Here is a 52,820-nt window from a genome sequence, read left to right as displayed (position 1 = left end):
TCGACCTGGCCAAAGAACAGCACGCCGGCCGTGCTGGAAACCGCGGCAGTCGCCAACGTGAAGAGTCGCAGGGCGCGCGTACGAAGGGAAAACCCGGCCAGCAGTAGGCCGAGATTGCCGGCGCCCATGATCAGTAACGCGCCCAACAAGTGCAGGTTTTCGTCCAGGTCAGCGGGTTTGAGCGCGACCAGCAAATAGCCACCGGCGTCGATCAGCAGCAGAATCCGAGCTGTCCACGAAAGAAGACCACGTTTCCAAAGTGAAACCGTCAACAGAACGCCCGAGAATGACGAGCGCGCCTTCGACGAAAACACCCGTGTTCATGACGGCATGCGCAGGAGAACAGACATACCGCGGCCTTGTATCGTCCCAGATCTGGCAATGCAGGTTGCCGAGGTCGCTGATATTGTTGCCGGCCCAGCTGTACGGGGTGGGCCAGTCGAGCTGGGTGACGATATGTGCGACGAAAAAACTGGCGGCGCCGACGATCCAGGCCACCGCTGCAATGCGAGATTTCATGGGGTTCCTTCGGTGAAACGCGTTGGGCATCTGCAGCCAACCGAAAAGCGAGGTCAGGCCGCACTACGCTGGACCACCATCGCGAGGTAGGGCTGGCTATACCCACAGGATTACGTTTTGCCCCGATGTCGGTTAAGGGCAGGATGGCTAGCGTGACCGGTATGCGAACTCAACCGACAACTGTCGCGCAGGCGCTGCTCTCGAAGCGTTTCCTGCTCACCAGCTGGCCTTGGCGCGCGCTGGCATATCTCGTGACGACCCCGATTCCTGGTCGCTTTCGCGTCCGTTCCGCTCGGGTTCCTGGCCATTCCCTGGCTGGTCGCCGTGCATGTGAGCGGTCAAGGCAATGTCCCTGCGATCGCGATCTGGTTCCTGATCGGCGCGATCATGCTCGCGGCCGGTGGACCGCTGGTCGCCGCGCCGCTGGGATGGGTGGAGCGCCGGCGGCTCGCCCTGGTGGATTCCCGTCCACTACCCAAAAAGGCCTGGCGGGCCGATCCGTGGCAGTGGCTGCGAAACCTCTACACCGATCCCGCGACCTGGCGCGAATGCGCGTACGCGGCCCTGTTCGTCACTGTTATCCCGCTCGCGTACGGCAGTGTCTGGCTGCTGATCGGGGTCGAGGCGATCCTGCTTTTCTGCCCATTCCTGGTGGGCGCCGGCGAAGGTCCGATCGCCTTCGGGTTGGGGCAGCTCACCAGCGCCGGCCAGGCGCTACCGTACGCGCTCCTTGGCTTGATCCTGCTGCCGCTCGTACCGTACGCGTGGAGTGTTTTGGCCGCACTGCACGCCATCGTGGCGCGGGCGCTGTTGCAGGGCGCGGACACCGATCAGCTCAGGGCGGAGTTGGTGGAGGTGTCCCGGTCGCGGGCCCGGTTGGTGGACGCTTTCGAGGCCGAGCGCCGGCGGATCGAGCGTGACCTGCACGATGGCGCGCAGCAGCGGCTGCTGGGTCTGACCACCATGCAGCTGGGCCTCGCCAAGCTCGACACGGCACCCGACTCACCCGCCGGCAAGGCCGTCGCCGATGCCCATGACCAGGCCAAAGAGCTGATGCAACAGCTCCGGGAGCTGATCCGCGGCATTCATCCGCCGGTGCTCACTGACCGCGGGCTGCCGGCCGCGGTGGCCGAGCTGGCGGATCGTACGGCGGTGCCGGTGAGCGTCGACGCGGCCCTGCCCGGCCGGTTGCCGGCGCACCTCGAAGGCGCCGCCTATTTCGTGATTTCCGAGGCCCTCACCAACGTCGTCAAACACAGCGGCGCACGAGAGCGGAAGTTTTCCTACGGTTGAACAACAACGTCGTCGAAATCGACATTGTCGACAATGGTCATGGCGGCGCAGACCCGCGCGGCGGCAGTGGCCTGACCGGGCTCGCCGACCGGGTCGCGGTCGCCGACGGCAAAATGTATCTGTCCAGTCCGGTCGGCGGTCCGACCCTCGTACGCGTGGAGATCCCGTGCCTTCCAGCGGCTCAGTAGTCCTTGCCGAGGACGGCGTGCTGCTGCGCGAAGGCCTCGCGGGCCTGCTCACCCGGTTCGGTTTCGAGGTGGTCGCCGCCGTCGGGGACGCCGAGGCGCTGGAAAGTGCGGTCGCCGCGTACCGGCCGGATCTGGTGGTGACCGACATCCGGATGCCGCCCGGTTTCACCGACGAGGGCCTGCGCGCGGCCGTACGCCTGCGCCAAGCCGACCCGACGCTCGCGGTGGTCGCGCTCAGCCAGTATGTCGAGCAGAGTTATGCCGCTGAGCTGCTCGATCGATTCGGGGTGGCCAGCGGGTTGGCTACCTGCTCAAGGACCGGATCGTGGACATCGAGGACTTCATTGGCTCGCTGCGCCAGGTCCTGGACGGCGGCACCGTCGTCGATCCGCAGGTCGTACGCCAGTTGCTGCGCCGCAACTCGGACCCGCTGGCCAGACTGTCCACCCGTGAGCTGGAAGTGCTCGGGTTGATCGCGCAAGGCCACTCCAACGCGGCGATCACCCGGCTGCTCGTCGTCTCCGAGGCCACCGTCGGCAAGCATGTCGGCAACATCTTCGCCAAGCTCGACCTGCCGCCCACCGAGGACTCCCACCGCCGCGTCCTCGCGGTCCTCGCGTACCTCCGGACAATTGACAGGTAGGATTTCTCCTACCTAAACTGGAGTCACCAAGATCAGAGGGGGACGAGGATGACGATGTCCGAGCAGGCGGAGCGGTTCCGGCGGGCCGCCGACGGGTTTCAGGCGCGGGTTGAGGCGGTGCCGGCGGATCGGTGGGAGGCGCCGACGCCGTGCCCCGACTGGACGGCAAGGGATGTGGTCGCGCATGTGATCAACGAGGCCCGCCGCGTGCTCGCGACCGTGCGTGGCCTGGAGCCGGAGCAGGTGTACGGCGTGCCGGTGGCCGACATGGGGAAGCTGCCGCAAGTGCGGCCTGATGCCGATCTGGCGGCCGCTTGGGCACGGATCAGCGCCGGTATGACGGTCGCGATCGACGATCCGGACTGCCTGAAGGTCGCGCTGCCGACACCGGTCGGTCCGTTGCCTTTCAAGGACAGCCTCGAAGCGCTGCCGGAGGACGTACTGATCCACACCTGGGATCTGGCCCGCGCCACCGGCGGCGACGAGAAACTGGACCCGGAAGTGGTCGCGCACGTGTACGAGCATTTCAAGCCAATGGACGAGTTTTTGCGCCAGCCCTGGGCTTTCGGCCCGAAGGTCACGCCGCCGCCGGACGCCGACCTGCAGACCGAATTCCTCTGTTTCGTCGGCCGGCATCCGTAGGCTTCAAGAAAGAACGCGTGCGGGAATTCCGTGTTTGGGTCGCATCGTCGCAAGCCCAACGGCCGCGTCGGACGTGCTGAGAAGCTCGACGCGGCGCTCTCGTACGAAGTGAGCCAGCATCGTTTTCACTTCCGTTGTCGCGAACATCGATCCAATGCAGCGATGGGTGCCGCCGCCGAAGGGCAGATATTCGTACGGTGCGGGCTTGCGTTGGTGAGACCAGCGACTGGGATCGAACCGGGTGGGCTCTGGCCAGAGCTCCGGCAGCCGATGGGTCACGTACGGGCTGATGATGATCGAGGTGCCGGCCGGGATGTGGTGGCCTTCGAAATCGAAGGCGCTGATGGATTTGCGCAGGTCGATCGGCCCAGGTGGATAAAGCCGGAGAGTCTCACTGACCACGTTGTCCAGATAGGACAGTTGCGGCAGGTCGTCGGCGGTCAGGTCGCGGCCGGCCGGCACGGCGGCGGCGGCGACTTCGGCTCGCGCGCTGCTCGAAAATCGCCGGGTCGACCAGCACGGCTCGGGTGGCCCAGGCCATCGCGGCGCTGGTGGTTTCGTAGCCAGCGGCGATAAGACTGATCACCTGGTCGGCGATTTCCAGGTCGGACAGCCCTGAACCGTCCTCATCGCGGCCGCGCACCAAAGCGGTGAGCACGTCCGCCGAGTCCTCGTCGGCGGACCGCCGGCGGTCCACCTCGGTCTGGACGAGGTCACGGACCTTCTCGCGGGCCGTGATCGCCCGCTTGTACGCGGGAAGGTTCTTCCGGATGGGCAGCAGCAGCGGGCTCTGGTCGAGCAGGTCCAGCGCGATCTGCAGCTGTGCACCGAAAACCGGCTCATCGGCGGCCAACCGCTCGCCGAAGAGCGCGGTGATCGTGCCATGCCGGATCGCCCGCCGGAATTCCTGGTAGAGGTCGATTTCGCTGCCGGGGTGCCAAGAATCCACCGTCTTACGGGCATGCGTGGCCATGATGGCGACATAGCCGTCGATCGCCGCCGAGTGAAGGCCGGTTGCACGAGCCGGCGGCGCCGGTGGTGATCGTCGCGCGTCACTGACGATCATCGCGGTCTCGCCGTCGACCGGCACGAGGACGTCGAAGGCCTCGCGCCAGCTGAAAAGCTCGGAATGGGCGAAGACGAACTGGTTGGCCTCCGGGCCCAGCAAGTAGGTGTAGCCGCCGAGCCGGCACACCGGCCCGAACCGCCGGTAGAGCCCCTCCAAGCCGCTGAACTGGTCGCGGGCCAGGTCCACCATCCCCGACCGAGCCGGTCGGCCATCCCCCCGAGCCCGGTTTTCGCTCGTACCAACGACTTCCTCCTCGCCTTGCGCTGCGAAGCCCAGACTACCCTCCAGTTTCGCCGGCGAACCGGGTCAGGGTCGCTTGGGGAATTTGCGCAGGCTGTTTTCCAACTCTTCAAGCAAAACCATTGCCGCGTACAGATGTGACTTCGCGTCGGTGCAGTCTTTCAGCAACGCTGAAGGGAAACGCGCGGCCGCTATGCGTTCTGGCTCTTCGAGCAGCCGCACCTTCGTACGCATCGCGCCGGCTCTGCGTCCGGCCATGAGGACGTTCATGCGGGTGTCCAGCCGCGATCTTTCCGATCGCCCCGATTCATCGCCGATCGGGCTGGTCTGGGCCAGGATGGCGTCGGCGGCCTCGCAAGGTGTGGCTGTGTGGTCGAGGCGGCGGAAGCGGCAGGTCATCGCGAGCCAGCCGATCGTCACACTCGCCAGCAACGCGGGCACGAGCACGATCGGCACGCCCAGGTAGATCGGCAGCGGGAGAGAGCTGCCCGCCAGCACGACGATCGGACCGCCGAGCACGCCAAGCACGATGTGCCGGAGAGGTCGCCAGCGCCGATTCCACTCGCCGGCTTCGATATGCGCGCGTTCGCGGAGCAGGTCGCTCGCCTTGAAGAGCAGCACACGTGCCGACCGGGCGTTGGGTAGGGAGGCGCCCCACGTGCTCTCCGCGCGGCGAAGCAGTTGAGTAGTGACGGAGATTTCGCCGGCCCACGTCCACAGGTCGCTCGCGGTTTGGATACGGATGCTGGGCAGGCGTCTTTCCTTGTACGGCATCGGATTCCCTATCGGGTCTGCGCGTCGGCGGGCTGCCGCGGCGATGGCGGCAGCACTGGCGACTGCTCCAGGATTCGAAGCAAAACGGCCTCGACGCGGGTCGTCGGGACTTCGGCCGCCGTGTACGCCTCGCCGCTCGCCGGCATCCACACGATCCGGCGCGCCGCGGCCTGCCGCTGCAGCCCCGTGCACCACCGGTCGAAAAGCTCGGCCCGAGCCCTTTCGCTGATCGGCCGGGTGATCGCGACGGCGAACATCGCCCGCATCCCACGTACGGACAGAGGCCCGTCGAGCCGGTGCTCGTACAGCTGCATCTCGCCCTCCTGTGTGCTCATAATAAGAAGCAAATATGCGCTTGCGGTATCGTAAGGCCGCGTAAGTTTGCGCTACCATCCGGACGATGGCACACAGCGGCCGCGCTCTGCAACCAGTTCGGGCGGATTTATCCGCCGCGCCAGCACGGGAGGGTTGGGTCATGAAAAACGGCGGCCAGTCGGATGAGGTAGCCTTTACGCCACCGGAACGTTTACGGGACCGTACGGTCACAACGGAGGGCAGCTTGCCGAGCAGCGGGGGACCGAAGTTCAGCCGCAAGCGGGTCGGCGAGGAGATCCGCCGGCTGCGCAATGAGGCGATGCTGTCGCAGGGTCAACTCGGCAAGCTCGTACGTGCCTCCGGCGCCCGCATCTCCCGCTTGGAAACCGGCGAAACCGCCCCCGACCTCGCCCTCGTCATGAACATCCTGGAAGCCCTGAAGGTCGACAAGGAACTCACCAGTACGCTGATTTTGGTCGCCCGCGAAGCCAACGAACAAATGTGGTGGAAGACCAGCGGAATGCCCGAGCGTCAGGCTGCTTTCGCTGAACTGGAAGGAACATCTCGCCGAATCTGCGAGTATTCAATGGTGTTCTTTCCCGGATTGCTGCAGTGTCCTGAATATGTCGAGATCCGATATGCGGACAGGGAGTCGGCGATCGCGGTCGATGGGCAAGCAGCGGCAGCCGGACGCGTTAAGCGGCAGGAGATCCTTCGTCGGGAAGGCGATCGGGTCAAATACACGGCCATTCTCGACGAAGGTCTACTCCGGCGGCAAACAGCTCCTTCGCGTGTTATGACCAAGCAGCTTCGATACCTCGTAGAGATGGCGTCGCTGCCGACAGTCGACCTGCGAGTGGTTCCGTTGAATGTCAGGTTCAGCCAGTACTCGCCTCCCTTGACCGCCTTCTTTCTCTTCGATGTGGGGGCTTCGGAGCGCGTGGCGGTCGTTGAAGCTGAGACCAATGAACTGACGGTTACCGACAAGAGCCAAGTCCAGCGGTACGAAGTTCTGTGGGACCGGATTTTCCAAGTGTCTTTGAGCCCGGAGAAATCCATCGAGCTCATTCAAGGAGTCGACACATGACAAATGTCAGTAACTGGCGCAAGAGCAGTCGCAGCGGCAACACCGCGAGTTGCGTGGAAGCCGGCAACGCGAGCGCGGTTGTAGCGGTACGGGACACCAAGCTCGGCGAGTCCTCACCCGTGCTGCGATTCGCCCCAGAGCAGTGGCGTACATTTGTCTCCAGCACCAAGGCCCACGGCTTCACGGCCTGACGGTCCGTCTTATCAGCACCCCGCCCGGCCTACTCCGGTGCGGGGTTGCTGGCTTTCATAACCCTCCGCTAACGCGCGCTTACTTGGTACGCTGAGGCCTCGCTGCCGCGTACACACACGGAGGTTCTTTCGTGCCCAAGGTCATCGTCCCCATCGGCTTCGACGGCGGGACCTGGTATGACACCGCCCCGGACGCCGACTCCGAAATCGCGGAGTACGAGGTCGTGACAGCAACTGACACGGTTACGCTCAGCAAGGACGAGTACACGATCTGGCAGCTCACCTACGCTGACCCGGAGGCATCGAGCCGCTGTGAGTTTGGCCGTTCGACCCTGGAAGAGCTGGCTACCCTCGAGACGGTGGCAACGCAGGCGCCCGACAAACCACCAGTCGACGTTCCGGCTGTTGTCGACAACCTGTCGAAGTGGGGCACGCTGGCGGAGTTCGATCCCGAGACCGAATCCGGGCTTGAGTTCCTTCGATCGCACCGGCTGTTCCCCACTGGCGATGCTCTCGGTAACAGTCTTGACGACCGTCTCTACTTTCGCATCGGCCGCGAAGGCCGGGTTCTGCTCAAGGTCTACTCCGACATCTACACGATCTGGTCGAGGAGTGTTTACGACTCGTCGATCTGGGACGGCGTCAGTCAGTTCCACGCGGGGTTGGATGATCCGCAGATGACCGCCGAGCAAATCGGCGTGCTTGTCGCGCGGTCGCTTCCAGCGATCGTGGCCAATCGCTGCGCGTACTTGCAGCAGTCATGACCAGCGGCCCGAGCGGCAGCCGCTATGGTGGCCGAAGACAGGGCAATGGCCACAAGAGCATGGTGGTTCGGGCCCTTGAGCGTGGCAATGTCACCGAGCCGAAATACCAGAAGCAATTCGTTGAAGAGGCCAAGAACGCGGGGTTGTCCACGGCGATCTTTACGCCGGTCAACGTCGTTGCTGGCACCTTGACATCAATAGGCGTTTGGATAGCGCTGAACCCTCAGACATTCGATGAGAAGCTCATTGACGCAGCGATCAGCGCCACTCCGGGGGTGGTTGTCGGCTCTGCGGTTGGCGTAGCGCAGACACTTTTCAGCAAATATCGAGAAGTGCGCAAGGCCAGCAAGCAGGCGGTCAAGGATCGCGCTGAGGGCAAGGATCCCGACACCGAGCCGCTGGACAAGTTCAAGCAGCACGATGACGCAATCGCCGCCCAAGCGCGCAAGCACCGAGGTTTGCTGGGCGTCACGTCCCGGGCGATCCGCGCTCTGAGCCAGCGGCTCACCGGTACGAATCAGCGCGTCGACGCGCTGCAGGCGCAGTCGCGGCGGAGCTGGCGGCCGTACGGCAGGAATCTCAGAGTCAGTTGGCTGCTCAGCGGCAGTATTTTGAGGGGCGGTTGGCGCAGCAGGATCATACGATTCAGGCACGGTTCGCGGCTGGGGAGCGGCGGGTGCGTAGTGAGTTTGATGCGCATACCAGTGGTGTGCGGAGTCGGCTTGATCGAGCGGATGAGCGGCTGGATCGGCATGATTCGGGGCTTGGATTGGCGCAGTCTGGGCACAACACGAATGCTGCGCGGATTGATCAGTTGGAGCAGCGGGCTCGTCAGCAGCCACCGCCCTTGCTGCCGCCGGCGGATGTGGCGCGTGGTCAGGATTTGCTTAATCACGCCCGGCGGAGCCGCGACGAGCAGCGCGCTGTTCCGCCCTCGGTGAATCCGCCGACGCCAGGTCAGCCGTACAACCAGCCGCCCGCGCCACCCAGCCCACACCGGCCCCGCAGTAGCTCGCACTTTGCTTCAGGAGGGTGATTTCTCAGTCCTCCAACGGAAGATCAAGCGTTGGCAGGTCTGTTTCCCGGGAGCCCACCTCGAAAGCGGCGCCGGTCGTGGTGGTCGACTGTCTTCCGTTCGTAAGGATTTCCATGGTGGCGCTGGCCGTGTGTCGCACATGGCGGGTGCTGCCGGACGGGTCGCGATATGTCAACGCGGCCGTGTGCTTCAATGCGACTTCGATGTCGAGGTGCCCTCCGGGCGTGGGGATGGCGAGCGTCGCGCCGCTGTCGGTCAGGGTTTCGACCCGGGCCCGTCGGCCGAGGCCGCCGAGCGCGAAGATGTGGGCGCCTATCCGCACCGAACCCGAGCAAACCCACGGGGTGAGCCGGCCGCCGACGCGTACCCGGGCCAACACGAGGTCAACCCAGGTCACCGGTCCGGTGAATTCCGCCGCATGCAGCCAAATCCATTGCTCGGCGTGTTCCGTTCCCCAATTATGGCCGACGGTCGCTCTCCATCGGTCGATCGCCCAGCGCCGGCCGTCCACGTCGACCGTGCCGCTGATCGTGCCGTCCGGAACAGGCACCTCCACTTTTGTACGTGGCAAAGGAAGACGATAAAGCACGGATGGCCGCAAGGGTCGCAGCGTCGGCTCGTCGGACGCGACGCGCAGCGACCAGGAGCTGCGGTGACCGCCCCAAGTTGCGGTGCCCTCAAAGGAATCCGGGTTGCCGGGAGTGTCGTCGGTGGCCAGAATCTGTTTGACCGCCGCGGGTTCCGGGTCGAAGGTCGTGCACCAGTAAGAGGCCGACGGTGCGCCGCTCGCCGGCTCGTGCCGCGTGTGCCGGATCCATAAAGCGCGCCTGCCGCCGGGTTCGCGCGCGCTGACGAACCACGATTCGTACCCACCTGCTGCCATCTCGCGATTGTGCGCCATCCGCATCGTGAATGGGGGGATGCGTAGGCTGTTTACCTGGAACAATGGGGCGGACGAAGTCGACCTCACGAGGGGATCTGGCCGATGGCGGTAGAGCTGGCGGAGCATCGGGCAGTTGCGGGCTGAGCTGACTACCGCGATGAATGCCGGCCAGCAGGCGGACCTGCGGTTCGAGGTCGGGCCAGTGGAGCTGGAGCTGAGCATTGTCGTGGAGAAATCGATAGCACCCGGCGCGAAAGTGCGGTTCTGGGTCGTGGAGGCCGGCGCCGACGCGAGGGCCGCGACGGCCACCACCCAGCGGATCAAGCTGACACTCGATCCGCGCAAGGCCACCGACCCGACCCAACGGGCCCTCATCTCCGGTGCCGAGGTGGCCGGCGAGCGGTGACACTACAAGTGCGAACTGGTCCGCGCGATGGGTTTGGTATGGCGAAAATCGAGAAATGGTGGTTTCGCGAGCTCGACTAACGACTTGATTCAGGGTGATTCGGGAGATCTTGCGAGTATCTTACCGATGGTTGCGTAGGGGTCGTTAGGGCACGGCGTTGTCGTACGGTGGCAGCGTGCCCGCATTGAAGGAGCGTACTGGACGGCCGCAAGTGCCCCCCCGTCACGGTTTTCCGCAGCGGCTGTGGAAGACGGTCGAGGAGCACCCGCCGCCCGGTCTTGACCAGCTGAATCGGTGGCGGAGTCCGCTGCGGGGACCCTGGTTGACCTCGATATTCGGCGTTACCTTGCTGGTCTGTTTGCCGCTGGTGACTGTCACCGGGCTGTTGGACTTCATCGCGTACGGGCCGCAGTTCGGTCAGGCATTCCCGGGCGATGTTGGCTGGCTGCACCTCCCGTTTTTCGACTGGCCGACGAGGCCGGCGTGGCTTTTCCGGCTGACGCAGGGGTTGCATGTCGGGCTCGGGATCGTGTTGGTTCCGGTCATCCTGGCCAAACTCTGGTCTGTCGTACCGAAACTCTTCGCCTGGCCGCCGGCCCGGTCGCTCGCGAACATCCTGGAACGCCTTTCGCTGCTGCTGTTGGTCGGCGGGATTCTTTTCGAGGTCGCGACTGGGGTGTTGAACATCCAGTACGACTATGTTTTCGGGTTCAGTTTTTACGAGGGCCACTATTACGGCGCCTGGGTGTTTATCGGCGGGTTCGTCGTCCATGTGTCCTTCAAATTCCGGACGATGGTGAAGGCGCTGCGATCGCGTTCGCTGTGGGCCGAGTTGAAGATTGCCAAAGCCGATACCAAACCCGAACCACTTGACGAAGAGGGGCTGGTAGCGGTGAATCCGCGGCCGGCGACCATCAGTCGACGGGGAGCGCTCGGGTTGGTGGCTGGTGGTGCGCTTTTCGTCGCGGCGATCACCGCGGGCCAGACCGTCGGTGGGATTTCCCGGTGGGGCGCGTTCCTGTTGCCACGCGGCCGATCGTACGGGAATGGTCCAACCAGCTTTCAGATTAACCGTACGGCGGTGGCGGCTGGCGTGAAAGTCGACAATACCTGGCGACTTTCCTTGACTGGCGGCGAAAGGGACGTACAACTGGACTTGGCCACCTTGCGTTCGATGAGCCAACACACCGCTGATCTTCCGCTCGCCTGCGTGGAAGGATGGGTCGACCGTCCAGTCGTGGTCGGGCGTACGGCTGCGGGATTTGGCGCGGCTGGCTGGGATGCCGGCGCCGGGGTCCGCGCATGTCCGGTCAGTGGAGAAGAACGGGTTGTTCGGGCAGGCGACCTTACAATCCAACCAAGTGCTTGATCCGGATGCTTTGTTGGCGTTGAGGGTAAATGGCGTGCCGTTGAGCCTTGACCACGGCTTTCCGGCTCGTATCATCGTGCCGGCGTTGCCGGGAGTCCATTGCACGAAATGGGTCGCGTCCATCGACTTCCGGAGGTCGTGAGATGCGCAGAGCACGCGAGCTTTATGGCGCTGACCTTTGGCAGTTGGCGTTGGTGTTGCTGTGTTTTTCGCTGGTTGGCTATGTGGTCGGTCAGGTGCTGGGAGACCCGGCGGCATGGGTGATTGGCGCGTGGTTTCTCGGCGCGGTGATCGGGCATGATCTGCTGCTTTTCCCGGTCTACGCGCTCGCCGACGTTATTCTCGCCCACACCGTGCGGCGTTGGCACCACCCGCATCGGTGGCTGCCCATTCCAGTGGTGAATTACGTCCGGCTGCCAGCGCTCGCGTCCGGTCTCACTTTGATTCTCTTCCTGCCGGGCATCATTCAGCAGGGCGCGCAGACGTATCTCAACGCCACTGGGCAAACGCAGCAGCCATATTTGCGGCGCTGGCTCATTTTCGTCTTAGTGGCTTTCGCGGTGAGTGGTTGCGTGTACGCGATCCGGGTGTGGTTCGCGACCCGACCGCTGCGGCACAGCCAAAAACTGGCCCGGTCGGTGGTCGAGCCGGGGGAGCGAGTGCTGACCTTCGCGGCCGTCCCGGGTGCGGCGCCGGAGGCGGTCGGCGGCAGTGGCGGGCTGTATTTTCCTGTGGCCGAAGAGAAATGGCGGCGGATCGGGTGGGAGGACCTGCGCAGCGCGAGATGGCAGGCTGATCGTGGCGAGTTGGTGGTGCAGGACTACGCGGAGCGTACGACGCTGAGCCTCGCCGCGCCGCGAAACCTGCCGGACCTGGTCACCGCCGAAATCACGGCCAGTCACCTCGCGACCGAACGGGTCGGCCAGCATGTGCAGCTGCGGGTGGCCCGCAACGCGCACACCGGCCGGGTGGCCTGGCAGGTGCGTCTGGATGCCCCCACCAGCGCGGAGACCGTCGATCAGGCGATCCACGAGCTGTCCCAGAACCTTGGCATACCGGCCGGACCTTGGCACGAAGTGGGGGTTTAGAACGCGGCCGCGCTGGATACCTTCCGTGCAGTGGACCTGTTCCCGATCGCACCGAAGGAGGACCGATGTGCACCGCCGACCACGGCCAGTCGTCGTGCCCGCAAGGACCGGACCCGGAGGGCAAGCCCGGCGAGCCCGCCGCGTCCCTCCAACAGACCGCACAGAAACTGGCGGACAAGCTCCTGCAGAGCCGTCCGGCCGCCCCTAGTCGCTGCTGATTCGCACGCAGGCGGCGCTTGAACGAAAGATGCCGCCCCCGAATCGGGTCCTCGGCGGCTCCGACAAAACCGCGTCGCAACTCGATCGAGGTCAGCGGCCCAGTCGCCGTGAGTCAAGTGTGGACGTTCCGCGCCGGCTAGCGAGGCGGGGAGTCGGCGACGACGCCGTTTTCGTACGCGAAGACGACGGCTTGGGTGCGGTCGCGGAGTTGGAGCTTCGCGAGGATGCGGCCGACATGGGTTTTGACGGTCTGCTCGGCGAGGAAGAGTTCCTTGGCGATCTCGATGTTGGACATGCCGCGGGCGATCAGGCGCAGCACGTCGATTTCGCGGGAGGTCAGCGCGGAGGTGGCCTCCGGGCGGGGTCGTTCGTGCCGGCGGCGGCCGGCGAAGTCGGCGATCAGCCGGCGGGTGATCGACGGCGCGAGCAGCGCGTCGCCGGCGGCCACCACTCGTACGGCGTTGACCAGCTCTTCGGTGGAGGCGTCTTTCAACAGGAAGCCGCTGGCGCCCAGACTCAGCGCTTCGTAGACGTATTCGTCCAGGTCAAACGTGGTGAGCATGAGTACTCGTGGGCCGTCCACGGCGTCCGGGGAGACAATCTCGCCGGTCGCGGCGAGGCCGTCCATAACCGGCATCCGTACGTCCATAACGACCACGTCGGGGTTGAGCTGTCGAGCGAGCTCGACCGCCTCCTTGCCGTTCGCGGCCTCGCCGATCACCTCGATGTCCTCGGCCGCGGAGATCACCGCCGACAGGCCGTCCCGCACCATGGCCTGGTCATCGGCCAGGATTACTCGGATCGTCACGCCTGCCACCTTCGGTTTCTCGTACCACTGGAAGAACTGCCCGGACCTCGAAGCCGCCCGTCTCGGTCGGGCCCACCTCCAGTTCGCCGTCGAGCATAGCCACCCGCTCGCGCATTCCGACGACACCGTGACCGCCGGAGGTCTGCTTGAGATCCTCGGTGCCCACGTGCTGGGGACCGCTCGGAGCCGGATCGTTGGTCACTCGTACGAGCAGAGTCGACGGTCCGTAGGCGACCCCACGAAAGTACGCGCGCCTGGAGCGTGCCGGCTGGCGTTGCTGAGCGACTCCTGGACGATCCGGAAGGCCGACACGTCGACGCCGAGCGGCACCTCCTCCTGCGGCCCCCGGGTGATCGTCAGCTCCACCGACATGCCGGCAGCCCGAGCCCCTTTGACCAGCTCATCCAGCCCATCCAGACCGGGTTGCGGCACTCGCTCGGCGTCCTCCGACTCGTCCCGCAGCAGCCCGATCACCCGGCGCATCTCGGTCAGCGCGGTGGTCGAGGCGCCGCGGATGGCGGCGAAGGTTTCCAGTGCGGGCGGCGGCAGGTCGGGGATCTTGTACGGCGCGGCCTGCGCCTGGATCGCGATCATCGACATGTGGTGCGCGACCACGTCGTGCAGCTCGCGGGCGATCCGAGACCGCTCGGTCAACACGGCTTGACGGGCTTCCAGCAGCTCCTGCCGGACCAGATCCTGCTCGCGCAACGCCTGCTGCTCGACCAGATCCCGCGAGAGCATCGATCCGGATCCGAATGCTGTCGCCGACCACCATGATCACCGTCATGCCGATCGCGATGAACGTGAGGGCGATCGGATCCAGCCCGGTGGTGAAATGCGCGACCACGCCAATCACCATCGTACAAACGAAAACTCCGAGCGAGAGCGGCCGCGGATAGCGGATCGACACAATCAGGATCGAGACCCCATAAACGACACATGCGCATGCCGCCCAGGGCCAGGTCCAGTGCGACAGCGGATTGCCGATAGCGGCGATCACGCCGGCGATCGCCAGCACCCGCCACGTGATCAGCGGCATCCGCCAGGCCAGCAGCAGCGGGAGAGCCTGCAAGTACGCCAGCGGGAGCGCGAAACCGACCGGCGGCTCGAAGCCGCCCAGGGTCTGGCCGATGATGCCGCCGACCATTCCGCCGACGAAGATCACCATGAGGGAGATGGAGAACCAGCGGCGCTTCCCGGTCCGCCAGAACGGCAGCCACGATATCGGGCGGCGCAGCTCCTCGCGGGAAACAAGCAGCGTACGGGCGGTCGACTGGAGGAGGTTGCCCGTACCGGCAACAGCGATGGTGTTCATGATGTGCCCAGCGTAAGCGGGGTGTGGCCGGCCGCGGGAGCACCGTACGAGCCAACCGCGGGCTAGCTCTCTGGTCGCTCCCCCTACTACTCTCCGTCACCCAGCCAGCGACAGACCCGACGGCGAGTGCGGGACTTTAACCCACACTCGACGCTGAGAGCGGTACAAAATCCCACACTCGACGAAAACCCAGCCCCACCGGCGCACGCATCGCGTCGATGCGGTCAAACAGACACTACGGAGAGTGGGTTAGCGGGTGGCGGTGGCGAGCCAGCAGTGTGCGCCGCCGGCGGCCGGGTCGTAGCACTTGTGAACCTCGCGCCCGTACGTACGAGCGAGGTCCGCGGTCTCGGTAACCTCCGCCTTCCAGCCGAACCTGTGCAACCAGTCCGCCGGATGCCCGGTCGGGCCGCCCACCCACAGTCGACCAGATCGGGGCTGACCGCGAGCCGGGCGGCTTTGAGGTCCTCGTGGTCCTGCACCTGGTCGACGGTGATCACGCTGCCGGGCGCGCTCACGCTGGTGATCCGCTCCAGCAGCAGGTCGGCCTGCTCAGGCGTCAGCGCGTAGATGATGCCCTCGGTCAGCCAAGCGGTCGGCACCTCCGGGTCGAATCCGGCGACCCGCAGCGTGGCCGTCCAGTCGCCTACCAGGTCGACGCCGACCGGGTGCCGGTTGGCCTTGGGCTTCGCGTCGCCCAGCACCCCGTTCTTGAACGCCAGCACTTCGGGTTGGTCCAGCTCGAAAAGCTCGGTGTCCGCCGGCCAGTCCAGCCGGTACGCCCGACTGTCCATCCCGGATGCCATCATGACCACTTGGCGGCAGCCGCCGCGGGCCGCCGCGAGAATCGACTCGTCGAAGTATTTCGTTCGTACGGCGACAACAGGTCCCAGGATCGCGATGAATCCGGTTTTGTCGCCGCCGGGCAGTGCCATTCCGCCACCGGCGGCGGCCACGAAACCCATCGCATACGGGTCGTCGATCAGCTTGTCCGGGCGCATCGACTCCATCGCGCGCAGCGCGGCCACCCCGAGAGATGTGGTGCCGATGGGGTTGATCGTACTCATGAAGTTCCCCCGAAAATCAGTCCGGCGAGGCCGGGGTTGAAGGTGTCTGGATGCGCGTCCGGCAACAGCGCCCGTTGTACGACAAAGCCGTGCAGCAGGCCGATCAGCAGCCGGGCGGCCTGAGTGTGGTTCACCTCAGGGGAAATCAGTCCGCGCCGCTGGTATTCGGCAATCAGGGTGCCGATAACTGCCTCGGCGCCGCTGAATGCCTCCTGAAAACGTTCCTGGATCCGCGGCGATCGGGCCGCCTCGGCCCAAATCTGCACCAGCAGTCGGGCCGCGTCGCGGTCCGCGCACAGTGGCGACCCCTCGCCGGCCAGCCGGCGGACGATGGTGTGCAACGGCGGCAGCGTTTGCCGCCGATGACCGCTTCGATCGCGCCGGAAACGCCGTGCAGCGCCTGCGCCGCGATCGCCGTGACGATCTCGTCTTTGCTGTTGAAATAGCGGTAAAGCCCGCCGGCCGACATTTTGGCCTCGGCCAGCAGGTCCGCCATCGAGGTGGCGTGGAATCCGTTGCGTACGAAGCAGCGCCGGGCGGCGTCCAGAATCTGTTGCCGCCTGGCATCGAGGTGTGCCTGCGAGACTCGGGCCATCGGGCCAATATAGAACGAACATTCGCTCTATACAACTGTACGCGACGTAGCACTCACTTTAACGGTCGACTCGGGCGCGGCGTGGCGGACGGGGCGTACGGGGCGAGAGGGGCCAAACTGGCTCGGCCGGAACTGGCATACGACTGACCGGTCAGCCAACTCCGCTACAATGAGCGGCTCGAATGCGAGTCGCACACCCACTGGAGACGCCATCGATGGTCACCGACCCTTCGAGTGCTGAGATCCAGCTGTCCGGCCGGGAAGCCGCGCTGGTCGGCAGTGCTTATCGAGTGATAAGCCGGCAGGGTGTGCATCGTACGTCCCTGCAGGACATCGCCGACGACGCCGATGTCAGCAAAGGGCTGCTGCTTTACCATTTCAAGTCCAAAGACCAACTGCTGCTGACCACCATGCGGTGGGCGTTGCTGCGGACGGCTTCGCGGATCCGGGAGAACATCGCCCAGGTCGATGACCACCCCGCTGGCGCGGTCGAGGCGCTGATCGACGCGGTTTTCATTGGCGCACAACAGAATCGTGACTTCTACCTGCTCTATCTGGATCTGGTCGAGCACGCCGCCCGGGCGCCGTCTTTCAGCGACCTCTCGGTGCTGACCTCGACGATCATCAATGGTCTTTACGCGGAAATCCTGCGTGAGGGCCAGTCGCGCGGGTTGTTCGACATCACCGACGTGGACGAGGCCGCGGCGACCATGCGGGCCCACATCGACGGCGTTTTCGTGAACTGGCTGCAACAACACGACTGGCGAGCGGCCTATCCGCGCTATCGAGCGATGGCACTGAACGGTTTGCTCCGGTTGCTCAACATCAAATAGAAACAGCCCGGTCCGACATCTTTGTCGGCCCGGGCTGCTTGTTCTTGGAGTTAGGCGTCGATCAGTTCCTTCTTCTTCTCCATCCGTACTTTCACCAGGCTGGCCACCACGGCGGCCGTCAGCAGCGCGACGATGATCGCCAACGAAACCCAGATGTTGATCGGGAAGAGATCTGTCAGCAGCATCTTGGCGCCGACGAACGTCAGCACCGCGGCGAGCCCCAGCTGCAGGTACGCGAAGTGTTTCATCGCGCCGGAGAGCAGGAAGTAGAGCGCCCGCAGCCCCAGTATCGCGAAAGCGTTCGAGGTGAAGATGATGAACGCGTCGTTCGTGACACCGAAAACCGCCGGGATCGAGTCGACCGCGAAGATCAGGTCGGTGGTCTCCACCGCGATCAGCACGACGAAAAGCGCGGCGTCGCTATCCACTTCGCGCCTTCGCGTACCCAGAATTTGTGGCCGCGCCAGTCCGAAGTGACCGGCACCAGCCGGCGCGTCCAGCGGAGCACGATGTTCTTCTCCGGATCGACCTCGTCGTCACCCTTCGAGCGGGCCAGTTTGATGCCCGTGTAGACCAGGAAAGCGCCGAAGATGTAGATGATCCAGTGGAACTGACCGATCAACGCGCTGCCGGCGAAGATGAAAACCGCCCGCATGGCCAGCGCGCCTAGCACTCCGAAGAACAGCACGCGGTGCTGGTATTGCTTCGGTACGGCGAAATAGGTGAACAACAGCGCGAAAACGAAGACGTTGTCGACCGAGAGCGATTTCTCCACGACATAAGCGGCGTAATACGCGGCGCCCTGTTCGGCGCCGAGTGTCAGCCACAGGATGCCACCGAAGGCGAGTCCGATCGCGATCCAGACGCCGCTGGTGACGGCGGCTTCGCGGATGCTGATCTCGCGGTCCTTGCGGTGCAGGAAGAGGTCGACCGCGAGCATCGCGAAGATCGCGACCAGCACGGCTCCCCAGGCCCAGAGCGGCGCTGTGGTCATCGGCTTGTCCTTTCGTTGTCTTGGTGACTCCCATCTTTCGTGGATTGGATCGCGCAGAGTAGAGTCGAACTGTGACGTTGAATGCCACCTTCACTGCGTGGATCACGCAATGAATGCTTGGGCGCTGGGAGACTTCCGGGAGGACTTGACGGCCGAGCGCCGGCCGTCGGCCGCGACGCTGCGTCGGTACGGGGAGCTGGGGCGTCGGGCCAGCGACGCGGGCGTGCCGCTCGCGGAGCTGGTCGATCTCTATCTCTCGACCGCCTGGCGTGGTGTTTCCGCAGGTCAGCTGACTTTGCGGATCATCGACGACATCGTTTCCACGGTGACCGCCGGCTATGTCGCCGCGGGCGCCACCTGGTCGCGGCAGGTCGAGGCGCGTCGCCGCGAGTTGGTCGACGACCTGCTGGCGGGCAGCGTCACCCGCCACACCACCGGCAGCGCCGAGGCGCTCGGGTTCCGGCTGGCGCAGCCGCACGCCCTGCTCGCCGTCGCGGCTCTTCGAGAGCTGACCGACGCGGACCCAGCCGGCCGGGTGGTACGCGATGGCCTGCACCGGCGGACGCGTGAGCCGGTGCTGGCGGCCGCCAAGGACGGCCTGCTGGTCGTGCTGCTGCCGGTCGTCTCGGACGGCGGGGTGCCATCGCGGGTCGCGCTGACCCGGCCGACGATCGGCGTGCCGGAGTTGGCGGATCTGGCGTATGCGCTGGTGGAAAGGGCTGAGCCGACGGCCGGCTGGCAGGTCGCGAGCAGCCGGCCACGGCCCGGGGCGGCCGCGGTGGCGACCAGTTGGCAGGAGGTGCGCCAGACATTGGACCTCGCGCACCGGCTTCGGCTGCCCGATCCGGTGCTGCCGGCCGGGCGGCTCGACGCGTACCGACTGCTTCTTCAGGACCCCGCTGGCGCGACCCGGCTGGCTGAGGAGGAGGTCTTCGCGCCGCTTGCCGCCGTACGAGGTGGTGCCGAGCCAATTGTTTCGACCGTGCTCGCGGTGCTGGACCACGGCGGCAACACGGCGGCGGCCCGCGTTTTGCATGTGAGCGTACGAACGGTGCTCTACCGGTTGGAGCGTCTCGCTGAGCTGACCGGTCGCAGCCTGGACGAGCCTGCCGATCGCTTCACGCTCTATTGCGCGGCGATGGCCGCCCAACTTTCGCCCGGGGGTAAAGAAGTGGTGGTCGCCGCGGTGGGCCGGTAGCGTGCGGCCGGTGTGGATGACAAACGTGTGCCATCTGCGGCCGGACGGCACTTTCGGGGTCGCGGATCTCGCCGTCGAGGGTGGCCTGATCGCCGAGGTGACCGACCCGGGGTCGCAACAGTCCACTATGGACTGCTCGGGCTATGTTGTGTTGCCAGGGTTGGTAAACGGCCATTTCCACAGCCAGACCTCGGTGGTGCGTGGGCTCGACACCGGGCTGGAGCTCTTTTTGACTGGTTCGGGGACAGCCCGGGTGGTCGGATGCAGTCGAAGATCGGCGAATGGCTGGATGACCCGGCCCATCTTGACGACGTGGCAGCGCTCGCCCGCTATGAGTATGTGGCGATGCTGCGCCAGGGCGTCACTTTCGTTGCGGACTGCGGATTTTCCGAATGCCCGCCCGGAGTGCTGGCCGATGTCGGCGATGAAATTGGCGTACGTGCGTTGGTTCAGGCGTACGACGACTGGATCTGCAAGGTCGAAGATCCCGCCCGCTACACGGTCAACATCGACTCCGAAGAGGATCTGACGGCCGCGGTGTTGGAGCGTACGACCGGATATCTGGTGAAGTATGCACCGATTTTCGCTTTGCACTGCTTGGAAACTGTCAAGCGGCGGGCGATTGTGCAGCAGAACTGGGGGCGTTCGACCGTACGACTGCTGGCTGACCGCGGGTTGTTGAGCTCCCGTACGGTTCTCTTTCACGGCTGCGAAATAGACGCCGACGACCTGGAACTGGTCGCGAAAGCCGGCGCCTCGATCATGCATTGTCCCGTCTCGAATCTCTCGATCCACGGCCGCATTGCGCCGGCCACCGACTGGTTCCGCGCGGGCGTCACGGTCGGGCTGGGCACGGACTGGGGCGATGTGGACATGTGGGGCACGATTCGGACGGCCTGGTTGTTGCAGCAAACGGGCTCGCGGCCGCTGGCGACCCGCGAGGATGTGTTGCGGATGGCGACCCGTGGTGGCGCGGTCGGTTATGGCCGGGCGGATCTCGGCGAGATCGCGCCTGGTCGTGCGGCCGATCTGGTCTTTCTGGACGCCGCGCGGCTGCGGCCGTCGGTGCACCGCGCGGATCTTTCGACGCTGGCGTTCGCGATCTTCGCCGAGGGTGGCCCGGGACTGGTTCGTGAGGTGATGGTGGGCGGCCACTGGGTGTTGCGCGACGGTGATCCCGTACGGGTCGATGCTCATCAGGTCGCCGCGGACTATCAGCGGATTGTCGCAAAGTCCACTAAACGTCAAAAACCCCGGACGCGACGACCTGTGTCAGCCGCGACCGGGGTAGCTTGTCTGACAGCCCTGACCGGCTGTTCAGGCAAAGATAGCAGGTCAGGCACACAATGAGCAAAACGGGGGGTTGCGCACTGACCGACCGTTCAGGGTAGTCTCGCCCCAGTCTCCAGCGAGTCGGCTCGGGAGGGCGGCATGACAACGCCGGAACGGTTCAACATCTCTCGACCCTGGTCGATCGCAACTGCCTGTCCGGCCGGGCCGCGAAGGTGGCGATTTACGCCGGTGCCGAACAGGTCACGTACGCGGAACTGTTCGCCCGGATTTGTGCGATGGGAACGGCACTGACCACGCTCGGGGTGCGCCGCGAACAGCGGGTGTTGCTGATTCTGGATGATTCGCCGGACTTTCCGACGGTTTTTCTCGGTGCCGCCCGCATCGGTGCGGTGCCGGTGCCGGTGAATCCGGCGCTGAATATCGACGACTACCGGTTCTTCCCTTGCCGACAGCTATGCCGACGTCGTGGTTGTCGAATCGGCTCGCTACCAGCACATCCGTCCAGTGCTGGACGAAGTGGGCGTACGAGCGATTGTCGCCGGTGAGCCGGTTGACGGCGCGCTGTCCCTGCGGGCACTGCTTGGCGAACATGCCGGCGAAACCTCGCCGGTCGACACGCACGCGCAGGACATGGGTTTCTGGCTCTACAGCTCGGGTTCCACCGGCCACCCGAAAGGGGTCGTCCATTCGCATGGCGACCTGCTCGTCACTTGTCAGACGTACGCGGACAAAGTGCTGGGCATTCGCGACGACGACATCACTTTTTCGTCCACCAAGCTCTATCACGCGTACGGCATGGGCAACGGAATGTCGTTTCCGTACTGGGCCGGCGGATCGTCCGTCCTGATGCGCGGCCGGCCGAAGCCGGAGAGTGTGCTGGACACGGCGGAGAAGTTTCGTCCGACGATTTTTTCTTCTCGGTGCCAACGCTTTACCACGCGCGATGTTGCGCTCTCCTGGTGCGGCGGCTCGCGATCTTTCGTCCGTACGGCTGTGCGCCTCGGCCGCCGAGCCGTTGCCGGCCGGCATTTGGCAGCGCTGGAAGGACAGGTTCGGGCTGACCATCCTGGACGGCATTGGTTCCACCGAGATGCTGCACATTTACTGCTCCAACACCGAAACCGACCTGCGGCCCGGTTCCAGCGGCAAGGCGGTGCCGGGCTATCAGGTGAAGCTGGTCGGCTTCGACGGCGGTTCGGTGGATGTCGACGAGCCGGGCAATCTCTACGCCAAGGGCGACAGTGCACTCGACTTCTACTGGCACCGGCGGGAAAAGACTCGGCAGTCGCTACACGGCGAGTGGTTCTTCACCGGCGACCGCTACACCCGGGATGCCGACGGCTTCTACTGGTATTGCGGCCGGGCCGACGACATGATGAAGATCGGCGGCCTGTGGGTCTCGCCGATCGAGATCGAGAACACCCTGATCGACCACCCCTTGGTCGCCGAGGTGGCCATCGTCGCGACCTCGGTGGACGGATTGGCGCGGATCAAGGCGTTCGTCGTGTTGTCCGAGACAGAGTTGCCCGAAAGAGAGCCGTCCAACGTGTTGGCCGCGCAGCTGCAGGAGTGGTGCAAGGAACGGTTGCAGCGCTACCAGTTCCCGCATTTCGTGGAGTTCCTGGCCGAGCTGCCCAAGACCGCGACCGGCAAGATCCAGCGCTACAAGCTGCGGGACGCTTCGCTTTGACAAAGGACAAACGCGCGTCGATGACGGGGGACAAGAAAAAAGTGATCGGGTGGCAGACTGGGGGGATGGCGGAGCGGGATCGGGACGAGGAAGGGCGGGCGCGCAACGCGCGGCGGCCGCGGGACGCGCTCGGGCGGCCGCTGCCGTACGGGACGGACGGGATTCAGACGATGCCGGACGATCTCGGGCTCGGGCCGGACGAAAGTCTCGCGTTGGCGCAAAAAAAACTCCTCGACCAGGACCGGCCGTTCCATGCGCACGAAGTGCTGGAGGGCGCCTGGAAGGCCGCGCCGGAGCCAGAACGTGAGCTGTGGAAGGGAATGGCGCAACTGGCGGTCGGGATTACTCACGTAAGACGGGGAAATGCCAAGGGCGCGGTCTCGTTGCTCAGCAGGGCCATCGAAAGAATCAGTGCGTACGACGGTCTGCCGTACCGGATCGACGGGACCGGCCTGATGATGTTTGGTCGGGAGTTGATCGTGCGGGTCGAGCGCGAGGGTGTCGGCCGGGTGAGTGCGGACGACTTGCGCCCGAAGCTGACGGTGTTGACCTGAACCGCGGTTGAGGTCGCATGATCAAGCGGTGACTACTGACCTCACCGCGAAGGCCCGCTTCGGGCCGTACGGTCGCGTGCTGCGTGAGCCGGTGTTGCGGCGGATCCTGACCGGCGTGCTGGTTTCCAGTTTGGGCGACGGCATGGCCGTGGTCGCGGTGGCCTGGCTGGCGATCCAGATCGCGCGCGCCGTTTCCCAGGCCGGCGGTGTGGACCGGCCTCGCGGTGGCCGCGTACGCGCTGCCGGCGGCGCTTGGGACGGTCGTTCTGGCGCCGCTCGTACGATCGATGGCCAGCTCCCGGTGATCGCGCGCTGGACGCGATCCTGCGAGCCGTCGCGCTCGGCGCGGTCGCGGCGCTCGGTATCGCCGGACTGTTGCATCCGGTTGTTTACGTTGTGCTGCTTGCTTTTTCGTCGCTACTGCATGCGTGGGGGAACGCCGGCGCGTACACGCTGGTGTCGGAGCGGCTGGACGGTCCCGACCGGGTGACCGGAAATGCGTTGCTGTCGACCGCGAGCCAGGCGTCGGTGGTGGTCGGGCCGGCGCTGGCCGGCGGGATCGTGGCGATCGCCGGACCATCTTGGGTAATAGGTCTCGATGCGTTGTCTTTCGTGGTCCTCGCAGCGGTTTCCTGGAAAGTCGGTCGCGGTGCGCAGCCCACCACGGTCCCGTCGGGACCACCCGGCAGTGCGTGGAAAGTCATCGCCGGCAGCCGCCAGTTGCTCGGCCTGCTGGTTATCACCTGTGTTTTCTATTTCCTCTACGGGCCGGTCGAGGTGGCGCTGCCCTTGCACGTGGCCGACGATCTGCGGGGCAGCGCCGGCGTGCTGGGCATCCTGCTCGCGGTCTTCGGGGTAGGGGCGTTGATTGGTGGGCTCTGCGCCGGACTTTTGCCGCGCAGATCGCCCTGGCTGGTGGTCATCGTGATCATCGTCGGCTGGGGAGCGGCGCTGCTGCCGGTCGGGCTGTCTCGTACGCTCCTGCCAGCGATGATCGGCATGACTCTCGGCGGCCTGATTTATGGACCGTATATGGCGATGAGCACTGAGCTTTTCCAGCGCGTCAGCGCGCCGGAGCTGCTCAGCCGGGTGCTCGCGGTCCGTGGTGCGATCGTCATTCCGGCGGTGTCGCTGGGCACCCTGATCGGTGGGCCGATCGTCAACGTTTTCGGCGCACCGGCCGCGTTGACGGCTTCCGCGCTGCTGACTGTCGCGTTGGGGCTGGTGCTGGGTTTGGTGGTGCTGGTTCGCCGTTACCAGTGAATGCCGCGAGTCATGCGGACCAGCGCGGCGGCCGCTTTGGACAGCTGCCGCTCGGATTTCCCGAGTTTGACCCGTCCCTGTCCGCCGGCCGCGGTGGAGTCCGGGAAGATCCGGTAGCCCTGGTACGCGATCGCGTCCACCAGGTCAGGACTGATCGCGTAAGCCAGCTGCATGATGAAGCCGACGCCGGTGCCCATGTGTTTGGGCCGCTCCTCCAACGCCTGGATGATCATGTCGGCGGCCTGCTCGGGAGATTTCGCTGGAAAGGCGTCGTAAATCTTCGTCGGCCGGATCATCGGGGTGCGGACCAGCGGCATGTGCACGGTGGTGAAGGTGACGCCGTCGCCGAAGGTTTCGGTGGCAGCCACCTTGCTGAACTGGTCGAGCGCGCTTTTTGAGGCCACATAGGCGGAGAACCGCGGCGCGATGCCCTGCACGCCAATCGACGACACGTTCACGATATGCCCGAACTTGCGCTCGGTCATGTGCGGCAACAACGCCAGAATCAACCGCAGCGCACCGAAATAGTTGATGGCCATGGCACGTTCGTAGTCGTGGAACCGGTCGTACGACAGTCGTACGGACCGCCGGATCGACCGGCCGGCGTTGTTCACCAGCATGTCGATAGCGGGCTGTTCGGCCAACATCTGGTCGACCGTCTTGCGGACCGACTCCGGATCGGTGAGATCGCAGGGATACGCGTACGCGGCGCCGCCGTTGGACCGGATTTCGGTGCGTACCTCCTCCAGTTCCTCCGCCCGCCGGGCCAGCAGCAGCGGAATGCCGCCCTCGGCGGAAACCCGCAGCGCGGTGGCCCGGCCGATCCCGGAGGACGCGCCGGTGATGACGATCCGCCGGCCGTCCAGTTTCGTCCGGCCGTGATGTACGCGGGCTCTGTACGGGTTCAGGTGTTCGCGCCAATAGCGCCACAAAGCCGGCGCGTTAGTCGTCCAGCGGCGGCACGTGGATGTCGCTGTCCGCGAGCGCGCGGCGGGTCGCCGAGCTGTCGAAAACCGACGGGAAGGTGAGCACCGAAAGTACCGCCGGCGGGATTCCCAGCCAGTCAAGGACGCCATCTCGCAACAGTCCGGCACCAGGCACGTATTCGGTGAGTTTTGCCAGCTCCAGCAACGGTTTGCTGGCCTGCCGAGGGAGCGCGCCAGTGATCTGCGGCGCGCCGGCCGCCTTCGCGAAGGCGTTGTAGACCTCGGCCGCCGGCTGCGGATCCGGATTCACCAGCTGGAAAACCTGGCCGTCCAGGTCGTCCGCGTGCGCGATGTGGACGAGCGCGGCGGCCACATAGTCGACCGGGACGATATTCGTGGCGCCGATGTCGGGGATCAGCACCGGCATCCAGGGCAGGGCGGCCATTCGGGCGAGAGTGGGAAAGAAGTAGTACGGGCCGTCGATTTTGTCCATCTCACCGGTGATCGAGTGGCCGACCACCACCGCCGGCCGGTAAATCCGCCAGGGCACGGCGTGCTGCTCGCGGACGAGTTCTTCGGAAGCGAACTTGGTTCGGTGGTACGGGGTGACCAGCCGCTGGCCGGCGTCGAACATGTCCTCGGCGAACTTTCCCCGGTAGTCACCCGCGACCGCGACCGAGGACAGGTGGTGCAGCCGGCGGACGTGCAGATCCGCCGCCAGATCCAGCATGTGCTGCGTACCGTCCACATTGGCCTCGACACTGGTCGCGTTGTCGGCGGCCAGGTCGTAGAGCGCGGCAGCGTGGATGAGGTGGTCGACCCGGCCGCGCAGCGCGTCCCGAGCGGACGTGGACAGGCCGAGATGGTCCTGCCCGAGGTCGCCGACCAGCAGTTGGATGCGGTCCTGACCCGGCAGGCCGCGGATCTGCTCGGCGAGCCGGGCCCGCGAGCGGTCCCGTACCACCAGCAGGATGATCTCGTCCGCATCCGCCCTTTCGGCCAGCAGTTGGACGATACGATATGCCGTCCGATCAGCCCGGTCGCGCCGGTCACCAGATACGTGCTCATCGCTGTTCCCCCTGCTCATAGCCGCGCGGAGCGATACCCCTACGGTGCCACATCCAGGGCCGGCGCGGCGAGGGACCGCCCCTGCGGCCGTTTTCGCGAGGGGGACGTTGTGGGATGACAAGCCGGGGCAAACGTCACCCTCGCGTGGTCGCGACCGAGACCGCGAAGGTGTAGCGGGACGCGCGGTAGAGGTGGTGGCCGAATTCCACCGCGACCCCTCGCTCGTCGTACGCGACCCGGGTCATGGTGAGCAGTGCGGCCCGCCGGCCTTCTTGCAGTGCCTGCGCTTCGGCGTTGCTCGCGTTCTTCGCGCCAATGGTCTGGGAGGCCGTGCACAACCGGATCCCGGCGGCCTTCAGCAACTCGTACAGCCCGGCGCGTTCCAGATCTTTCTTTGTCAGTCGGACAAAACCGGCTGGCAGGAAATTGGTGAGCAGGGCGAGTGGCTCGCCCTGCGCGCAACGCAACCGTTTCAGGCGTACGACCCCAGTGCCCGGCTCGATGCCAAGGTGATGCGCGACCACGTCGTCGGCGGTCGTGTTCTGCAGCTCCAGCACCGAAGTGGTCGGGGTCTGGCCCGCCGCGGTGAGGTCGTCGTAAAGGCTGGTCAGCTCCACCGACCGGCGGACTCGGTTGGCGACCACCTCGGTGCCGACCCCGCGTTTTCGTACGAGCAGGCCCTGGTCGACCAGATACTGGATGGCCTGGCGCATGGTCGGCCGGGACAGACCGAGCTGGCCGGCCAGCTGGATCTCGTTCTCCAGCCGTGACCCGGTCGGCAGCTCGCCGGTCTCGATCGCCGACTGCAGCTGCTCGGCGACCTGGAAGTACAGCGGCACCGGGCTGGACCGATCCACCTTCAGGGCAGGGACCACCACCGGTGCCACCTCCCATTCTCACCCATGTGACGACGTCAATATGTCAGGACAAACTATTGACCTCGGAGCCGGCTTGGGCAACCCTGTGAACGGGTTCACACACAAAGCCGAAACAGACAGGGTGCTCGCGGATGAGAATCGGACTGGTCGGGACCGGGCGAATCGGCAGCTTTCATGCCGACACGCTGCATACCCATCCCGAAGTCGAGTCGATCGTGGTGGCCGACGTGGATGCCGCCCGGGCACGTCAACTGGCGGACAAGCTCGGCATCCAGGCGACGGACACGGTCGAGGAGCTTTTCGGCAGCGGCATTGACGCGGTAGTGATCACCGCCGGCACCAGCGCGCATGCGCCGCTGATCCACCGCGGGCTGGACGCTGAAATCCCGGTTTTCTGCGAAAAAAAACCGGTCTCTCCGGACGTGCCGAACACCCGTGCGGTGGTGGACCGCGTCGCGGCCGGCGACGTGCCGGTGCAGATCGGGTTCCAGCGCCGATTCGATCGCGGCTACACCCGGGCGCGACAAGCGTTGCAGGCCGGTGAACTTGGCTGGATTCATACCTTACGAGCGGTGACCGCGGACGCTTCGCCGCCACCGGCGGCATATGTGCCCACTTCTGGCGGACTTTACCGCGACTGCAGCATTCACGACTTCGACATCATCCGTTGGGTGACCGGTGCGGAGGTCGAGACGGCGTACGCGCTGGGCAGCAACCAGGGCGACAAGTTCTTCGCCGATGCCGGCGATGTGGACACCGCGGTGGCGATTCTCAAGCTCGGCAACGGGATTCTGGCCACCGTGTCGGCGACCCGCTACAACGGCGCTGGCCACGACGTACGGCTGGAGGTGTGCGGCTCGGCCGGTGGCTTGGTGGTGGGGTTGGACGACCGGGCCGCGCTGATGTCGGCCGAGCCTTCGATTTCCTGGCACCAGGCCGAAACGCCGTACCAAGGCTTCCTCGAGCGTTTCCACGACGCGTATATCGCTGAATTGAACGCTTTCATCGAAGTGGTGGCCGGCCGGCAGCCGAGCCCCTGCACCGCTGAGGATGCCTTGCGGGCCTTCTATATCGCCGAGGCATGCCAGCTGTCGAAAGACACCGGGCGCCCGGTGGAGGTCGCGCAGGTGCGCGCATGAGCGAGGCGTACGAGGTGCTGACCATGGGCAGGATCGGCGTGGACATCTATCCGCAGCAGATCGGCGTCAGCCTCGACGAGGTCACCTCCTTCGGTAAATATCTGGGTGGCAGCGCGACAAACGTGGCCGTCGCGGCGGCGCGCTACGGTCGCCGGTCGGCGGTGATCACCCGGACAGGTGCGGATCCGTTCGGCAAGTTCATCCACACCGCCCTGCGTGGGTACCAGGTCGACGACGCATTCGTGACCGAGGTGCCGTCGCTGCCGACCCCGGTGACCTTCTGCGAGATCTTCCCGCCGGACGACTTTCCCATCTATTTCTACCGTTTCCCCAAAGCGCCGGATCTGGAGCTGACAAACTCCGCGGCCGAAGTGGCGGCGATCGACGCCGCCGGCATTTTCTGGGTGACGGTCACCGGGCTGTGCGCCGAGCCGAGCCGAGCGAAAGTCCACCTTGGACGCGCTGAAAAGACGGAACCGGTCCGGGATCACCGTGCTGGATCTGGATTATCGGCCGATGTTCTGGGAGTCCAGGGAACAGGCGCGGGAAGTTGTCCAGCAGGCGCTGCCGTACGCGACAGTGGTGGTGGGCAACCAGGACGAGTGCGACACCGCCGTGGGGACGCGCGAGCCAGCCCAGGCCGCGACCCTGCTGCGCGACTACGGAGTGGATCTCGCGGTAGTGAAACAGGGACCGCGGGGCGTGCTCGCGGTGGACGCCAAGGGATCCGTGGAGGTCCCGCCGGTCCCGGTCGACGTGGTCAACGGCCTCGGTGCCGGCGATGCTTTTGGCGGCGCGCTGTGCCATGGTCTGCTGTCCGGGTGGGACACCGAGCCGATCATGCGCTATGGAAATGCGGCTGGCGCGATCGTGGCTTCCCGGCTCGCCTGCTCGGACGCCATGCCCACTTCGCCCGAAGTGGACGCGTTGCTGGCAGGATCGCCCCATGCCGGTTAAGGATCTGGACGAAGTGCTGGAGCTGCGGGTTCGCGACCCGGAGGCGATCGAGCGGGCCGCGCTGGAGCGGCAGCGCCGGCCGTGGCTGCCAGCAGGCAGTAACTCGCTGATGATTATCGCCGCCGATCACCCGGCCCGCGGCGCGCTGCGGGCCGGCGACCGGCGGCTCGCGATGGCCGACCGTCGGGACCTGATCGGCCGGCTGCGGATCGCCCTGGAACGGCCCGGGGTGGACGGCATTCTCGGCACCGCGGACATCATCGAGGACCTGCTTTTGTTGGGAGCACTGGAAGACCGAGTGGTGATCGGCTCGATGAACCGCGGCGGCCTGGCCGGCACGGTTTTCGAGATCGACGACCGCTTCACTGGCTACCGGGCCGATGCGATCGTACGAATGGGCCTGGACGCGGGGAAAATGCTCCTCCGGATCGATCCGGAAGATCCGAACACCGCGCCCACGCTGGAATCCTGCGCGCACGCGGTGGACGAGCTGGCGGCCGCTGGGTTGCCGGCCGTGGTCGAACCCTTCCTGTCGCATCGGATGGAAGGGCACGTACGCAACGACCTTTCCGCCGAGGCGATGATCCGGGTGATTTCGGTGGCGTCCGGGCTGGGCGGCACTTCGGCTTACACTTGGCTGAAAGTGCCGGTTGTGCCGGACATGGAGCGGGTCATGCAGGCGTCGACGCTGCCGGCTTTGCTGCTGGGCGGCGAGGTTTCCGAGCGTCCGGACGAGACTTTCGAGCAGTGGCAGCAAGCGCTCACGCTCCCGACCGTGCGCGGGCTGGTGGTCGGGCGGTCGCTGCTGCTGTATCCGGCCGATGACGACGTGTTGACGGCCGTGGACACCGCGGTCAGCCTTCTCCCGAGAGGAAACTGACATGAGCTCGGCGACCATCCGGTTGACCACCGGGCAGGCGCTGATCCGGTTCCTCAGCCGGCAGTGGACCGAGCGGGACGGCGTCGAGCAGCGACTTTTCGGCGGATGTTTCGGAATCTTCGGCCACGGCAACGTGGCCGGCATCGGGCAGGCGCTGCTGGAACACCAACTTGCTGGCGACACCGAGAAACTTCCGTACTATCTGGCCCGCAATGAGCAGGCGATGGTGCATGCAGCGGTCGGTTACGCGCGCATGCGCGACCGGCTGTCCACCTTGGTTTGTACGACCTCGGTTGGTCCAGGTGCCACCAACATGGTCACCGGCGCCGCGCTCGCGACCATCAACCGGATACCGGTGCTGTTGTTGCCCAGCGACACTTTCGCGACCAGAGTGGCGAATCCGGTGTTGCAGGAGCTGGAGGACCCGCGCTCGTACGATGTGACCGCGAATGACGCTTTCCGGCCGGTCAGCCGTTTCTTCGACCGGATCCACCGACCCGAACAGCTCATCCCGGCGGCGCTGGGGGCCGTCCGGGTGTTGACCGATCCGGCCGAGGCCGGTGCCGCCACCCTCGCGCTGCCCGAAGATGTGCAGGTCGAGGCGTACGACTGGCCGGTGGAGTTCTTCCGCCGTCGAGTGTGGACGGTGGCCCGGCCCCGGCCGGATCGATCGGTTCTCGCGCGTACGGTGGAAAAGATCCGCACTTCGCGGCAGCCGATCATCGTCGCTGGTGGCGGGGTGATCTATTCTGGAGCGACCCAGGAGTTGGCCGCTTTCGTCGAGGCGACTGGCATCCCGGTCGGCGAAACCCAGGCAGGCAAGGGATCCCTGCGCTGGGACCATCCGAGCGCTCTGGGGGCCATTGGCGCGACCGGCACGCCAGCGGCCAACGCGCTCGCTGCCGAGGCTGACCTGGTGATTGGCATCGGCACCCGCTACAGCGATTTCACCACCGCGTCGAACTCGGTTTTCGGTCATCCTGACGTTTCTTTCGTGAACGTCAACATCTGTGCCTTCGACGCGGCCAAACAGTCTGGGCTGATGGTCACCGGCGATGCCCGGGAAACCCTCGCGGAGGTGCGAGCCGCGCTGCCGGACTGGAGTGTTGAGCCTGCGTACGCACAACGGGCCGTCGAACTCTCGCAGCGGTGGCAACGATCCGTGGACGAGCTCTATCGCGGCGATGCTACCCAGGCCGCGGTTATCGGGGCTGTCAACCAAGCCGCCGGTGAGCGGGACGTGGTGATTAACGCGGCCGGCAGCATGCCCGGCGACCTGCACAAACTCTGGCGGCAAACGGATCCGAAGCAATATCACGTCGAGTACGGCTATTCCTGCATGGGCTACGAAATCGCCGGCGGGTTGGGCGTGAAGATGGCCGCGCCGGACCGCGAGGTCTTCGTGCTGGTCGGCGACGGCTCGTACTTGATGATGAGCCAGGAGATCGTCACCGCGGTCGCCGAGGGCATCAAGCTGATCATCGTCCTGGTGCAGAACCACGGCTTCGCGTCGATTGGCGCGCTGTCGGAGTCGGTCGGCTCCCAGCGTTTTGGCACCAGCTATCGTTACCGCAACCCGAAAACCGGGCTGCTGGAGGGACCAACTGCCGGTGGACCTGGCCGCGAACGCGGCCAGCCTCGGCGCGCAGGTGATCCGGGCGTCGTCGATCGGCGACTTGGGCGCGGCGCTGGAAAAAGCCAAAGCGTCGGACGTGACGACCGTCGTCCACGTCGAAACCGATCCGCGGGCCGCCGGGCCGGAGTCCTCCGCCTGGTGGGACGTGCCGGTGGCCGAGACGTCCACATTGGACAGCACCCGCGAGGCGCGGGCGTCGTACCAGCGGGAAAGGCGCGCACAGCGCCGCTACCTCTGACCCCCCAGGAGAGGTCCACAAATGAAAAGGTCACGTCTTATCAGGATCGCGGCGGTGGCTGCGTTCGCCGTGCTCGCGGCGGCTGGCTGCAGCAGCACTGGGGGAGCGCAGGCGAACCAGCCGGCCGGCGGCGTCGGAGCGGGGGAAGGCGAACACCCCACCGCTGAAGATCGCCTTCATCACCCACGCGGCGGCCGGCGACACTTTCTGGGACGTGGTGCGCAAAGGCGCCCAAGCCGCGGCCGCCAAGGACAACGTCACGCTGCTCTATTCCTCGGACGCGAGCGCGCCGAACCAAGCCACCCTGGTGCAGAACGCGATCGACCAGAAGGTCGACGGCATCGCGGTCACGCTCGCCACTCCCAACGCGATGCAGGCGGTGGTGGGCAAAGCTGTCTCGGCGAAAATCCCAGTGGTGGGACTGAACGCCGGCATCTCGGACTGGAAGAAGTTCGGGATGATGGAGTATTTCGGGCAGGACGAGTCGATCGCCGGCGAGGCCTTCGGGACGAAGCTGGCGGGGCTGTCGGCCAAACATGTGCTGTGCGTCATACACGCCCAGGGACAAGTCCAACTGGAAGACCGTTGCGCTGGCCTGAAGAAGACTTTCACTGGCACCACAGAGAATTTGTACGTCAATGGCGCCGACCTGCCGTCGGTGCAGAGCACCATCACCGCGAAACTGCAGCAGGACAAGAGCATCGACTACGTGGTGACGCTCGGCGCGCAGTTCGCCACCACCGCGGTGACCGCGGCCAAGAACGCCGGCAGTTCGGCGAAGATCGCCACTTTCGACCTGAACAAGGACCTGATCGCCGCGATCAAGGCCGGCAGCATCCAGTTCTGCGTTGATCAGCAGCCATATCTGCAGGGATATCTGGCGGTCGACGCGCTGTGGCTCTACAAGGTCAACGGAAATGTGACTGGCGGCGGGCAGGCTGTGCTGACCGGCCCGACCTTCGTCGACAAGAGCAACGTCGACCAGGTCTCGCAGTTCGCCGCCGGTGGCACCCGCTGATGAGTCACGCGCTGGTAAAAGACGCGCCTGCGGCGGTGGGACCGGCGAAGAGCTCGTTGCTGCGCCGGTTCCTCAGCCGGCCGGAGGTCGGCTCGCTGCTCGGCGCGGTCGTGGTCTTCGTGTTCTTCTTCGCGCTGGCACCGACTTTCCGTAATATCGACTCGATGGCGACGGTGCTCTACCAGAGCGCGACGATCGGGTTGATGGCCGTACCAGTCGCATTGTTGATGATTGGCGGCGAGTACGACCTGTCCGCCGGCGTTTCGGTGACTACTGCGGCACTGGCCGCCGCGCCGCGATGTTCAACTACCAGTTCAACACCAACGTCTGGGTTGGTGTCGGGTTCTCGCTGGTGCTGGCGCTGGGCATCGGGTTGCTGAACGGCTATCTGGTGGTACGAACCAAACTGCCGAGCTTCCTGATCACGCTCGCGACTTTCCTGATGTTGCAGGGTCTCAACCTCGCCGTCACCAAGCTGTTGTCCGGTGGAGTGGCCAGCAACAACATCTCCGACATGGCCGGATTCGACGGCGCCCGCGCGGTTTTCGCCGCCGAGATCCCGATAGGCGGCGATGGCACGGTCAGCATCGCGGTGCTCTGGTGGATCATCTTCGTCGCGGTGGCAACGTGGATCCTGTTGCGTACGCGCCAGGGAAACTGGATTTTCGCGGTGGGCGGCAAGCAGGAAAGCGCCCTTGCGCGGGCGTTCCGGTTAAGCGTACGAAAATCGGCCTGTTCATGGCGGTCGGTTTCACCGGCTGGTTCACCGGAATGCATCTGCTCTTCGCATTCAACACCATTCAGGCCGGTCTTGGCGTCGGCAACGAGCTGCTCTACATCGCCGCCGCGGTCATTGGTGGTTGCCTGCTCACCGGCGGCTTCGGCTCCGCGGTGGGCTCGGCGATTGGCGCGTTGATTTTCGGGATGACGACACAGGGAATTGTCTACGCCGGGTGGAACCCGGACTGGTTCAAGTTCTTCCTCGGAGCGACGCTTTTGTTGGCGACCCTGGTGAATATCTGGGTCCGGCGGCGGGCGGTGAAACAGTGACCCTGCCCACGGTGAAACTGACGGATATCGGGAAGCGCTATGGCAACGTCACCGCGTTGGACGGGATTTCCCTGGAGGTCTCGCAGGGCGAGGTGACCTGCATCCTTGGCGACAACGGCGCCGGCAAGTCCCCCCTCAAGATCGTCTCCGGACTGATCCCGCCGGACTCGGGAAGCTATCAGGTTTCCGGCTCAGCTGTACGATTCTCGTCGCCTCGGGAGGCGCTGGCGCTCGGCATCGCCACGGTCTACCAGGATCTGGCACTGGTGCCACTGATGCCGGTCTGGCGAAACTTCTTCCTGGGCTCGGAAATCACCAAGGGCGCGGGTCCGTTCCGGCGCCTGGATATTCCGGCGATGCGTCGTACGGCCGATGTCGAGCTCAGCAAGATGGGCATCAATCTGGCTGACGTGGACCAGCCGATCGGGACGTTGTCCGGTGGCCAGAGCCAATGCGTGGCGATCGCCCGTGCGATTCATTTCGGCGCCAAGATCCTCATCCTGGATGAGCCGACGGCCGCGCTCGGTGTCAAACAGTCCGGTGTCGTGCTGAAATACATCGCGGCGGCCCGGGCCGCCGGCATCGGGGTGATCTTCATCAGCCACAACCCGCACCACGCGTATCTGGTCGGAGACCGGTTCATCATTCTCACCGTGGCGGTCTCGCGATGAACGCCACCCGCGACGAGATCACGCTGCCCGAGCTCACCCACCAGATGTCCGGCGGCAGCGAGTTGGAGGCGCTGGAACACGAGCTTTCCCGCTGACCGGTCGGCTCGCGGGACAAAACCCGCTGGAAGGACGATCACCACCGTGCTAGAGTGTGCGCCATGAAGCGCGCAGCGATGACGACGACGCCGGACATTGTCCCGGCGCGCTGATATTTGTCTAAAAGCCCGGGGCGAGTGCCCCGGGCTTTTTGCTGTCTGGTGGCTCGCCTCACATCCGCGAGGAGACCAGCATGTATGACCACCGCAAGCTCGGCCGTGAGCTGGGCATTTTCGACACCGATCCACTGATGGGCGCTGGCCTGCCGTATTGGCTGCCGGCCGGCGCGATCGTACGGCACACCCTGGAGGAATATGTCCGGGAATCCGAGCGCCGGGCCGGCTACCAGCATGTTTACTCGCCAGTGCTGGGAAAACGGGGAGCTCTACGAGATTTCCGGGCACTGGTCGCATTATCAGGAGGACATGTTCCCGCCGATGGATCTCGGTGGTGAACAGGTCGTGCTGCGGCCGAGCCTTTGCCCGCACCACGCGCTAATCTACCGTTCTCGCTCGCACAGCTATCGGGAGCTGCCACTGCGGATAGCCGAGTTGGGTGGCATGTACCGGGCGGAATTGTCCGGAGTGCTCGGTGGATTGACCCGCGTACGGGCGATTCAACTCAATGACGCCCACATTTTCTGCACCGTGGAACAGGTCGCCCAGGAGGCTGGCGCGGCGCTGGACCTGATCCTGATCCTGCGGGCGTACGACGCTCTCGGCATCGTGCCAGTCCGCTACCAGCTATCGCTTCCTGGGCCTGGAAAGAAGTATCTTGGCGATCCCCAGGCGTGGCGCCGGGCCACCGAGCTGCTCATCGAGGTGCTGGACAAATCCGGGGTGGACTACGAGTCGGCGGAGGGAGAAGCGGCCTTCTACGGGCCGAAAATCGACATCCAGATCGCGGACAGCTTGGGCCGTGAGTCGACCCTTTCCACCGTACAGGTCGACTTCCACCAGCCCGAACAGTTCGACCTGCACTACATTGACTCGGACGCGACCAAAAAAAAACGGCCGGTAATGGTTCATCGCAGCATCATCGGCAGCCTGGAAAGGGCCGTCGCGCATCTCATCGAGGTGCATGGCGGCGCCTTCCCGGCCTGGCTGGCGCCGGTCCAGGTGGCGGTTTTCCCGTTGTCCGACGCCGAAGTCGCGCCAGCCAACGCGTTCGTACGCCAGTGCCTCGACCGCGGGCTGCGTGCCGAGGTCGTGGTGGAGGGGAGCCTGGGCGCGCGCGTACGAGCCGCCCGCCACGTGCCGTACCAAGCCGTCATCGGTGCCAGGGAAGCGACCAGCGATTCGATCGCTCTGCGGCTGCGGGGATGGTCGTCGGCTGGATGCGTTGCCAGTCAACGAAGTCCTGTCGCTGATCGGCGCCCAGGTCGATGCTCGGAGTCACCTTCTAGTCCAGGAGGAAGAAGTCTGATTCCTCGACAGGGAGTTGGCGGTGCTCGCGGCGGCCGCGGACCTCGACGTGCATCTCGATGGGCGTACGGTCCAGCACGGCCTCGATCAGGGTCGCGATGAACCGGTCCGCGCTCAGGTCCGCAGGCACCGCGTCGGTACGGATGGTGACGCCGTCGAAATCGGCGTCGTCCCATTCGGCCAGCACGATCGAGGTCGCGTCGTACACGTCGGACTCGACCCGGAGTTTGCGCAGCATGTCCAGTGCCTTCTCGAAAGTCCCGGGCTCGTCGAGCACCGTGGACCGGAGGACGAAAAGGAAGCCCATCGCGGCCATCGGATAGCGGCCGCGCAGGTTTTTGGCGTCTCCGTACGACTCTTCGAACCGGTTGGGCAGGTTGTTACGGAAGGACGACACCATCGACTTGGTGGAAACCAGCAGCTCCGGTCCGCGAGCCCACTGTGAGATCAGCACGTCGACCTGTTCACGTACGCGCGGCCGAGCACCCGCGCGTCCGAGGGCGCCACTGTTTTGTTGCGCAGCAAGTGATCGCGGGCGGCCGGCTGCAGCGAGCGGGGCAGCCGGTCAATGAAGATGCCAACCTCGCGGGGGAGCACCCGCGGCTTGGTAAGCCGCGGCCATACCTCGTCCGGTGGGAAGCCGGCACGGCGCAGCTCGTACGCGGTCCAGGCGTCGATCGCCTTGGCCAGCCGGCCGGACTCCGAACCGCTGCCGTCCCTTACCGGAATGGCCAGCAGGGTAGCCAAAAGATCATAGTCGGCGACATAGCGCGGTGGGTCGGCGTCCGGCGCCCACGGGTCCAGCGGCGGCCGCACCCGGATTTCCTTCTCGAAGGAGTCGAAGACGTCTTCCTTGCTGGCCATCACATCCGCGCTCCAGCGCCGCGCGCCACCCGGCGGCCGTGTAGGTCGGCATGCGCGCTTCGCAGCGCGGTGAGGTCTTTGCGGCGCAACCCAAGATGGCGGACCAGCAGCACCTCGTCGACCAGCGCGGCCGCATCGGTGACCGAACCCGTACGCAATGCTTCGGCGACTCGCGGTTGTAGCGCGAGCAGCTCGTCTCTGGCCGCCAGCAACAGATCTTTCGCCGGCACCGGCAGTTTGTCGGCCTCTTTTGGCTCCAGCTTGAGCATCCCGCCACCATACGCCCGGCCGACGACCTCGGCGCCGAGTAATGTCATCGCGTTGAGAGCCGCGACCGGCAGCAGGTCGAGACCGGTTTTCACGTACCCAGAACGCAAATAGAGGCCATGCACGGAGTTGAGGTGGTGCACCCTGGCTCGGTTGGCGCACAGCCGCGGAGTGTCGGCATTCATATACGTCAGGAGCAGATGTGCCGGCGGCACCAGCGGGACGCGCCACCAGGGCGTACGAACGCGGCACTTATAAGCATTGTCGATGCCGACCTGTTCGCCAGCTTTTATGTAGAGCCGGGCCGGTTCGGACGGGTCGCCGGGCGGCCGGAAGAGATGGGTGGCGCGGCCCTGCGCGCCGAGGTCGCGCCACGCCGCCGACGTGAACGCGAGTCCGCGCAGGTGCCGCGAACCCGGCGGCGACAGCGGAATCAGCTCGTCCGGCGGTAGTTCCTTCTCGGCGATTTCTTCTGGGGAGAGCGCGAAATAGCGGTTGTTGCCGGTGACCATGCCGAGCGTGGTGTCGCCCCACGTCTCCAGCTCGGTGAAACCGGTGATCGCCGCAACGGCGGCCTGCGCGGTGTCCGGCAACAGCGACGCGGTCCATTTGTGCCCGGGCGTGGGCGGCACCCAGCGGCGGCCGACCGCGCTGTGCAGGTCGCTGAGATTGGTCGCCTGAAAAAGCTCGCAGTGACCGGTCGGGCCGCGGTCGAAACCGTCCGCCAGCAGCAGCACGACTTCTTCCATCACCCCTGGGAAAACTCGCTCGGTGAACAGCACCAGCCGGACACTTTTGAAGCGGGTCATCAGAAACCGCCGAACCCCGGCGGCGTAGTTGACGCTCAGCAACTCGGCCGGCAGCACCAGGCCGAGCCGGCCGCCGGGTTTGAGGAAAAGCGCCGCGTGCACGGTAAAAGCGGCCCAGGAGGAGGCCAATCCGCTCAGTGACACGCCAGCTCGCAAAGCGGCGGCCTGTGACCGTACCCGTGCCTGGCCGGTGAAGTCCTGATAGCGCACGTACGGCGGGTTGCCGACCACCGCGTCATAGCGTGGCGTCGGGTCGAGGGTGAAGAAGTCGGCGACCCGGATCTTCGCGGCCGCGCCGCGCTGGCCAGCCTGGTCCGGGCGCCGGACGCGCTGGCAGCGTGCATCTCGACGCCATGCAACTGCCGCTCATCCGCCCGACCGCCCAGCTCAGCCAGCCGACGGGCCGCCGCCACCAGGAAAGCCGCCTCGCCGCAGGACGGCTCCAGCAACACGTCGGAAGGACCGCGCAGCGCCCAATCCACGACGTACCGACACAGCTCCGGCGGGGTGAAGAAAGCCCCCCTCGCCTTGCGCGCTGCGCTCGGGTCGATCGCGGTCATGCCCACGCCCTTATCCTCGCCCACCGGCGGCCCTGGCTCGCCCAGCGCCACGCACGGCGATCACTCTCGCACGCGGGTGCGACACTCAGCGGCGCAGGTAGAGGTCACGCAGCAGCGCGATCTCGGCGAAGTGGTGGATCGCCTCCCGGTTGATGTGCAGGACCAGCGCGCCCATCGGCAGGTCTGCGTACGGCCCCTCTGCGGGTCCACACGGCAGCGCGAGAGCCGCCGCGTCCAGGCTGCGTACGCCCGCGATCCATCTCTCGTACGCACCATCAAGCTGCTTAAGCGCCTGGTCTGCGGTGCTTGCGTAGTCGTACGTGTCGTAGTCAGCGGGCGGGCCGCCGAAATGGCTGGCGTTGCGCATCGTGAACACGCCGATGATGACGTGCGCCAGCCGCCACGCGATGGTCGTGACAGGCGCCGGATTCGGTGGTGGGTAAGCGAAGTCGATGGTCGTCTTCGAGTCGCTTTTGACGCGTACGCTCCAACAGTCAGGCACCGGCTCCCAGAAATACTCGTCGTCGGTGAGTCCGTCCAGCCGGGGCCGGGCCTGGTTGGTCCAATGCCAGTCCAGTTGGTCGGCGAGCTGCGTGGTCCAGTCGATGTCCATAGCGGCCACCGTACGACCAATCGCGGACACCTACCGTCCTGAATCCCGCTTCAGCTCAGCGGATCAGGTCCAGGAACTCTCACGTGCCTCTCGTGGCGCCATACCATGGTATGGTGCGGTCATGGTTACGAAGAAGGTCACGGTCACTCTTCCTGAAGAGTTGATTGATCGGGCGACGGAACTCGCACGTCTTGCCGGCCTGCCTTTTTCGACTTGGCTGGCGCGAGTGACTGAACATGAAGTCAAAATTCAGGATGGACTCGCTGCGCTGCAAGAGTGGGAAGACGTGGAGGGGCCGCCCTCGCCAGATGCTGAAGCCTGGGCAGACGAGCAGTTCGTGTGTGCGACTCGAGTCAGAGCTGCGACCGCCCTACCGGGCCGCGAGTTGAGGCGTCCTCCACTCCCAGTCGTCTACGACGCTGGTGCGCTGCTGGCCGCCGAGCGCGGCGTCGACCGTTTTCGCGTACTGCATATGAGATTTTTGGCCGCCGGCCTGATCCCCGTGGTGCCCTCCCCGGTGCTGACTCAGGCTTGGCGAGGCGGAGCTCGGCAGGCGAATCTGGCGCGCGCAATCGCCGGCTGCCACATCGAACCAACCGATGAGGAGACCGCGAAGGCGGCTGGCGTTTTGCTCGGCCGATCAGGAACCGCCGATGCCGTCGATGCGATAGTTGTCGTCACCGCGTTGTCGCGTGGCTCGGTGGTGGTCACGAGCGACCCGGGAGATTTGCACAAGCTCGCCGAAGCTGGCGATGTCGCGAGTCAGCTGCACCTTATAGTCATTTGACGGGTTAGCTCTTGTGAAGAGTGGCGGTGCAGTAGGCGGCTGGGCCGGTCTGGTCGTCGCTGACCTTGCTGCCGTTGACCAGGATGCTGCAGGTGACCGGGGTCGTGTTGCTCGGGTCGAGGTTGGTCACCGTCACTGTCACCAGGGTCGTGGACGCGCTGATGGTCCTGGTCCAGGCGGTGCTACCTGAATAGCTCGTGACCGAGCCGTTGGCTTCGATGTACGTGCCGTGGATGGGACCTGATCCAGTGGCGGTGTAGAGCACTGTCGTCTTGTTCGCGTTGGTCGCGTTGAAATAGACGGCGACGAGCAGGCCGCCGCCGCAGCACAGCAGGACCGCGCGAGCGCTCCGCAGACAATGGCGATAATGAGGCCGGTGCTGGAGCGGCGACGATAGGGTGAGCTCACGCCGGCATTCTAGCGAAGGCATCAAACCGCCTTTTCGCGGCTGGCCGAAAATGACAATTGTCAGCCCGTCGCTCACCTTTCCGGCTTCGGTGACGAAGTCGACATTCAGCGAGTCGGCTTCGGCGATCGCCAGCCGCACGGCGGCCTCGAAGAGAGTCGCTCGTCGAGCCGTCCCTCGATGTGGACGTAATGCGCGCAGTTGTAGGTGGGGTTCGTCGGATCGGACAGCTGGCCGTACCAGAGTCCAAACTGTGCGACCGAAAGTGGTAGTCGGTCACCTTCACCCATCGGCACCGCCGACCAGCTTCCACCACTGCCGAAGGGTCGGATTTTCGCCAGCTCCATGAGACCGATGTCAGCGCCGGCGGCTTGCCAGCGTTCGGAAAGGGTCATGATGCGGATCGAGTCGGTTCGCCGATCCCGGCGACATAGCCGAAGCCGTGTTGTTTCTCGCGTCGGACCGGGATCGGCGCATCACCCTTCAGGACCTTTATGTCGACGGCGGCGCCACCCCGCGCTGCTGATCACCGCCGTTGAGGAGAGCACGATGTCACCGCAGGGCAAGGCAATTCCGGCCATCGCGCCGTACTCGATGCCGGCCGAGGACACGCTGCCGCCGAACCGGGTCGACTGGCGGCCGAGAGCCGATCGGGCCGTGCTGTTGATTCACGACATGCAGAACTATTTCCTCGCACCGTTTTCGCCGACGGGACAACCAACCGGGCCCTGAGCCGTACGACACGGTCTTGACCAAATGGCGATACAGCGCCTTTCAGCAGACCAACCTGGCCGAGTTGATGGCGGACCTGGGTCGGGATCAGCTGGTGATCACCGGAATTTACGCACACATTGGCGTGATGACAACGGCCTGCGACGCGTTTATGCGTGACATTCAGACTTTCCTGGTGTCTGACGGGGTCGCCGACTTCAGTGAGCACGAGCACCGGGATGCGTTGCGCTGGGTCGCCGGCCGCTGCGCGCATGGTGTTGTCCGCCCACCAACTGCTCGGAAAACTCGCCGAGCTGGCCGCCGTACGGGCCAACTGAGGTGGACCGTACCCGCTGAATCGGGCAAACTAGCGGCATGCCGCAAGACAACCCACTCGGTCCACCGATCGATGTCCATGACCTGTTTCCGCTGGAACAGCGCCAACTGTTGGAGTTGCTGCGCGGCTTGACAAGCGAGCAGTGGAAACTGCCGACCGCTTGCGCCGGGTGGGACGTGAAGGATCTCGCCGGGCACCTGCTGGGTGATCACCTGCACCGACTTTCCGCGAGCCGGGACGGACATCGTACGGCCGGGCCGGCCGATGGCGAAGCCTTTCCGGCTTTCATCCACCGGCTCAACGACGAATGGGTGACCGCGACACGAACGCTTTCCGCGCCAGTGTTGGTCGACATCCTCGCGGACGCCTCGGCGCAGGTATGTGATTTCTGGGCCGGTGTTGACCTGTTCGCGCCGAGCATCGCGGTTTCGTGGGCCGGACCTGATCCAGCGCCGATGTGGCTGGATATGGGCCGCGACTACACCGAATACTGGGTCCACCACCAGCAGCTCCGGGAAGCGGTGGGCCTGTCAGCGCTCGACGATCGGGTGTTGGTGGATCCGGTGGTCGACATCTTCATGCGAGCGCTGCCGTACACACGCTTCGGGAGGTGACCACTAACGGCCCGGTGACGTACGAGGTCGGCGGCCGGGTCTGGTCCTGCGTGCGTACGAACAACAAGTGGGCGTTGCGCCCAGGCGCGGTGGGCGATCCGATCACCGCCGTACGGACCGACCCGGACACATTCTGGCGACTGTGCACAAAGAACGCGTCCGTCGAGGTGGTACGGGCAAAAATTGTCACCGAAGGCGAGCGGGCCGTCGCTGAGACGATGCTGAAAATGGTCTCGATCATCGTGTGACGGTCCGGAATCGGCCACCGATGAGCACTTCGGGCGTCGGTCCGTACGATCGGACGGGCAGAATGGATCCAGAACCGGATATCGCTGAGGAGCCCGCTCGATGGTCGACGCCATGCCGACGCCCGTGATCGTCCCAGCGCCCGACCGGATGAGCCGGTCAGACGGTGCGTTTTCGGTGACCGTGACACCGGGGGATTTTCGCCGACGAGGCCGCCGGTCCGGTCGCCGATCTCGTACGCGCTGCTTGGTCCGGTCACTGGATATGGCCTCCCGCCGGCGTCGGCTCCCGGACCGAACGTGGTGGCATTGCGGGTGGATCCGAGCCGGGAAGATCTCGGTTCTGAGGGCTACCAGCTGGCCGTCGAGCCGGACCGGATCGCCGCGGTGGCCGCGACCAGCACGGGCCTGCGGTGGGCCGCGCAGACCCTTCGGCAGCTGTTGCCGGTCGAAGTTTTCGCCGCTGAGCAGCAGAACGGCGTCAAATGGGACGTGCCGTGCGTGGATATCGTGGATGTGCCGCGATTCCGGTGGCGGGGCATCATGCTCGATGTCGCCCGGTGGTTCCTGCCGCTGGATCAGCTTCACCGCTTTGTGGACCTGGCCGCTCTGCACAAGTTGAACGTCCTGCATTTGCACCTCACCGACGATCAGGGCTGGCGCTGGGAAAGCCGGCGCTATCCCCGACTCACCGAGGTCGGTGCGTGGCGGCGGGAATCGATGGTGGGGCATTACGACGAGCAGAAGTTCGACGGCGTGCGGCACGGTGGTTTCTACACGCAGGACGAGTTGCGGTCCCTCGTCGCGTACGTACGCGCGCGATCGCGGCATCACGGTGGTGCCGGAGATTGACATGCCCGGGCACATGCGGGCGGCCATCGCCGCCTACCCGGAGCTGGGCAATTTTCCGTCCCGTCCGGTCGAAGTCGCCACCACCTGGGGCATCCATGACGAGGTGTTGAATCCGGAGGAGCGGACCGTTCAGTTCTGTACGGACATTCTGGCCGAGGTGTTGGACGTTTTCGACAGCGAGTTCGTCCACATCGGCGGAGACGAGTGCCCGAAGAGCGAATGGCGCGCTTCCCAACGCGCGCAGCAGCTGATATCCGAGCGCGGACTGTCCAATGAGGACGAACTGCAGTCGTGGTTTATTCGGCAGTTGGCCGCTTTCCTGGCGGACAACGGTCGCCGGATGATCGGCTGGGACGAGATTATCGAGGGTGGCCTGGCCGACGGAGAGCGGTGGTCATGTCCTGGCGCAGCGAGGAGGGCGGAATCACCGCCGCGCACCTCGGTCACGAGGTGGTCATGACTCCGTCGCAGCGGGTCTATTTCGACTACTACCAGGCGGATTCGGCCGGCGAGCCGGTGGCGATCGGCGGCCTTACCACGTTGGAGAGCGTCCGCGCGTACGAACCGGTGCCGATCGCGCTGGCCGAGCGGGTCGACCGGGTGCTGGGGACGCAGTGCCAGCTGTGGACCGAATACATCCCGGACTCCGCACACCTGGAATACATGGCATTCCCGCGTACCTGCGCGTTCGCGGAGGTCGCGTGGGGCAGCGACCCGGCGGATTTCTCCCCGCGGCTGGCCAGTCACCTCGACCGACTGGACGTTCTCGGTGTCCACTATCGGAAGCTCGATCAGCGGTGACAGCGTTGACGGGGCCGCGCATTTCCGGCACTCTGGGCGCGAATCCGACGGCCGGACGGGAGCCCGCATGTCAACGAAACGAGCGGTCGCCGCACTTTTCGCGGCGGTGCTGGCGATGACGGGGTTCAGCGCACCGGCGAATGCGGCCGAGGCCGATCCGTGCCACGCCCTCAATGCCCGGACCGTGAAGTTTCCGGTGCAAGGTGCCCGACACGTGGTTTTCGCGGTGGCGTCGGCCTACGGCGTCAACACGGTCACGGTCACCGAATGCGTGCGAGAAGGGCTGCGCTGGCGGACGGTCCGGACCGCGGACGGTCGAGCGGGCACCAAGGGTTTCGCGCCGCCCGGCCAAAAACGCGAGGGCGACGGGCGTACGCCCACCGGCTCCTACACCTTGACCGAGGCCTTTGGCGAAGGCGATCCGGGGACCGCGCTGCCGTACCGCAAACTGCATTCCACCGGCGACTGCTGGGGATCCACGGTCACCGATCCACGCTACAACGAATACTATTCAGGAGTTTGCGGTCCGGACGACGAAAATCTGTCCGCGATCATGCTTTCCGGGCAGTATCAGCAGTCCGTCGTGATCGACTACAACCGGCCGCCGGACGCACCGGTGGTGGCCGGCCTCGGGTCGGCGATCTTCTTCCACATCCGGACGTCCGGTCCCACCGCTGGCTGCATCGCGGTGGACAAACCCGTCCTGGTGGACATCATGCGGCGGCCCTGCGGCCCGGTGACCGGATGGTGATGGGCATCGCGGCGGACCTGTTCGCTACCTGATATCCGCGGTAATGAGCAAGACGTCGTCAGCGCTTTCGGCCACCAGCGTGCCAGCAGGGTCGAAAAGGTAGCCACCGCCCGGAAAATCCTCGTCGACAGTCCGGCCGGCTTGGGTGCAGACGCCGATCCACAACCCGTTCCGGCTCGCCGAGCTGGCAAGGTGCCGCTGACATTCCGAGCGCCACCACTGAAAACCGCTGTCCCAGTCCCGGGTTTCCTGCTCGCCATAGAGACCGGGAGCCGCCGCCAACAGGACCAGTTGCGCTCCGGCGCGTGCGTACGCGTCGAAAAGGTCACCATGGCCGATGTCCGTAACAGACCGCGATGCCCAGTCGTACGCCCGAAACAGTGAATACCGGGGTGTCCGTGCCGGCCGCGAACTGGTCTCGCTCGTCTGGCGCGACATTCACCTTGCGATAGGCGCCGACGAGCTTTCCGCCGCTCGCGACGATCTGGGGGTGATGTAAGGTCTGCCGGCCGGATTCCGCTCCACCAGGCCGGCTACCGCGGTGATCGGGCGGTGCGCGGTCTGTAAACAGAAATCGCGAACTTCCGGGCTCTCCAACGTCAGCATCGCTTCGGGCTGTTCTTCGGGCTGGAGATATCCGGTCAGGCTCATCTCCGGAAAACAGATGATGTCCGCGGTGCTGTCTCGCACATAGTCCGCGGTCGCGGCGAGGTTCGCGGCCACCGCACCTTTCGGGCAGTTCTGCTGGACGAGGGCGATCTTGAGGAGCGGCACGGCTTGACGCTACCTCGTCCGATCGGATCTGATGAGGCAGAACAGGGGAGGTGCAGATGGGTTCGGTGCTCATTACCGGCGCGAACGGCATGCTGGGAAGGCGACTCACCGCGCAGGTGCTGGAAGCTGGGACGCTGGCCGGCCCGGACGGAAAGCAGACGGTCGTCGACGCGGTGGTCGCCGCGGATGTGGCCGAGCCGCCGGTGAAACTGTCCGACGCACGGTTGACCTACCGGGTCGGTGACATTTCCGACCCAGACTTCGTCAGCGATATCGTCGATTCGGAAGTCACCTCGGTGTTCCATTTGGCTGGGGTGGTCAGCGGTGCCGCGGAACGCGATTTCGATCTCGGGCAACGCGTCAACGTCGACGGCATGACGTACTTGCTGGAAATCCTGCGCAGCCTCGGGACCGCGCCGCGATTTGTTTTCACGTCCTCGCTGGCTGTTTACGGCGGAGACCTGCCGGCTCGGCTGACCGACGGTCAGCGGCTGACTCCGCAGACGTCGTACGGAATGCAGAAGGCGATGGGGGAGTTCCTGGTCGCCGAATACACCCCGCCGAGGCTGGGATCGACGGCCGTGCGCTACGGCTGCCGACCATCGCGATCCGGCCCGGCGCGGCCAACGCGGCGGCGAGCAGCTTCGTTTCCGCGATCGTACGGGAGCCGCTGGCTGGCCGTGCGTACGCCTGCCCTGTCGATGAAACTGTGCGGTCGCCCATTCTTTCGCCAGGCAGGTGCGTGGAAAACCTGCTGCGGGCACACGAGTTGCCAGCTGATGCCTGGGGTTGGGACCGGTCGGTGACCCTGCCTTCACTGGACGCGACAGTGGCCGATCTCGTCGACGCGGTCCGCCGGATCGGCGGGGAGCAGGCCGCCGAATTGGTCACGTACGAACCGGATCCTTTTGTCGCCGCGATTGTCGCCGGCTGGCCACAGGCTTTCGACACGAGCAGGGCGCTGCGGTTGGGATTCACCGCGGACGCCTCGGTGGACGAGATCGTCGCGGCGCATGTGGAGGACGTACGAGCTGGCTGGTGATTCCGATGGATAGTGATAGTATCCATCCTATGCGAGTCGCCGAGCTGAGCCGGCAGTCCGGGGTGCCGGTGCCGACCATCAAGTACTACCTGCGTGAAGGTCTGCTGCAGCCGGGCGAGCTGACCAGCCCGAATCAGGCGCAGTACGACGAAACGCACGTGCGTCGGCTGCGGTTGATTCGTGCGTTGCTGGACGTTGGTGGCCTGTCGGTCGGCTCGGTGCGTGAGGTGTTGGCGGCGATGCAGACGCCCGACAAGCCGTTGCACGAGGTGCTCGGTGTGGTGCAGCGGTCGATCACCCCAGTGCAACCGGAGGATCCGGAACTGGCCGAATGGGCCCGCGAGCGGGTCTGTGCGTTGGTCCAGAGTCGGGGATGGTCCACGGTCGAGGGAGATCCGGCCTGGCGGGCGCTTTCTGATGTGTTGGTGATATTGCGCCGAGTGGGTGATGATGTCATTGTCGGCGCGCTCGACAACTACGCGGACGCGGCCGAAAACGCCGCCGCGGTTGACTTTCAGCTCCTTCAGCGGCGTACCGGCACCGAATCGGTGATCGAAGGCATGGTGGTCGGCACGGTTCTCGGAGACGCGCTGCTGTCGGCTTTGCGGCGGATGGCCCAACAGAACGAATCGGCGCGTTTCTTTGGACGGAAGGTCGCTGCTAGGTAGTGTCTGGTTATTCCGGGGGATGATGAGAGTCGAGGTCCAGAAGTTGGCTGCTGGTGCCGTGGGGAAGCCTTCATAGCAGCGCTATGGGGGCTTTCCCACGGTGCCTGCAGGCGGCTTCTGGGCTCGGCTATCGCCCGGCGGAATAACCAGACACTACCTAGCTGAGTGCCCGCACGACCGACTCCAGGACCGCCTGCCAGTGCTCGCGCTGACGGACTCGCTCGGCCGAGTCGGCCAACCATTCCTGGTGAAAGCGCAAAAGTGTCCGGTCTCCGGTCGCTTGGACGGCCACCTGCACGGTGGTGTCGTGGTCCCAGTCGCGTGGTCGCCACGTCAGCCGGACCCGGTCCTGCTGGGGTGGTAGCTGCGGATTTCGCCGGCGGTGCCGTCTTCGGTGGCGTAAGGAGTGCCCTTTTCGGTGGCCAGCCGCGCACCTTTGCCCAGCCACAGCGCCACTCCAGCGTCGCTGACCAGAAACTCCCACACCTGTGCGATCGGAAAGGGAATCGTCTGTGACACGCCGATTTCGAAGCCGGCGTCCTTGGTCTCGCCGACCATCACAGCGCCGACTGCTGGTGCAGAACACCGCGCCACTGGTCATTCTCGCGGGCATACACGGTGCTGGCGAGCACCGAGAACTCGACCTCTTTTCCCGCGACCAGGGCGGTGACATCGGCCTTGTATGTCACCAATGCGCTGTCGCTGGTGATAAACAGAACTCGCTGATCTGACAGGACCGTCTTGACGTACGGATTGCGGTTCGCTCCGATGGTGGCCACGATGATTTCCTTGCTGGCCACACCGTATTTGCTGACCACCAGGGCGTCATCGCGAAGATTCTTGGCGTAGAAGCCGCCGTCGCCCTCCCGGTTGGCTCGCCATAGCTCGTCTTCCGCTGCCAGCAACGCGCTTTCGTCCGTCATGTCCATCCTTCGACCGGTAACTGTCTTAGTTGGTGTCGGACACCGACTATAGTGGTTACGTGAGCAAGGGCACAAGAGTGCTGACCGGTGGCGACGGTGTCAGCTATCGGTTCGATCCCAGCAGCCTCCCGCTGGAGCTGCTGCTCAGTGGCGGTCCCGGTCCGTACGGAAGGTTCGAGACGCTGGACCGGCCGGCCGATCTCGCCAGTTGGCTGCAGGAGTCCCGGCTGGCCTTGACAGTGCCGGTAACGGCCGCGGATTTCCGGATCCGACCGGCCGAGTTCGCCGAGATCCAGGCCCTCCGCGACACTCTTTGGCTAGTCGTCGGCGAGATTGTGCATGGCCGGCCACCGAGCGCCGAGGATCTCACTCTGATCAACGAGTCCGCCGCGACCACCATTCAACCCAAGGTCGACCTAGTGACCGGTGGGCTGGGCTGGGTCACGCCGATCACCGGAGCGCAGGTTCTTGGTGTGGTGGCGAGGGAAGTGATCGACTTCCTGGTGTGGGATGGCGGCCGGCGGGTACGGGAATGTGCCGCCTCGGACTGCCGGCTGGTTTTTCTCGACACGTCCAGATCGCGCAACCGCCGCTGGTGTTCGATGGAACGCTGTGGCAATCGCCACAAAGTCCGTACCTATCGAGCCCGTCAGGACGAGTAGAAGTCGAGTTGGCCGACCGAGAGCTTGCCGACATACGAGTCGGAACGGGGTTCACTGGCATTGAAGAACACCGTGAAGAGGCCAGATTCGTAGCGTACGGAAGGCTTCCACACGCCGCCGCGGTGCCAGGGCGTGCCGTCCAACGCCGACAGGATTTGTCGAGCGGGACTCCAGCTCGCCAGGTCTTCGCTGTACGAGAGGTAAAGGCCGCCGTCCGATGGCGGGCCGGTCAGATTGTGGCGCGCGGTGACCATCGCATAGCCGCCGTCGATCGATCGCGGTGACCGCCGCGTCGAAGTTGCCGGTGCTCACGACCTTACGGCCGCGCCAATCAGTTATCCCATCAGCACTTTCGGCGTACCCGATGGTGGGCGGCTCCGATGTGGACAGTCCGGTGCAGTACCACATGCGCCACAGCCCGCCCTCGTAAACGAGATTGGGTTCCAGCACCGTGCCACGCTCCCATGGTAGTGATGCCTGGAAAACCGGCTCCGAATGCCGGCGCCAGCCGGTGCCGTCGAACTCCAGAAAGCCGATTTGGTACGGCCCGGTGATGTCGGTCCACGACGAGCTGCTGGCGTAGTAGATCCTTCCCCGCCATTCACCGTCGACGCGCCCCCGAACGTATGAGGCGCAGTGATAGCCGGTGGCATCCCAGGCGTGGGCCGGCGGGAACTTGGCGAGCGGAGTGCTGTCAATCGACCATTCTCCGCTGTTTCGCTGGATGTGGGCGGACTGCAAACCGATGGCCTTGTCGCCTGGAGTCATCGAGCCCAGCGCCATCCATTCCCGGCCCCGCCGGTGGGTCACGGTGACATCGGCGACGCCTTCGAACAGGACTTTCTTCCCGGTGACGCGCAACTCGGGTGTGGTGTGGGTCATGTCGGTCCTTCTATACTCGGTGACAGTAGTTCGTCCGTGGGATTGTTCGATGATCGAAGTATCAGATGGGTGAATGTTTATGTCAAGGCAGTCCGAGGTCACCCAGTTGTTGCTGGAACAACAGCGGGCCGGCACCAACAGCCTGGTTTTCCATGAGGCGGTGGCCAACCGGCTGGGCATCACGCCGACGGACGTGCGCTGCCTGAACATCCTTGGCGCCGGGCCGCGGACCGCCCGCGAGTTGGCGCAGGAGTTGAACCTCACACCCAGCGCGGTCACCACGGTGGTCGATCGGCTGGAACAGGCTGGTTACGCGCACCGCGAGCGCAGCGAAACCGATCGCCGGCAGGTGACCGTACGAGTGGACCCGGACCGGTTCGGCGAGGTGGTTGCCTTGTTTGGCGGGATTTTTCGACGAATGAAGGCGCTGATGGCCAGCTATGCCCCAGCTGAGCGAGCCCTGATCGTCGACTATTCCGCCAAGGTCAACGAAGTCCTTTTGGCGGAAACCGCCGCGGTGCGAAAGCTCGGTGAACGAAGGCCTGGGCTGTACGGTCCGGTGGCGCGTTCGATACGCTCGGCGACGGATTAGGTCATCCTAACTTTGCTGGGAGTCGCTGAGTGATCGCGGACGTGAATGGCGGGCCGGTGGCCCCGCTCGCCGGCACGGCCGGCGCGCTGGCGCCGCTGTTGGCGCAGGTGGCGCGGGCGTTGGCCGACGGCGCGCAGGCCCGGGGTGGGCCGGTGCCGGCCGGTGGGCCACCGGCGGTGGAGGCGGCCGTACGGGCCGTTCTCGGCGCCACCGCGGCGCCGCGGGACGGGGTGGGGGCTGATGCCGCGCTGCTGGATCTGACCCGCGTGCTGGCCGCCGGGGCAGCCGATCCGGCCGATCCAGCCAGCCGCATCGCGCATTTGCACTGCCCGCCGCTCGCGGTGGCGGTGGCCGCCGATGTCGCGGTGGCCGCACTGAACCAGTCGATGGACTCGTGGGACCAGGCCCCGGCGGCGACCGTGATCGAGCAGGAGGTGATCGCCGCGCTGGCTGAGCTTGTCGGCTATGACAAGGAAAAAGCCGCTGGCGTGATGACCGGTGGCGGCACCGAATCCAACCTGATGGGACTGCTGTTGGCCCGGGACGCTAGGCCCGGGCCGGTCCGCGTTTTCTGTTCCCCGTACGCACATTTCACCATCGCCCGTAATGCGATGGTGTTGGGTCTTGGCCCGAACGCGGTGACGCCGGTACGGACCGAGGCGGATTCGCGGATGGACCTCGCCGCCCTGCGGGACGCGCTGGCGGCATCGCCGGAGCGAGCTGTCGTGGTGGCGACCGCCGGTACGACAGACCTGGGCACCATCGACCCGATCGACGAGATCGTTTCGGTCGCACGGGAATTCGGCGCGTGGGTGCATGTTGACGCGGCGTACGGCGGTGGTGCGCTCTTCTCGCGCCGACTTTCGGCTCTGCTGAAGGGCATTGATCAGGCTGATTCGGTGGGCCTGGACCTGCACAAGATTGGCTGGCAGCCGGCGCCGGCCGGCGTTTTTTTGACCAGGCAACGGAAGTCGTTCGCGCCGCTGGCGATGTCCGCCGCCTATCTGAATCCGGTCGACGACGAAGAGGCTGGATTTCCCAGTCTGCTGGGCCTGTCGTTGCGGACCACCCGGCGAGCGGACGCGTTCCGGATCGCCGTCACCTTCCGCGCCTTCGGCCTGTCCACCTTGGGAGATTTCGTCGATACCTGCCACCAACTGACGCTGTCGGCGGCGGCGGCGATCGCCGCCGCGCCACGGTTGGAGCTGCTGGCTCCGCCGATTCTGACGACCGTGGTCTTCCGATATCGGGCGAAGTCCGATGTGGACAAGGTCAATGCGGCCCTGCGGCGACAGTTGATCGTGTGGACGGCCGTGGTTGGCCGGACCGAGCGTGCCGCGAGAGACCTGGCTGAAGCTGACACTGCTGAATCCGTACGCCACCCGCACCGACCTCGACCGGGTGCTGGACGCCGTCGTCGCGGCCGGCGAAGCGCAGGAGAACAAATGACAGACCGGCTGGATGACGCCGATCCGGCGGCGGTTGCCGAGTTCGCCGCGATGGAGAACCTTCTTCGTTGTTGGATAAGGGAAACAAACGTGCCGCGGCCAGATGGCGACCGATTGTCGTTGTCGCTGAAGTCTTCTGGGATCACGCTCGAGGCAGTGGTCACGCACTGGTCGGCGGCCGGGTGGCACCGGTTCGGCGAGGTTTTGGTGGCCGGGCACGGTCCGGCTGATCTCGCGACGGTCGCGGCGCTGATCGCTCGCGAGGCTGGCTTTGGCTCGGGAGAGTCGGTGTCCGGCGCCGATCTGGTCGCCCGGATCCTGGATTCGGCCCGTCGTACGGCCGAATTCGTCGCCGGCCGGCGGGCCGAACCGCGAGATCCGGAGGGCACCACACCCGTTGCACCCGACGCCCAAGAGTCGGGACGGCATGCGCGACGCGGAGGCGCGGGCGTACGCGCCGGAGCTGCGTGGATCTTTTGCGCTGCACTGGTTCGCGGCGGCGCAGGAGATTGTCAGTTCTGACTCGTCCGCCCCGATGATGTCCACATTGGATGGTCCAGCGGTGCCCACCGGCATGGTCGCGGTGCCGGCGCATCCCTGGCAGGCGGCCGATCTGGTCGGCCGGCCGGCAGTGGTCGAGGCTCTGCGCAGGGAAACCCGCTCGCGATTCTCGTCCACGTCGAGGCGCCTGGGTTTTCCACGCGCCTGGCCCTTCGCTCACTCGGCTGTGCGCGGTCACAACCACCGGACTGATTGCCTGCGCCAATCGGGCGTAGAGACAGTGTCGTGTGAAGGGACCTACTGTCCCTGTTCAGGCTCACGGTCCTGGGGACTGTAGGGGATTGCAACAGAGAAGTAAAAAACTCGCCCGCCGTGGAAAACCTGCGCAAGGAGC

General features: G+C 65.4%; 64 protein-coding genes and 12 pseudogenes. 48 read left to right on the top strand and 28 right to left on the bottom strand.

The genetic code is table 11. The features are described 5' to 3' along the window. Positions 1-168: 168 nt before the first annotated feature. The gene (locus GNX96_RS36835) at positions 169-519 is read right to left on the bottom strand and encodes a DUF998 domain-containing protein (protein ID WP_163572417.1); all 351 of its coding nucleotides are present in this window, start codon (positions 517-519) and stop codon (positions 169-171) included. A 324-nt stretch (positions 520-843) separates the two neighbouring features. Between GNX96_RS36835 and GNX96_RS36830 the strand changes: the two genes are divergently transcribed. The 4 genes and pseudogenes from GNX96_RS36830 (at position 844) to GNX96_RS36820 (ending at position 3,285) form a co-directional block, all read left to right on the top strand. Continuing rightward, positions 844-1,812 carry a sensor histidine kinase gene (locus GNX96_RS36830; RefSeq protein ID WP_279582430.1) on the top strand — a complete coding sequence of 323 codons (969 nt, stop codon included), beginning with the start codon at positions 844-846 and terminating at the stop codon, positions 1,810-1,812. Continuing rightward, positions 1,809-2,000 (top strand): sensor histidine kinase, encoded by a 192-nt coding sequence (locus GNX96_RS58000; protein ID WP_279582429.1) that lies wholly within the window; start codon positions 1,809-1,811, stop codon positions 1,998-2,000. The genes GNX96_RS36830 and GNX96_RS58000 overlap by 4 nt, the downstream gene beginning before the upstream one ends. Continuing rightward, positions 1,979-2,643 (top strand): annotated as a pseudogene (locus tag GNX96_RS36825) (response regulator transcription factor). The gene GNX96_RS58000 and the pseudogene GNX96_RS36825 overlap by 22 nt, the downstream one beginning before the upstream one ends. 54 nt (positions 2,644-2,697) lie before the next feature. After that, complete coding sequence (locus GNX96_RS36820; protein WP_163572416.1) at positions 2,698-3,285, top strand: TIGR03086 family metal-binding protein; 588 nt, start codon at positions 2,698-2,700, stop codon at positions 3,283-3,285. A gap of 3 nt (positions 3,286-3,288) precedes the next feature. Here the strand turns inward: GNX96_RS36820 and GNX96_RS36815 are convergent, their stop codons facing one another. From GNX96_RS36815 to GNX96_RS36800, 4 genes are all read right to left on the bottom strand, one after another. Continuing rightward, positions 3,289-3,747 carry a cytochrome P450 gene (locus tag GNX96_RS36815; protein WP_163572415.1) on the bottom strand — a complete coding sequence of 153 codons (459 nt, stop codon included), beginning with the start codon at positions 3,745-3,747 and terminating at the stop codon, positions 3,289-3,291. Further along, complete coding sequence (locus GNX96_RS36810; RefSeq protein ID WP_163572414.1) at positions 3,677-4,543, bottom strand: cytochrome P450; 867 nt, start codon at positions 4,541-4,543, stop codon at positions 3,677-3,679. The genes GNX96_RS36815 and GNX96_RS36810 overlap by 71 nt, the downstream gene beginning before the upstream one ends. Before the next feature lie 117 nt (positions 4,544-4,660). Beyond that, positions 4,661-5,368, bottom strand: a complete 708-nt coding sequence (locus GNX96_RS36805; protein WP_163572413.1) for a hypothetical protein — start codon at positions 5,366-5,368, stop codon at positions 4,661-4,663. 8 nt (positions 5,369-5,376) lie between these two features. Further along, on the bottom strand, positions 5,377-5,682 hold the full coding sequence (locus GNX96_RS36800) for a hypothetical protein (RefSeq protein WP_163572412.1): 306 nt from the start codon (positions 5,680-5,682) through the stop codon (positions 5,377-5,379). Positions 5,683-5,843: 161 nt separating this feature from the next. Here GNX96_RS36800 and GNX96_RS36795 point away from each other — a divergent pair, with 161 nt between their 5' ends. From GNX96_RS36795 to GNX96_RS36780, 4 genes are all read left to right on the top strand, one after another. After that, positions 5,844-6,770: a helix-turn-helix domain-containing protein gene (locus GNX96_RS36795; protein WP_163572411.1), complete on the top strand. Its 927-nt coding sequence runs from the start codon at positions 5,844-5,846 to the stop codon at positions 6,768-6,770. Then, a complete protein-coding gene (locus tag GNX96_RS36790; RefSeq protein WP_163572410.1) occupies positions 6,767-6,961 on the top strand; it encodes a DUF397 domain-containing protein in 195 nt (64 codons plus the stop codon). Before GNX96_RS36795 ends, GNX96_RS36790 begins: the two co-directional genes overlap by 4 nt. A gap of 131 nt (positions 6,962-7,092) precedes the next feature. Continuing rightward, positions 7,093-7,725: a hypothetical protein gene (locus GNX96_RS36785; protein ID WP_163572409.1), complete on the top strand. Its 633-nt coding sequence runs from the start codon at positions 7,093-7,095 to the stop codon at positions 7,723-7,725. Then, positions 7,722-8,666, top strand: coding sequence for a hypothetical protein (locus GNX96_RS36780; RefSeq protein ID WP_163572408.1), 945 nt, complete (start codon positions 7,722-7,724; stop codon positions 8,664-8,666). The genes GNX96_RS36785 and GNX96_RS36780 overlap by 4 nt, the downstream gene beginning before the upstream one ends. A gap of 99 nt (positions 8,667-8,765) precedes the next feature. On the opposite strand, the gene GNX96_RS36775 is transcribed toward GNX96_RS36780, so the two are convergent. Then, positions 8,766-9,644: a hypothetical protein gene (locus tag GNX96_RS36775; RefSeq protein ID WP_279582428.1), complete on the bottom strand. Its 879-nt coding sequence runs from the start codon at positions 9,642-9,644 to the stop codon at positions 8,766-8,768. A 133-nt stretch (positions 9,645-9,777) separates the two neighbouring features. On the opposite strand from GNX96_RS36775, the gene GNX96_RS36770 reads away from it, so the two are divergent. From GNX96_RS36770 to GNX96_RS36755, 4 genes and pseudogenes are all read left to right on the top strand, one after another. Further along, positions 9,778-10,050: a trypco2 family protein gene (locus GNX96_RS36770; RefSeq protein ID WP_279582427.1), complete on the top strand. Its 273-nt coding sequence runs from the start codon at positions 9,778-9,780 to the stop codon at positions 10,048-10,050. 241 nt (positions 10,051-10,291) lie between these two features. Next, a pseudogene (locus tag GNX96_RS36765) lies at positions 10,292-11,561 on the top strand (molybdopterin-dependent oxidoreductase). Between the two features lies 1 nt (position 11,562). Next, a complete protein-coding gene (locus GNX96_RS65795; RefSeq protein WP_279582426.1) occupies positions 11,563-12,507 on the top strand; it encodes a hypothetical protein in 945 nt (314 codons plus the stop codon). Between the two features lie 65 nt (positions 12,508-12,572). Continuing rightward, positions 12,573-12,725, top strand: a complete 153-nt coding sequence (locus GNX96_RS36755; RefSeq protein ID WP_163572406.1) for a hypothetical protein — start codon at positions 12,573-12,575, stop codon at positions 12,723-12,725. Between the two features lie 137 nt (positions 12,726-12,862). Here the strand turns inward: GNX96_RS36755 and GNX96_RS36750 are convergent, their stop codons facing one another. From GNX96_RS36750 to GNX96_RS36740, 3 genes are read right to left on the bottom strand one after another with little or no spacing between them, the layout of a single operon-like run. Further along, the gene (locus tag GNX96_RS36750; protein ID WP_163572405.1) at positions 12,863-13,534 is read right to left on the bottom strand and encodes a response regulator; all 672 of its coding nucleotides are present in this window, start codon (positions 13,532-13,534) and stop codon (positions 12,863-12,865) included. Continuing rightward, entirely contained in the window at positions 13,506-13,736 is a 231-nt protein-coding gene (locus tag GNX96_RS36745; RefSeq protein ID WP_163572404.1) for a hypothetical protein, read from the bottom strand. The genes GNX96_RS36750 and GNX96_RS36745 overlap by 29 nt, the downstream gene beginning before the upstream one ends. Beyond that, entirely contained in the window at positions 13,733-14,275 is a 543-nt protein-coding gene (locus tag GNX96_RS36740; protein WP_163572403.1) for a sensor histidine kinase, read from the bottom strand. Before GNX96_RS36740 ends, GNX96_RS36745 begins: the two co-directional genes overlap by 4 nt. A gap of 14 nt (positions 14,276-14,289) precedes the next feature. On the opposite strand from GNX96_RS36740, the gene GNX96_RS57990 reads away from it, so the two are divergent. Both GNX96_RS57990 and GNX96_RS36735 read left to right on the top strand, forming a co-directional pair. Continuing rightward, complete coding sequence (locus GNX96_RS57990) at positions 14,290-14,433, top strand: hypothetical protein (protein ID WP_279582425.1); 144 nt, start codon at positions 14,290-14,292, stop codon at positions 14,431-14,433. Positions 14,434-14,514: 81 nt separating this feature from the next. After that, positions 14,515-14,865, top strand: coding sequence for a hypothetical protein (locus GNX96_RS36735; RefSeq protein ID WP_163572402.1), 351 nt, complete (start codon positions 14,515-14,517; stop codon positions 14,863-14,865). Between the two features lie 208 nt (positions 14,866-15,073). Here GNX96_RS36735 and GNX96_RS36730 read toward each other — a convergent pair whose 3' ends face one another. From GNX96_RS36730 to GNX96_RS57985, 3 genes and pseudogenes are all read right to left on the bottom strand, one after another. Continuing rightward, positions 15,074-15,916, bottom strand: coding sequence for an SAM-dependent methyltransferase (locus GNX96_RS36730; RefSeq protein WP_163572401.1), 843 nt, complete (start codon positions 15,914-15,916; stop codon positions 15,074-15,076). After that, a complete protein-coding gene (locus tag GNX96_RS36725; RefSeq protein WP_279582424.1) occupies positions 15,913-16,257 on the bottom strand; it encodes a TetR family transcriptional regulator C-terminal domain-containing protein in 345 nt (114 codons plus the stop codon). Before GNX96_RS36725 ends, GNX96_RS36730 begins: the two co-directional genes overlap by 4 nt. An 80-nt stretch (positions 16,258-16,337) precedes the next feature. Beyond that, positions 16,338-16,511, bottom strand: a pseudogene (locus GNX96_RS57985) (helix-turn-helix domain-containing protein); the annotation flags it as partial. Positions 16,512-16,726: 215 nt separating this feature from the next. Here GNX96_RS57985 and GNX96_RS36715 point away from each other — a divergent pair. Then, positions 16,727-17,344, top strand: a complete 618-nt coding sequence (locus GNX96_RS36715) for a TetR/AcrR family transcriptional regulator (RefSeq protein ID WP_163572398.1) — start codon at positions 16,727-16,729, stop codon at positions 17,342-17,344. 50 nt (positions 17,345-17,394) lie between these two features. Here GNX96_RS36715 and GNX96_RS57980 read toward each other — a convergent pair whose 3' ends face one another. Together GNX96_RS57980 and GNX96_RS57975 are read right to left on the bottom strand one after the other, a co-directional pair. After that, complete coding sequence (locus tag GNX96_RS57980) at positions 17,395-17,772, bottom strand: TerC family protein (RefSeq protein WP_279582423.1); 378 nt, start codon at positions 17,770-17,772, stop codon at positions 17,395-17,397. Then, the gene (locus tag GNX96_RS57975) at positions 17,739-18,338 is read right to left on the bottom strand and encodes a TerC/Alx family metal homeostasis membrane protein (protein ID WP_279582422.1); all 600 of its coding nucleotides are present in this window, start codon (positions 18,336-18,338) and stop codon (positions 17,739-17,741) included. The genes GNX96_RS57980 and GNX96_RS57975 overlap by 34 nt, the downstream gene beginning before the upstream one ends. A 109-nt stretch (positions 18,339-18,447) precedes the next feature. On the opposite strand from GNX96_RS57975, the gene GNX96_RS36705 reads away from it, so the two are divergent. The 8 genes and pseudogenes from GNX96_RS36705 to GNX96_RS36680 all read left to right on the top strand — a co-directional run bounded on the left by GNX96_RS36705 (position 18,448) and on the right by GNX96_RS36680 (position 24,336). After that, positions 18,448-19,536 carry a PucR family transcriptional regulator gene (locus GNX96_RS36705; RefSeq protein WP_163572397.1) on the top strand — a complete coding sequence of 363 codons (1,089 nt, stop codon included), beginning with the start codon at positions 18,448-18,450 and terminating at the stop codon, positions 19,534-19,536. 261 nt (positions 19,537-19,797) lie between these two features. Beyond that, positions 19,798-20,886, top strand: a complete 1,089-nt coding sequence (locus tag GNX96_RS36700) for an amidohydrolase family protein (RefSeq protein WP_163572396.1) — start codon at positions 19,798-19,800, stop codon at positions 20,884-20,886. 155 nt (positions 20,887-21,041) lie between these two features. After that, positions 21,042-21,374 (top strand): AMP-binding protein, encoded by a 333-nt coding sequence (locus tag GNX96_RS57970; RefSeq protein WP_279582421.1) that lies wholly within the window; start codon positions 21,042-21,044, stop codon positions 21,372-21,374. After that, positions 21,295-21,684 (top strand): annotated as a pseudogene (locus GNX96_RS65790) (AMP-binding protein); the annotation flags it as partial. The gene GNX96_RS57970 and the pseudogene GNX96_RS65790, both read left to right, overlap by 80 nt. Positions 21,685-21,700: 16 nt before the next feature. Beyond that, positions 21,701-22,519 carry an AMP-binding protein gene (locus GNX96_RS57965; RefSeq protein WP_279582420.1) on the top strand — a complete coding sequence of 273 codons (819 nt, stop codon included), beginning with the start codon at positions 21,701-21,703 and terminating at the stop codon, positions 22,517-22,519. Positions 22,520-22,584: 65 nt separating this feature from the next. Then, positions 22,585-23,073, top strand: a complete 489-nt coding sequence (locus GNX96_RS36690) for a DUF309 domain-containing protein (protein ID WP_163572429.1) — start codon at positions 22,585-22,587, stop codon at positions 23,071-23,073. A gap of 28 nt (positions 23,074-23,101) precedes the next feature. After that, a complete protein-coding gene (locus GNX96_RS36685) occupies positions 23,102-23,563 on the top strand; it encodes a hypothetical protein (protein ID WP_163572395.1) in 462 nt (153 codons plus the stop codon). Then, a complete protein-coding gene (locus GNX96_RS36680; protein ID WP_390624237.1) occupies positions 23,449-24,336 on the top strand; it encodes an MFS transporter in 888 nt (295 codons plus the stop codon). The genes GNX96_RS36685 and GNX96_RS36680 overlap by 115 nt, the downstream gene beginning before the upstream one ends. On the opposite strand, the pseudogene GNX96_RS65785 reads toward GNX96_RS36680, so the two are convergent. Further along, positions 24,327-26,330 (bottom strand): annotated as a pseudogene (locus tag GNX96_RS65785) (SDR family oxidoreductase). The gene GNX96_RS36680 and the pseudogene GNX96_RS65785 sit on opposite strands and share 10 nt — an antisense overlap. A gap of 134 nt (positions 26,331-26,464) precedes the next feature. Next, positions 26,465-27,205 (bottom strand): GntR family transcriptional regulator, encoded by a 741-nt coding sequence (locus GNX96_RS36670; protein ID WP_163572428.1) that lies wholly within the window; start codon positions 27,203-27,205, stop codon positions 26,465-26,467. Positions 27,206-27,339: 134 nt separating this feature from the next. Here GNX96_RS36670 and GNX96_RS36665 point away from each other — a divergent pair, with 134 nt between their 5' ends. From GNX96_RS36665 to GNX96_RS36630, 9 genes and pseudogenes are all read left to right on the top strand, one after another. Beyond that, positions 27,340-28,347 (top strand): Gfo/Idh/MocA family oxidoreductase, encoded by a 1,008-nt coding sequence (locus GNX96_RS36665; protein ID WP_163572393.1) that lies wholly within the window; start codon positions 27,340-27,342, stop codon positions 28,345-28,347. After that, positions 28,344-29,304, top strand: a pseudogene (gene iolC, locus GNX96_RS36660) (5-dehydro-2-deoxygluconokinase). The gene GNX96_RS36665 and the pseudogene iolC overlap by 4 nt, the downstream one beginning before the upstream one ends. Then, positions 29,294-30,184, top strand: a complete 891-nt coding sequence (locus GNX96_RS36655) for a Cgl0159 family (beta/alpha)8-fold protein (protein ID WP_163572392.1) — start codon at positions 29,294-29,296, stop codon at positions 30,182-30,184. The pseudogene iolC and the gene GNX96_RS36655 overlap by 11 nt, the downstream one beginning before the upstream one ends. 1 nt (position 30,185) lies before the next feature. Continuing rightward, positions 30,186-32,058, top strand: a pseudogene (gene iolD / locus GNX96_RS36650) (3D-(3,5/4)-trihydroxycyclohexane-1,2-dione acylhydrolase (decyclizing)). A gap of 21 nt (positions 32,059-32,079) precedes the next feature. Then, a pseudogene (locus tag GNX96_RS36645) lies at positions 32,080-33,076 on the top strand (substrate-binding domain-containing protein). Beyond that, positions 33,076-34,126, top strand: a pseudogene (locus GNX96_RS36640) (ABC transporter permease). Before GNX96_RS36645 ends, GNX96_RS36640 begins: the two co-directional pseudogenes overlap by 1 nt. Then, a pseudogene (locus GNX96_RS36635) lies at positions 34,096-34,892 on the top strand (ATP-binding cassette domain-containing protein). The pseudogenes GNX96_RS36640 and GNX96_RS36635 overlap by 31 nt, the downstream one beginning before the upstream one ends. Positions 34,893-35,086: 194 nt before the next feature. Beyond that, positions 35,087-35,347, top strand: a complete 261-nt coding sequence (locus tag GNX96_RS57950) for a hypothetical protein (RefSeq protein WP_279582416.1) — start codon at positions 35,087-35,089, stop codon at positions 35,345-35,347. Then, entirely contained in the window at positions 35,319-36,419 is a 1,101-nt protein-coding gene (locus GNX96_RS36630) for an aminoacyl--tRNA ligase-related protein (RefSeq protein ID WP_279582415.1), read from the top strand. Before GNX96_RS57950 ends, GNX96_RS36630 begins: the two co-directional genes overlap by 29 nt. Positions 36,420-36,764: 345 nt before the next feature. Here the strand turns inward: GNX96_RS36630 and GNX96_RS57945 are convergent, their stop codons facing one another. From GNX96_RS57945 to GNX96_RS36615, 4 genes are all read right to left on the bottom strand, one after another. After that, positions 36,765-37,181: a hypothetical protein gene (locus GNX96_RS57945; protein WP_279582414.1), complete on the bottom strand. Its 417-nt coding sequence runs from the start codon at positions 37,179-37,181 to the stop codon at positions 36,765-36,767. Continuing rightward, positions 37,181-38,488 (bottom strand): Eco57I restriction-modification methylase domain-containing protein, encoded by a 1,308-nt coding sequence (locus tag GNX96_RS36620; protein WP_313885868.1) that lies wholly within the window; start codon positions 38,486-38,488, stop codon positions 37,181-37,183. Before GNX96_RS36620 ends, GNX96_RS57945 begins: the two co-directional genes overlap by 1 nt. Continuing rightward, positions 38,392-38,817 (bottom strand): N-6 DNA methylase, encoded by a 426-nt coding sequence (locus tag GNX96_RS61685; protein ID WP_313885867.1) that lies wholly within the window; start codon positions 38,815-38,817, stop codon positions 38,392-38,394. Before GNX96_RS61685 ends, GNX96_RS36620 begins: the two co-directional genes overlap by 97 nt. A gap of 85 nt (positions 38,818-38,902) precedes the next feature. Further along, positions 38,903-39,424: a DinB family protein gene (locus GNX96_RS36615; RefSeq protein WP_163572427.1), complete on the bottom strand. Its 522-nt coding sequence runs from the start codon at positions 39,422-39,424 to the stop codon at positions 38,903-38,905. 127 nt (positions 39,425-39,551) lie between these two features. Here GNX96_RS36615 and GNX96_RS57940 point away from each other — a divergent pair, with 127 nt between their 5' ends. After that, entirely contained in the window at positions 39,552-40,217 is a 666-nt protein-coding gene (locus tag GNX96_RS57940; protein ID WP_279582413.1) for a type II toxin-antitoxin system VapC family toxin, read from the top strand. 4 nt (positions 40,218-40,221) lie between these two features. On the opposite strand, the gene GNX96_RS36605 is transcribed toward GNX96_RS57940, so the two are convergent. Then, the gene (locus GNX96_RS36605; protein ID WP_163572391.1) at positions 40,222-40,764 is read right to left on the bottom strand and encodes a hypothetical protein; all 543 of its coding nucleotides are present in this window, start codon (positions 40,762-40,764) and stop codon (positions 40,222-40,224) included. Then, entirely contained in the window at positions 40,731-41,018 is a 288-nt protein-coding gene (locus GNX96_RS36600) for a hypothetical protein (protein ID WP_163572390.1), read from the bottom strand. The genes GNX96_RS36605 and GNX96_RS36600 overlap by 34 nt, the downstream gene beginning before the upstream one ends. A gap of 26 nt (positions 41,019-41,044) precedes the next feature. On the opposite strand from GNX96_RS36600, the pseudogene GNX96_RS36595 reads away from it, so the two are divergent. The 8 genes and pseudogenes from GNX96_RS36595 to GNX96_RS36565 form a co-directional block, all read left to right on the top strand. Continuing rightward, a pseudogene (locus GNX96_RS36595) lies at positions 41,045-41,149 on the top strand (SDR family oxidoreductase); the annotation flags it as partial. A gap of 23 nt (positions 41,150-41,172) precedes the next feature. Next, a pseudogene (locus tag GNX96_RS61680) lies at positions 41,173-41,605 on the top strand (isochorismatase family protein); the annotation flags it as partial. Between the two features lie 104 nt (positions 41,606-41,709). After that, positions 41,710-42,285, top strand: a complete 576-nt coding sequence (locus GNX96_RS36585) for a maleylpyruvate isomerase family mycothiol-dependent enzyme (RefSeq protein WP_279582411.1) — start codon at positions 41,710-41,712, stop codon at positions 42,283-42,285. Further along, a complete protein-coding gene (locus GNX96_RS57925) occupies positions 42,282-42,533 on the top strand; it encodes a hypothetical protein (RefSeq protein WP_279582410.1) in 252 nt (83 codons plus the stop codon). The genes GNX96_RS36585 and GNX96_RS57925 overlap by 4 nt, the downstream gene beginning before the upstream one ends. Positions 42,534-42,581: 48 nt before the next feature. Next, complete coding sequence (locus GNX96_RS36580) at positions 42,582-43,382, top strand: family 20 glycosylhydrolase (protein ID WP_313885870.1); 801 nt, start codon at positions 42,582-42,584, stop codon at positions 43,380-43,382. Beyond that, positions 43,369-43,842 carry a family 20 glycosylhydrolase gene (locus GNX96_RS36575; RefSeq protein ID WP_163572388.1) on the top strand — a complete coding sequence of 158 codons (474 nt, stop codon included), beginning with the start codon at positions 43,369-43,371 and terminating at the stop codon, positions 43,840-43,842. The genes GNX96_RS36580 and GNX96_RS36575 overlap by 14 nt, the downstream gene beginning before the upstream one ends. After that, positions 43,779-44,183 (top strand): family 20 glycosylhydrolase, encoded by a 405-nt coding sequence (locus tag GNX96_RS36570; RefSeq protein WP_163572387.1) that lies wholly within the window; start codon positions 43,779-43,781, stop codon positions 44,181-44,183. Before GNX96_RS36575 ends, GNX96_RS36570 begins: the two co-directional genes overlap by 64 nt. 67 nt (positions 44,184-44,250) lie before the next feature. Then, positions 44,251-44,934, top strand: a complete 684-nt coding sequence (locus GNX96_RS36565) for a L,D-transpeptidase family protein (RefSeq protein ID WP_163572386.1) — start codon at positions 44,251-44,253, stop codon at positions 44,932-44,934. Positions 44,935-44,958: 24 nt separating this feature from the next. On the opposite strand, the gene GNX96_RS36560 is transcribed toward GNX96_RS36565, so the two are convergent. Next, complete coding sequence (locus GNX96_RS36560; protein ID WP_163572385.1) at positions 44,959-45,372, bottom strand: carbon-nitrogen hydrolase family protein; 414 nt, start codon at positions 45,370-45,372, stop codon at positions 44,959-44,961. Next, a complete protein-coding gene (locus tag GNX96_RS36555; protein ID WP_163572384.1) occupies positions 45,373-45,708 on the bottom strand; it encodes a nitrilase-related carbon-nitrogen hydrolase in 336 nt (111 codons plus the stop codon). It abuts the gene before it with no gap. Positions 45,709-45,764: 56 nt separating this feature from the next. Between GNX96_RS36555 and GNX96_RS36550 the strand changes: the two genes are divergently transcribed. From GNX96_RS36550 to GNX96_RS36540, 3 genes are read left to right on the top strand one after another with little or no spacing between them, the layout of a single operon-like run. Next, the gene (locus GNX96_RS36550; protein ID WP_163572383.1) at positions 45,765-46,514 is read left to right on the top strand and encodes an NAD-dependent epimerase/dehydratase family protein; all 750 of its coding nucleotides are present in this window, start codon (positions 45,765-45,767) and stop codon (positions 46,512-46,514) included. After that, entirely contained in the window at positions 46,511-46,750 is a 240-nt protein-coding gene (locus GNX96_RS36545; protein ID WP_163572382.1) for a Rossmann-fold NAD(P)-binding domain-containing protein, read from the top strand. The genes GNX96_RS36550 and GNX96_RS36545 overlap by 4 nt, the downstream gene beginning before the upstream one ends. A 5-nt stretch (positions 46,751-46,755) precedes the next feature. After that, positions 46,756-47,418 (top strand): MerR family transcriptional regulator, encoded by a 663-nt coding sequence (locus GNX96_RS36540; RefSeq protein ID WP_279582409.1) that lies wholly within the window; start codon positions 46,756-46,758, stop codon positions 47,416-47,418. A 157-nt stretch (positions 47,419-47,575) separates the two neighbouring features. Here GNX96_RS36540 and GNX96_RS57920 read toward each other — a convergent pair whose 3' ends face one another. From GNX96_RS57920 to GNX96_RS36530, 3 genes are read right to left on the bottom strand one after another with little or no spacing between them, the layout of a single operon-like run. Continuing rightward, positions 47,576-47,716 (bottom strand): hypothetical protein, encoded by a 141-nt coding sequence (locus GNX96_RS57920; RefSeq protein ID WP_279582408.1) that lies wholly within the window; start codon positions 47,714-47,716, stop codon positions 47,576-47,578. A 35-nt stretch (positions 47,717-47,751) separates the two neighbouring features. Next, complete coding sequence (locus GNX96_RS57915; RefSeq protein ID WP_279582407.1) at positions 47,752-47,976, bottom strand: hypothetical protein; 225 nt, start codon at positions 47,974-47,976, stop codon at positions 47,752-47,754. Further along, complete coding sequence (locus tag GNX96_RS36530; protein ID WP_163572381.1) at positions 47,976-48,341, bottom strand: nuclear transport factor 2 family protein; 366 nt, start codon at positions 48,339-48,341, stop codon at positions 47,976-47,978. Before GNX96_RS36530 ends, GNX96_RS57915 begins: the two co-directional genes overlap by 1 nt. A 59-nt stretch (positions 48,342-48,400) precedes the next feature. On the opposite strand from GNX96_RS36530, the gene GNX96_RS36525 reads away from it, so the two are divergent. After that, complete coding sequence (locus GNX96_RS36525; protein WP_163572380.1) at positions 48,401-49,003, top strand: CGNR zinc finger domain-containing protein; 603 nt, start codon at positions 48,401-48,403, stop codon at positions 49,001-49,003. 51 nt (positions 49,004-49,054) lie between these two features. Here GNX96_RS36525 and GNX96_RS36520 read toward each other — a convergent pair whose 3' ends face one another. Then, on the bottom strand, positions 49,055-49,885 hold the full coding sequence (locus tag GNX96_RS36520; protein WP_163572379.1) for a glycoside hydrolase family protein: 831 nt from the start codon (positions 49,883-49,885) through the stop codon (positions 49,055-49,057). A gap of 79 nt (positions 49,886-49,964) precedes the next feature. Here GNX96_RS36520 and GNX96_RS36515 point away from each other — a divergent pair, with 79 nt between their 5' ends. Genes GNX96_RS36515 through GNX96_RS65780 form a run of 3 tightly spaced genes read left to right on the top strand, consistent with a single transcriptional unit; the run spans position 49,965 to position 52,763 of the window. After that, on the top strand, positions 49,965-50,477 hold the full coding sequence (locus GNX96_RS36515) for a MarR family transcriptional regulator (RefSeq protein WP_163572378.1): 513 nt from the start codon (positions 49,965-49,967) through the stop codon (positions 50,475-50,477). Between the two features lie 29 nt (positions 50,478-50,506). Next, complete coding sequence (locus GNX96_RS36510) at positions 50,507-52,447, top strand: pyridoxal phosphate-dependent decarboxylase family protein (RefSeq protein ID WP_279582406.1); 1,941 nt, start codon at positions 50,507-50,509, stop codon at positions 52,445-52,447. Further along, positions 52,353-52,763 (top strand): IucA/IucC family protein, encoded by a 411-nt coding sequence (locus tag GNX96_RS65780; protein WP_163572376.1) that lies wholly within the window; start codon positions 52,353-52,355, stop codon positions 52,761-52,763. The genes GNX96_RS36510 and GNX96_RS65780 overlap by 95 nt, the downstream gene beginning before the upstream one ends. The last annotated feature ends 57 nt before the right edge of the window (positions 52,764-52,820 follow it).

It is taken from the genome of Fodinicola feengrottensis (assembly GCF_010993775.1).
Lineage (GTDB): Bacteria > Actinomycetota > Actinomycetes > Mycobacteriales > HKI-0501 > Fodinicola > Fodinicola feengrottensis.
The sequence above is the reverse complement of the archived record's forward strand: the minus strand, read 5'-3'. Positions and strand labels throughout refer to the sequence as shown.

Excerpts from the sequence above, each read along its gene's own strand:
- GNX96_RS36835 (WP_163572417.1), bottom strand. The coding sequence starts at position 519 with ATGAAATCTCGCATTGCAGCGGTGGCCTGGATCGTCGGCGCCGCCAGT.
- GNX96_RS36820 (WP_163572416.1), top strand. The coding sequence starts at position 2,698 with ATGTCCGAGCAGGCGGAGCGGTTCCGGCGGGCCGCCGACGGGTTTCAG.
- GNX96_RS36810 (WP_163572414.1), bottom strand. The coding sequence starts at position 4,543 with ATGGTGGACCTGGCCCGCGACCAGTTCAGCGGCTTGGAGGGGCTCTAC.
- GNX96_RS36805 (WP_163572413.1), bottom strand. The coding sequence starts at position 5,368 with ATGCCGTACAAGGAAAGACGCCTGCCCAGCATCCGTATCCAAACCGCG.
- GNX96_RS36800 (WP_163572412.1), bottom strand. The coding sequence starts at position 5,682 with ATGCAGCTGTACGAGCACCGGCTCGACGGGCCTCTGTCCGTACGTGGG.
- GNX96_RS36795 (WP_163572411.1), top strand. The coding sequence starts at position 5,844 with ATGAAAAACGGCGGCCAGTCGGATGAGGTAGCCTTTACGCCACCGGAA.
- GNX96_RS36790 (WP_163572410.1), top strand. The coding sequence starts at position 6,767 with ATGACAAATGTCAGTAACTGGCGCAAGAGCAGTCGCAGCGGCAACACC.
- GNX96_RS36780 (WP_163572408.1), top strand. The coding sequence starts at position 7,722 with ATGACCAGCGGCCCGAGCGGCAGCCGCTATGGTGGCCGAAGACAGGGC.
- GNX96_RS36775 (WP_279582428.1), bottom strand. The coding sequence starts at position 9,644 with ATGGCAGCAGGTGGGTACGAATCGTGGTTCGTCAGCGCGCGCGAACCC.
- GNX96_RS65795 (WP_279582426.1), top strand. The coding sequence starts at position 11,563 with ATGCGCAGAGCACGCGAGCTTTATGGCGCTGACCTTTGGCAGTTGGCG.
- GNX96_RS36755 (WP_163572406.1), top strand. The coding sequence starts at position 12,573 with ATGTGCACCGCCGACCACGGCCAGTCGTCGTGCCCGCAAGGACCGGAC.
- GNX96_RS36740 (WP_163572403.1), bottom strand. The coding sequence starts at position 14,275 with ATGCTCTCGCGGGATCTGGTCGAGCAGCAGGCGTTGCGCGAGCAGGAT.
- GNX96_RS57990 (WP_279582425.1), top strand. The coding sequence starts at position 14,290 with ATGCTGTCGCCGACCACCATGATCACCGTCATGCCGATCGCGATGAAC.
- GNX96_RS36730 (WP_163572401.1), bottom strand. The coding sequence starts at position 15,916 with ATGAGTACGATCAACCCCATCGGCACCACATCTCTCGGGGTGGCCGCG.
- GNX96_RS36715 (WP_163572398.1), top strand. The coding sequence starts at position 16,727 with ATGGTCACCGACCCTTCGAGTGCTGAGATCCAGCTGTCCGGCCGGGAA.
- GNX96_RS57975 (WP_279582422.1), bottom strand. The coding sequence starts at position 18,338 with ATGACCACAGCGCCGCTCTGGGCCTGGGGAGCCGTGCTGGTCGCGATC.
- GNX96_RS36705 (WP_163572397.1), top strand. The coding sequence starts at position 18,448 with ATGAATGCTTGGGCGCTGGGAGACTTCCGGGAGGACTTGACGGCCGAG.
- GNX96_RS36700 (WP_163572396.1), top strand. The coding sequence starts at position 19,798 with ATGCAGTCGAAGATCGGCGAATGGCTGGATGACCCGGCCCATCTTGAC.
- GNX96_RS36690 (WP_163572429.1), top strand. The coding sequence starts at position 22,585 with ATGGCGGAGCGGGATCGGGACGAGGAAGGGCGGGCGCGCAACGCGCGG.
- GNX96_RS36665 (WP_163572393.1), top strand. The coding sequence starts at position 27,340 with ATGAGAATCGGACTGGTCGGGACCGGGCGAATCGGCAGCTTTCATGCC.
- GNX96_RS36655 (WP_163572392.1), top strand. The coding sequence starts at position 29,294 with ATGCCGGTTAAGGATCTGGACGAAGTGCTGGAGCTGCGGGTTCGCGAC.
- GNX96_RS57950 (WP_279582416.1), top strand. The coding sequence starts at position 35,087 with ATGTATGACCACCGCAAGCTCGGCCGTGAGCTGGGCATTTTCGACACC.
- GNX96_RS36630 (WP_279582415.1), top strand. The coding sequence starts at position 35,319 with ATGTTCCCGCCGATGGATCTCGGTGGTGAACAGGTCGTGCTGCGGCCG.
- GNX96_RS57945 (WP_279582414.1), bottom strand. The coding sequence starts at position 37,181 with ATGGCCAGCAAGGAAGACGTCTTCGACTCCTTCGAGAAGGAAATCCGG.
- GNX96_RS61685 (WP_313885867.1), bottom strand. The coding sequence starts at position 38,817 with ATGACCGCGATCGACCCGAGCGCAGCGCGCAAGGCGAGGGGGGCTTTC.
- GNX96_RS57940 (WP_279582413.1), top strand. The coding sequence starts at position 39,552 with ATGGTTACGAAGAAGGTCACGGTCACTCTTCCTGAAGAGTTGATTGAT.
- GNX96_RS36600 (WP_163572390.1), bottom strand. The coding sequence starts at position 41,018 with ATGACCCTTTCCGAACGCTGGCAAGCCGCCGGCGCTGACATCGGTCTC.
- GNX96_RS36585 (WP_279582411.1), top strand. The coding sequence starts at position 41,710 with ATGCCGCAAGACAACCCACTCGGTCCACCGATCGATGTCCATGACCTG.
- GNX96_RS36570 (WP_163572387.1), top strand. The coding sequence starts at position 43,779 with ATGTCCTGGCGCAGCGAGGAGGGCGGAATCACCGCCGCGCACCTCGGT.
- GNX96_RS36565 (WP_163572386.1), top strand. The coding sequence starts at position 44,251 with ATGTCAACGAAACGAGCGGTCGCCGCACTTTTCGCGGCGGTGCTGGCG.
- GNX96_RS36560 (WP_163572385.1), bottom strand. The coding sequence starts at position 45,372 with ATGTCGCGCCAGACGAGCGAGACCAGTTCGCGGCCGGCACGGACACCC.
- GNX96_RS36550 (WP_163572383.1), top strand. The coding sequence starts at position 45,765 with ATGGGTTCGGTGCTCATTACCGGCGCGAACGGCATGCTGGGAAGGCGA.
- GNX96_RS36540 (WP_279582409.1), top strand. The coding sequence starts at position 46,756 with ATGGATAGTGATAGTATCCATCCTATGCGAGTCGCCGAGCTGAGCCGG.
- GNX96_RS57915 (WP_279582407.1), bottom strand. The coding sequence starts at position 47,976 with ATGGTCGGCGAGACCAAGGACGCCGGCTTCGAAATCGGCGTGTCACAG.
- GNX96_RS36530 (WP_163572381.1), bottom strand. The coding sequence starts at position 48,341 with ATGACGGACGAAAGCGCGTTGCTGGCAGCGGAAGACGAGCTATGGCGA.
- GNX96_RS36520 (WP_163572379.1), bottom strand. The coding sequence starts at position 49,885 with ATGACCCACACCACACCCGAGTTGCGCGTCACCGGGAAGAAAGTCCTG.
- GNX96_RS36515 (WP_163572378.1), top strand. The coding sequence starts at position 49,965 with ATGTCAAGGCAGTCCGAGGTCACCCAGTTGTTGCTGGAACAACAGCGG.
- GNX96_RS65780 (WP_163572376.1), top strand. The coding sequence starts at position 52,353 with ATGCGCGACGCGGAGGCGCGGGCGTACGCGCCGGAGCTGCGTGGATCT.